Source organism: Stenotrophomonas sp. GSD10, from assembly GCF_056172695.1.
The window spans coordinates 3,200,885-3,258,555 of record NZ_JAOCMC010000002.1; the positions used below are offsets into that span (position 1 = coordinate 3,200,885).

At 66.7% G+C, this 57,671-nt stretch carries 50 protein-coding genes, 1 tRNA gene and 3 pseudogenes; 19 read left to right on the top strand and 35 right to left on the bottom strand.

Annotation, left to right across the window (positions count from 1 at the left end; genetic code table 11):
- Window positions 1–293: 293 nt before the first annotated feature.
- Complete coding sequence (locus tag N4G47_RS15040) at window positions 294–1,181, top strand: hypothetical protein (RefSeq protein ID WP_475288201.1); 888 nt, start codon at window positions 294–296, stop codon at window positions 1,179–1,181.
- Window positions 1,088–1,594, top strand: coding sequence for an OmpA family protein (locus N4G47_RS15045; RefSeq protein WP_475288203.1), 507 nt, complete (start codon window positions 1,088–1,090; stop codon window positions 1,592–1,594). Before N4G47_RS15040 ends, N4G47_RS15045 begins: the two co-directional genes overlap by 94 nt.
- A 164-nt stretch (window positions 1,595–1,758) precedes the next feature.
- On the opposite strand, the gene N4G47_RS15050 is transcribed toward N4G47_RS15045, so the two are convergent.
- From N4G47_RS15050 to rluD, 4 genes are read right to left on the bottom strand one after another with little or no spacing between them, the layout of a single operon-like run.
- A complete protein-coding gene (locus N4G47_RS15050; RefSeq protein WP_475288204.1) occupies window positions 1,759–2,142 on the bottom strand; it encodes a thiol-disulfide oxidoreductase DCC family protein in 384 nt (127 codons plus the stop codon).
- Window positions 2,143–2,171: 29 nt separating this feature from the next.
- Window positions 2,172–2,678, bottom strand: a complete 507-nt coding sequence (locus N4G47_RS15055) for a DUF4166 domain-containing protein (RefSeq protein ID WP_475289955.1) — start codon at window positions 2,676–2,678, stop codon at window positions 2,172–2,174.
- 20 nt (window positions 2,679–2,698) lie between these two features.
- Complete coding sequence (pgeF, locus tag N4G47_RS15060) at window positions 2,699–3,469, bottom strand: peptidoglycan editing factor PgeF (protein ID WP_475288208.1); 771 nt, start codon at window positions 3,467–3,469, stop codon at window positions 2,699–2,701.
- Window positions 3,469–4,458, bottom strand: a complete 990-nt coding sequence (rluD, locus tag N4G47_RS15065; RefSeq protein ID WP_107231748.1) for a 23S rRNA pseudouridine(1911/1915/1917) synthase RluD — start codon at window positions 4,456–4,458, stop codon at window positions 3,469–3,471. The genes pgeF and rluD overlap by 1 nt, the downstream gene beginning before the upstream one ends.
- A 112-nt stretch (window positions 4,459–4,570) precedes the next feature.
- Here rluD and N4G47_RS15070 point away from each other — a divergent pair, with 112 nt between their 5' ends.
- Window positions 4,571–5,458 carry an outer membrane protein assembly factor BamD gene (locus N4G47_RS15070; RefSeq protein WP_107231747.1) on the top strand — a complete coding sequence of 296 codons (888 nt, stop codon included), beginning with the start codon at window positions 4,571–4,573 and terminating at the stop codon, window positions 5,456–5,458.
- A 204-nt stretch (window positions 5,459–5,662) separates the two neighbouring features.
- A pseudogene (locus N4G47_RS15075) lies at window positions 5,663–6,867 on the top strand (lipase family protein).
- Between the two features lie 118 nt (window positions 6,868–6,985).
- Here the strand turns inward: N4G47_RS15075 and N4G47_RS15080 are convergent.
- The 3 genes from N4G47_RS15080 to sucC form a co-directional block, all read right to left on the bottom strand.
- A complete protein-coding gene (locus N4G47_RS15080) occupies window positions 6,986–8,620 on the bottom strand; it encodes an NAD+ synthase (RefSeq protein WP_475288216.1) in 1,635 nt (544 codons plus the stop codon).
- A gap of 206 nt (window positions 8,621–8,826) precedes the next feature.
- On the bottom strand, window positions 8,827–9,702 hold the full coding sequence (sucD, locus tag N4G47_RS15085) for a succinate--CoA ligase subunit alpha (RefSeq protein ID WP_005410793.1): 876 nt from the start codon (window positions 9,700–9,702) through the stop codon (window positions 8,827–8,829).
- A 21-nt stretch (window positions 9,703–9,723) separates the two neighbouring features.
- Entirely contained in the window at window positions 9,724–10,893 is a 1,170-nt protein-coding gene (gene sucC, locus N4G47_RS15090; protein ID WP_004154430.1) for an ADP-forming succinate--CoA ligase subunit beta, read from the bottom strand.
- A 413-nt stretch (window positions 10,894–11,306) separates the two neighbouring features.
- Between sucC and N4G47_RS15095 the strand changes: the two genes are divergently transcribed.
- Together N4G47_RS15095 and N4G47_RS15100 are read left to right on the top strand one after the other, a co-directional pair.
- A complete protein-coding gene (locus N4G47_RS15095; RefSeq protein WP_107231744.1) occupies window positions 11,307–12,920 on the top strand; it encodes a sensor histidine kinase in 1,614 nt (537 codons plus the stop codon).
- A gap of 60 nt (window positions 12,921–12,980) precedes the next feature.
- On the top strand, window positions 12,981–14,354 hold the full coding sequence (locus tag N4G47_RS15100) for a sigma-54-dependent transcriptional regulator (RefSeq protein ID WP_249843091.1): 1,374 nt from the start codon (window positions 12,981–12,983) through the stop codon (window positions 14,352–14,354).
- 155 nt (window positions 14,355–14,509) lie between these two features.
- Here N4G47_RS15100 and pilB read toward each other — a convergent pair whose 3' ends face one another.
- From pilB to N4G47_RS15130, 6 genes are all read right to left on the bottom strand, one after another.
- Window positions 14,510–16,228: a type IV-A pilus assembly ATPase PilB gene (pilB, locus tag N4G47_RS15105; protein ID WP_475288221.1), complete on the bottom strand. Its 1,719-nt coding sequence runs from the start codon at window positions 16,226–16,228 to the stop codon at window positions 14,510–14,512.
- 151 nt (window positions 16,229–16,379) lie between these two features.
- The gene (locus N4G47_RS15110) at window positions 16,380–19,304 is read right to left on the bottom strand and encodes a fused MFS/spermidine synthase (protein ID WP_475288223.1); all 2,925 of its coding nucleotides are present in this window, start codon (window positions 19,302–19,304) and stop codon (window positions 16,380–16,382) included.
- Window positions 19,305–19,390: 86 nt separating this feature from the next.
- Window positions 19,391–19,870, bottom strand: a complete 480-nt coding sequence (locus tag N4G47_RS15115) for a serine hydrolase domain-containing protein (protein WP_475288226.1) — start codon at window positions 19,868–19,870, stop codon at window positions 19,391–19,393.
- A gap of 29 nt (window positions 19,871–19,899) precedes the next feature.
- Window positions 19,900–20,094, bottom strand: coding sequence for a serine hydrolase (locus N4G47_RS15120; RefSeq protein ID WP_475288228.1), 195 nt, complete (start codon window positions 20,092–20,094; stop codon window positions 19,900–19,902).
- Window positions 20,095–20,302: 208 nt separating this feature from the next.
- The gene (locus N4G47_RS15125; protein WP_475288230.1) at window positions 20,303–21,361 is read right to left on the bottom strand and encodes a methyltransferase family protein; all 1,059 of its coding nucleotides are present in this window, start codon (window positions 21,359–21,361) and stop codon (window positions 20,303–20,305) included.
- A gap of 184 nt (window positions 21,362–21,545) precedes the next feature.
- Window positions 21,546–22,004: a pilin gene (locus tag N4G47_RS15130; RefSeq protein ID WP_475288232.1), complete on the bottom strand. Its 459-nt coding sequence runs from the start codon at window positions 22,002–22,004 to the stop codon at window positions 21,546–21,548.
- A 355-nt stretch (window positions 22,005–22,359) separates the two neighbouring features.
- On the opposite strand from N4G47_RS15130, the gene N4G47_RS15135 reads away from it, so the two are divergent.
- From N4G47_RS15135 to coaE, 3 genes and pseudogenes are all read left to right on the top strand, one after another.
- The gene (locus N4G47_RS15135) at window positions 22,360–23,619 is read left to right on the top strand and encodes a type II secretion system F family protein (protein WP_107231737.1); all 1,260 of its coding nucleotides are present in this window, start codon (window positions 22,360–22,362) and stop codon (window positions 23,617–23,619) included.
- Window positions 23,620–23,627: 8 nt separating this feature from the next.
- Window positions 23,628–24,490 (top strand): annotated as a pseudogene (locus N4G47_RS15140) (prepilin peptidase).
- Between the two features lie 11 nt (window positions 24,491–24,501).
- Entirely contained in the window at window positions 24,502–25,113 is a 612-nt protein-coding gene (coaE, locus tag N4G47_RS15145) for a dephospho-CoA kinase (RefSeq protein WP_475288240.1), read from the top strand.
- Between the two features lie 95 nt (window positions 25,114–25,208).
- On the opposite strand, the gene N4G47_RS15150 is transcribed toward coaE, so the two are convergent.
- The 7 genes from N4G47_RS15150 to rimK all read right to left on the bottom strand — a co-directional run bounded on the left by N4G47_RS15150 (window position 25,209) and on the right by rimK (window position 30,858).
- Window positions 25,209–25,625 (bottom strand): hypothetical protein, encoded by a 417-nt coding sequence (locus tag N4G47_RS15150; RefSeq protein ID WP_475288245.1) that lies wholly within the window; start codon window positions 25,623–25,625, stop codon window positions 25,209–25,211.
- 303 nt (window positions 25,626–25,928) lie between these two features.
- Window positions 25,929–27,299: a sensor histidine kinase gene (locus tag N4G47_RS15155; RefSeq protein ID WP_249843082.1), complete on the bottom strand. Its 1,371-nt coding sequence runs from the start codon at window positions 27,297–27,299 to the stop codon at window positions 25,929–25,931.
- Complete coding sequence (locus N4G47_RS15160; RefSeq protein WP_005410804.1) at window positions 27,262–27,939, bottom strand: response regulator transcription factor; 678 nt, start codon at window positions 27,937–27,939, stop codon at window positions 27,262–27,264. Before N4G47_RS15160 ends, N4G47_RS15155 begins: the two co-directional genes overlap by 38 nt.
- 159 nt (window positions 27,940–28,098) lie before the next feature.
- Complete coding sequence (locus tag N4G47_RS15165; RefSeq protein WP_107231725.1) at window positions 28,099–28,560, bottom strand: hypothetical protein; 462 nt, start codon at window positions 28,558–28,560, stop codon at window positions 28,099–28,101.
- Between the two features lie 115 nt (window positions 28,561–28,675).
- Entirely contained in the window at window positions 28,676–29,152 is a 477-nt protein-coding gene (locus N4G47_RS15170; protein WP_475288255.1) for a hypothetical protein, read from the bottom strand.
- Between the two features lie 93 nt (window positions 29,153–29,245).
- Entirely contained in the window at window positions 29,246–29,725 is a 480-nt protein-coding gene (locus tag N4G47_RS15175) for a hypothetical protein (protein ID WP_475288259.1), read from the bottom strand.
- A 254-nt stretch (window positions 29,726–29,979) separates the two neighbouring features.
- Window positions 29,980–30,858, bottom strand: coding sequence for a 30S ribosomal protein S6--L-glutamate ligase (gene rimK / locus N4G47_RS15180; protein WP_475288263.1), 879 nt, complete (start codon window positions 30,856–30,858; stop codon window positions 29,980–29,982).
- Window positions 30,859–31,024: 166 nt separating this feature from the next.
- Between rimK and N4G47_RS15185 the strand changes: the two genes are divergently transcribed.
- A complete protein-coding gene (locus N4G47_RS15185; RefSeq protein ID WP_224328455.1) occupies window positions 31,025–31,390 on the top strand; it encodes a hypothetical protein in 366 nt (121 codons plus the stop codon).
- Window positions 31,391–31,470: 80 nt separating this feature from the next.
- On the top strand, window positions 31,471–31,908 hold the full coding sequence (locus tag N4G47_RS15190; protein WP_475288269.1) for an acyl-CoA thioesterase: 438 nt from the start codon (window positions 31,471–31,473) through the stop codon (window positions 31,906–31,908).
- 64 nt (window positions 31,909–31,972) lie between these two features.
- Here N4G47_RS15190 and N4G47_RS15195 read toward each other — a convergent pair whose 3' ends face one another.
- From N4G47_RS15195 to N4G47_RS15215, 5 genes are all read right to left on the bottom strand, one after another.
- Window positions 31,973–32,377 carry a DUF805 domain-containing protein gene (locus tag N4G47_RS15195; RefSeq protein ID WP_475288274.1) on the bottom strand — a complete coding sequence of 135 codons (405 nt, stop codon included), beginning with the start codon at window positions 32,375–32,377 and terminating at the stop codon, window positions 31,973–31,975.
- Window positions 32,378–32,822: 445 nt separating this feature from the next.
- Window positions 32,823–33,053: a hypothetical protein gene (locus N4G47_RS15200; protein WP_475288278.1), complete on the bottom strand. Its 231-nt coding sequence runs from the start codon at window positions 33,051–33,053 to the stop codon at window positions 32,823–32,825.
- A 264-nt stretch (window positions 33,054–33,317) separates the two neighbouring features.
- Complete coding sequence (locus N4G47_RS15205) at window positions 33,318–33,935, bottom strand: hypothetical protein (RefSeq protein ID WP_475288282.1); 618 nt, start codon at window positions 33,933–33,935, stop codon at window positions 33,318–33,320.
- A gap of 878 nt (window positions 33,936–34,813) precedes the next feature.
- Window positions 34,814–34,887: transfer RNA gene (locus N4G47_RS15210), tRNA-Gly, on the bottom strand.
- A 116-nt stretch (window positions 34,888–35,003) separates the two neighbouring features.
- A complete protein-coding gene (locus tag N4G47_RS15215; protein WP_475288286.1) occupies window positions 35,004–36,839 on the bottom strand; it encodes an autotransporter outer membrane beta-barrel domain-containing protein in 1,836 nt (611 codons plus the stop codon).
- Between the two features lie 207 nt (window positions 36,840–37,046).
- Here N4G47_RS15215 and thiS point away from each other — a divergent pair, with 207 nt between their 5' ends.
- The 4 genes from thiS to N4G47_RS15235 all read left to right on the top strand — a co-directional run bounded on the left by thiS (window position 37,047) and on the right by N4G47_RS15235 (window position 40,757).
- The gene (gene thiS, locus N4G47_RS15220; RefSeq protein WP_057498832.1) at window positions 37,047–37,247 is read left to right on the top strand and encodes a sulfur carrier protein ThiS; all 201 of its coding nucleotides are present in this window, start codon (window positions 37,047–37,049) and stop codon (window positions 37,245–37,247) included.
- A 106-nt stretch (window positions 37,248–37,353) separates the two neighbouring features.
- A complete protein-coding gene (locus N4G47_RS15225; protein WP_475288290.1) occupies window positions 37,354–38,148 on the top strand; it encodes a thiazole synthase in 795 nt (264 codons plus the stop codon).
- Window positions 38,148–38,882 (top strand): tRNA (guanosine(46)-N7)-methyltransferase TrmB, encoded by a 735-nt coding sequence (trmB, locus tag N4G47_RS15230; protein ID WP_049429900.1) that lies wholly within the window; start codon window positions 38,148–38,150, stop codon window positions 38,880–38,882. The genes N4G47_RS15225 and trmB overlap by 1 nt, the downstream gene beginning before the upstream one ends.
- A 27-nt stretch (window positions 38,883–38,909) precedes the next feature.
- Entirely contained in the window at window positions 38,910–40,757 is a 1,848-nt protein-coding gene (locus tag N4G47_RS15235) for an SLC13 family permease (RefSeq protein ID WP_475288294.1), read from the top strand.
- A 101-nt stretch (window positions 40,758–40,858) separates the two neighbouring features.
- Here N4G47_RS15235 and N4G47_RS15240 read toward each other — a convergent pair whose 3' ends face one another.
- On the bottom strand, window positions 40,859–41,194 hold the full coding sequence (locus tag N4G47_RS15240; RefSeq protein ID WP_106551218.1) for a Rieske (2Fe-2S) protein: 336 nt from the start codon (window positions 41,192–41,194) through the stop codon (window positions 40,859–40,861).
- Between the two features lie 178 nt (window positions 41,195–41,372).
- On the opposite strand from N4G47_RS15240, the gene N4G47_RS15245 reads away from it, so the two are divergent.
- The 4 genes from N4G47_RS15245 to N4G47_RS15260 all read left to right on the top strand — a co-directional run bounded on the left by N4G47_RS15245 (window position 41,373) and on the right by N4G47_RS15260 (window position 44,559).
- Window positions 41,373–41,654, top strand: a complete 282-nt coding sequence (locus tag N4G47_RS15245) for a hypothetical protein (RefSeq protein ID WP_475288299.1) — start codon at window positions 41,373–41,375, stop codon at window positions 41,652–41,654.
- A 75-nt stretch (window positions 41,655–41,729) separates the two neighbouring features.
- Window positions 41,730–42,446, top strand: a complete 717-nt coding sequence (locus tag N4G47_RS15250; protein ID WP_475288303.1) for a fumarylacetoacetate hydrolase family protein — start codon at window positions 41,730–41,732, stop codon at window positions 42,444–42,446.
- Window positions 42,447–42,501: 55 nt separating this feature from the next.
- On the top strand, window positions 42,502–42,906 hold the full coding sequence (mscL, locus tag N4G47_RS15255; RefSeq protein WP_249843021.1) for a large-conductance mechanosensitive channel protein MscL: 405 nt from the start codon (window positions 42,502–42,504) through the stop codon (window positions 42,904–42,906).
- Between the two features lie 231 nt (window positions 42,907–43,137).
- A complete protein-coding gene (locus N4G47_RS15260; protein ID WP_475288308.1) occupies window positions 43,138–44,559 on the top strand; it encodes a M28 family peptidase in 1,422 nt (473 codons plus the stop codon).
- 63 nt (window positions 44,560–44,622) lie between these two features.
- Here the strand turns inward: N4G47_RS15260 and N4G47_RS15265 are convergent, their stop codons facing one another.
- The 9 genes and pseudogenes from N4G47_RS15265 to N4G47_RS15305 form a co-directional block, all read right to left on the bottom strand.
- Window positions 44,623–46,074 carry an alanine/glycine:cation symporter family protein gene (locus N4G47_RS15265; protein ID WP_475288312.1) on the bottom strand — a complete coding sequence of 484 codons (1,452 nt, stop codon included), beginning with the start codon at window positions 46,072–46,074 and terminating at the stop codon, window positions 44,623–44,625.
- Window positions 46,075–46,084: 10 nt separating this feature from the next.
- The gene (locus N4G47_RS15270) at window positions 46,085–47,071 is read right to left on the bottom strand and encodes a transporter family protein (protein WP_475288317.1); all 987 of its coding nucleotides are present in this window, start codon (window positions 47,069–47,071) and stop codon (window positions 46,085–46,087) included.
- A 166-nt stretch (window positions 47,072–47,237) separates the two neighbouring features.
- Window positions 47,238–48,071: a TrmH family RNA methyltransferase gene (locus N4G47_RS15275; protein WP_475288319.1), complete on the bottom strand. Its 834-nt coding sequence runs from the start codon at window positions 48,069–48,071 to the stop codon at window positions 47,238–47,240.
- Complete coding sequence (locus N4G47_RS15280) at window positions 48,064–49,584, bottom strand: alanine/glycine:cation symporter family protein (protein ID WP_475288323.1); 1,521 nt, start codon at window positions 49,582–49,584, stop codon at window positions 48,064–48,066. Before N4G47_RS15280 ends, N4G47_RS15275 begins: the two co-directional genes overlap by 8 nt.
- A 177-nt stretch (window positions 49,585–49,761) precedes the next feature.
- Entirely contained in the window at window positions 49,762–50,358 is a 597-nt protein-coding gene (locus N4G47_RS15285) for a GNAT family N-acetyltransferase (protein ID WP_475288327.1), read from the bottom strand.
- Window positions 50,351–53,476 carry an efflux RND transporter permease subunit gene (locus N4G47_RS15290; protein ID WP_475288331.1) on the bottom strand — a complete coding sequence of 1,042 codons (3,126 nt, stop codon included), beginning with the start codon at window positions 53,474–53,476 and terminating at the stop codon, window positions 50,351–50,353. Before N4G47_RS15290 ends, N4G47_RS15285 begins: the two co-directional genes overlap by 8 nt.
- Window positions 53,473–54,578, bottom strand: a pseudogene (locus N4G47_RS15295) (efflux RND transporter periplasmic adaptor subunit). The gene N4G47_RS15290 and the pseudogene N4G47_RS15295 overlap by 4 nt, the downstream one beginning before the upstream one ends.
- Window positions 54,579–54,876: 298 nt before the next feature.
- Window positions 54,877–56,940 carry a TonB-dependent copper receptor gene (locus N4G47_RS15300; protein WP_475288335.1) on the bottom strand — a complete coding sequence of 688 codons (2,064 nt, stop codon included), beginning with the start codon at window positions 56,938–56,940 and terminating at the stop codon, window positions 54,877–54,879.
- 71 nt (window positions 56,941–57,011) lie between these two features.
- Entirely contained in the window at window positions 57,012–57,443 is a 432-nt protein-coding gene (locus N4G47_RS15305; RefSeq protein ID WP_475288339.1) for a DUF2946 domain-containing protein, read from the bottom strand.
- Between the last annotated feature and the right edge of the window lie 228 nt (window positions 57,444–57,671).

Below are 57,671 nucleotides of genomic sequence, written 5' to 3' on the forward strand. Positions count from 1 at the left end.
GACCGCAAATTGACGCTTTCGACCCGAAAGCAATTGCGACTGAAACCATCGCAACGGGCGCATGCGCGCCCTCGCGGTCTCGCTACCGATGCACTCAGCAGCCGGTGAAAGCCTTTGCGCACAAGGCTTCGGCGGGCGTGGACAACGTGCAGGCAGGCCACCGAGAGGCGTGCGGCGGCGGCGATTTCATTCGGCATTGACAGCCGTTGCCCAGAGTGACGCCCCCTGAGCCACGCGTGCCGCCTCCACGGCCGCCGCGTGGCGTTGCACATCACCTGCCGGGGAGTCACCGCATGTCCGCCTACGACCGTTTCATCGAAGATGCCGCAATACGCCTGGAGCTGGGCCATCGCACCCGTTGGGTGGTGGACGTGATCAGTGCCTGGGTGGACTCGCATCCCGACGGATTGGCCGGCCTGCAGCGGCGGTTCGAACAGGCGGGCCTGGCCGCCCGTTTCCACTCCTGGCGACAGTCCGCCACATCGCTGCGGCTGCCGATCGTGGCCAGTGAACTGGAGCGCGCGTTGGGCGCACACACGCTGGCGATGATCGCCCACCGCAGCGGCATGTCTCCGGGATCGTTCCGCGTAGTGGCCTGCCATCTGCTGCCCGGCGTGGTCACCCTGCGCTCGGCATCGGAGGGCGCCACCCACCCGGCCGGGGCCCGGCGCGTGCACGGCACCGGCTCGCCCAGGCGCATGGCCGGCAGCGTGCCCTCGCGCGCGATGTACGGCATGGCGATCCGCAGCGTGCTGTGGACGCTGGCGGTCGTCACCGTGCTGGGCCTGACCACCTGGGTGCTGCTGAAGGCACGCACGCCGCTGTGGACCGTACAGGACGTTCCGCGTGAGCACACCGCGCGGCTGTCCCTGCATCAACACGGCACGCAGGTGCAGGTCAGCGGCAGCCTGCCCAGCGAAGGCGAGCGACGCCGCGCCTGGAATGCCTTGCGCGCCGTGCACGGTGCCGCGAACCTGCACGGGGGCATAGCATTGGACCCGCGCGCGCAGTCACCCCGCTGGCTGGACCGCCTGATTGCCGATCTCCCCATCTGCAGGGCGACGGCCTGCGCCTGGAATTCGCCGGCATGCAACTGGCCATCGATACCTCCGCCATGGAAGACGCGCAGCGGCAGGCCATCTCGCGGCGCCTGCGCCAGGACTTTCCGACGCTGGAGATGAGTGGCCTGTGGGGCCCGGGCCTGGCCGCGCTGGCGCAGCTGCCCGCCGGCGCCGACACCGCGCATCGGGTTGCCGCACTGAACCAGACCACGTTGAAGTTCCATGCCGGCTCGTCCGAGTTGACCGGCGACTCGCGGCAGACCGTGCAGGCGGTCGCCGATGCGCTGCGCGGTACACCGGCCGGCCTGCGCGTTGAGATCGGCGCGCACACCGACAGCGCGGGCCACGCCGAGGCCAACCTGCAGCTCAGCCAGCAGCGCGCCGAGGCGGTATCACAGGCGTTGCAGGCGCGAGGCATCCCAGCCACCACGCTGGTCGCGGTTGGCTACGGACAGGATCGGCCAATCGCCGACAATCGCAGCGACAGCGGCCGCGCACAGAACCGTCGCATCAACTACCGGCTGCTCGACTGAGAAAAAGACAGCGGCCCCCTGTAGTGCCGAGCCATGCTCGGCTGCTCCCGCCGACGCTGCCAGAAAGGCAGCCGAGCGTGGCTCGGCTCTACCGAGGATGGCGGCCCCCTGTAGTGCCGAGCCATGCTCGGCTGCACCTGCTCGGCGCTACAGGAGACAGAAGGTCAATCCAGGAACCGCGCGATATGTTCCGGCGCCGGCAGATGGCACGCGTCGTGGCGACCGAACCAGCGATAGCGATTGCGCGCCAACATCCGATACGCCGCGTCACGCCAGACCCGCGGCAGCACACCCAGCGCGCCGCTCAGGCGCCACACACCGCCCAGCCCGGCCAGTACACGCAGGATCGCATCGGTATCGGTCCACGCCCCGTGCGCATCCAGCAGCAGGAAGGACGCCGGGTCCTGCGGGTCCAGTCCATGCTGGCGCAGCAGCGCACTGCCCTGCGCGCCCTGCATGGCCGCGAACCGGTAGCGCCGCTGCCGGTCAAACCGCAGCAGGAAGCGCACCCAGCGGTTGCACAGCGCACAGACACCATCAAACGACAATCACCGCACTGCCGGCATCTGCGGCGGTATCACTGCGGTTCGAGCCAGCCTTCATAACGGATCAGGGCTCCTGCCCAGGGCAAGGTCACATCGACGAGGAAAGTGTAGCGCTGCTCGTGCCAGGCTTCGCGGCAGCGCACACCGCCAAACCAACGCGTCGGCAACGGCACGCACCCGAAGGCCCAGACCCGCCGCACCGACCAGTCGATGCCGCCCTCGCGGGCCTGCAGATTGAACTCGAAGCACACCGCGCCGAGCTGTTCGCGCAGATATCCCTGGTGCGCCCACAGCCGCGACATCATCGGCCAGCGACCGAAGCGCCGCGCCCAACGTTCGCCCTGCCCGTGTGCGCTGAACAGGACTTCGGTAGGCAGCGCGTCGCCGTTGTGCGGCAGGCGGGCCAGCGCAGCCAGCAGCGGTACCAGCCAGTGCCGGCCACGCTCGATCCGCGCCTGCCCCAGGTATCGGCAGGGCAATGGCGTGGCGTGCAGCGCGCGCACCGGGGCGGCCAGGGTGGCGAACGCCGGCCCCAGCACGCGTGCGAACAACGGTGGGGTCAGGGTGCGATCCAGGCCAGCGTCGCCATGCGCCCGGTGCGACGATCGCGCCGGTGCGAATACAGATCCGGATCGGCCATCGTCGACAGCGTGCCGCCGTACACCTGCGCCGGGTCCATCCCCGCCGCCTGCAGGCGCTGCCGCGCCAGTGCGAACAGATCCACCTTCCAGTGCCCGGCCCGGATCGCCACGAACGCCGATGCGGCGGCCGCATCATGGCCGACGAACGCGTGATAGACCTCCTCGCCGATCTCGTAATCGGCCGGTCCGGCAGCCGGGCCCAGCCACGCGCGCAGCTGCGCCGGTGGCGTCTGCATGGCGGCCACCGTGGCCTCCAGCATGCCGTCGGCCAGCCCGCGCCAGCCGGCGTGGGCCGCGCCCACCTCGCTGCCGTCAACGGCGGCGAACACCACCGGCAGGCAGTCGGCGGTCAGGATCGCCAGCACCACACCAGGCACCGAGGTCACCGCCGCATCGGCCACCGGCTCGCTGGCGCCCTCCACCGGAGGCGCCGTGAAGCGCAGCACGGTACTGCTGTGCACCTGGCGCAGCCAGTGCGGTGCCGACGGCAACGCCAGCCCCTGCCGCAGCAGCTGGCGGTTGTGTTCGACGTTGGCCGGGGTATCGCCGTCGGCCGCATGCCGGTTGCCCAGGTTGAACTGCGCGAACGGCGCCGGCGAGATGCCCGCGCCATGCCGCCGCGTGGTCAACGCATGAACGCCCGGAGGTGCCGGCCAGTCAGCCTGCAGCAGGGGCAGCGCGGCGGTCATTACCAGCGGTCCCGCTCGCGTGCGGCGAAGGCTTCGCTGTCCTCGCGCAGCACCTTCATCAGGTGCAGCATGTCCTCCGGCACCGGCGCGGTGTTGCGCACCGGCTCACCGGTGATCGGGTGGGTGAACTCCAGGGTCTCGGCGTGCAGCGCCTGGCGCTTGAAGCCGCGCAGCGCGGCCACCAGCTCGTCGCTGGCGCCCTTGGGCAGCTTCAGCGCGCCGCCGTAGAGCGGGTCGCCGATGATCGGATGGCGCACGTGCGCCATGTGCACGCGGATCTGGTGGGTACGGCCGGTTTCCAGGCGGCACTCCAGCGCGGTGTGCGCACGGAAGCGCTCGCGCAGGCGGTAATGGGTGATCGCTTCCTTGCCGTCTTCGCGCACCGCCATCTTCAGGCGGTCACGCGGGTGGCGGTCGATCGGGGCGTCGGCGGTACCGCCGGCCACCAGTGCGCCCATCACGATCGCCAGGTACTGGCGGTGCACATCGCGCGCGGCCAGCTGCTCGACCAGCGCGGTCTGCGCCTCCAGGGTCTTGGCCACCACCATCACGCCGCTGGTGTCCTTGTCCAGGCGGTGCACGATGCCGGCACGCGGCAGCACCGCCACCGACGGGTCGCGGAACAGCAGGGCGTTGACCAGGGTGCCGCTGTGGTTGCCGGCACCCGGGTGGACCACCAGGCCGACCGGCTTGTTGATCACCAGCAGGTGCTCGTCCTCGAACAGCACGTCCAGGGGGATGTCCTCCGGCTGCGCATCGGTCTGGGTTTCCAGCACCACGTTGAGGGTCACGACCTCGCCACCGCGCAGCGGGTCGCGCGGGCGCACCTGTGCGCCGTCGAGCAGCACATCGCCGGCCTTGATCCACTCGGTCAGGCGCGAGCGCGAGTATTCGGGGAACAGTTCGGCCACGACGGCGTCGAAACGGCGGCCGGCGGCGGTGTCGGGGACGATGGCCTGGCGGGCCGATTCGGAGGGTTGTTCAGACATGGCAGGGGGCATTTTTGAAATTTTGGGGTCCCGGCGGCCGGTTTCAGTCGCTGGACAGGACACTAGGCTATCATCGACCCTTCGTATTCCAGCCGCGTCCCGCCTCGACCCCATGATCCGACGCTCCGTCATGCTCTCCGCGCCCGTCCGCCTCACCGCCCTGCTGCTGGTGCTGGTCATCGCCGCCACCGGTTGCCACCGCGGCGCCAAGAAGGGTGATCGCCCCGACGAGGGCGTGCCGGTCGAACAGCTGTACGAGAAGAGCCACAAGCTGATGCAGGGTGGCAACTGGAGCGGCGCCGAAGCCAGCTTCCGCCGCCTGGTGGCCCAGTACCCCTACGGTCCGTACACCGAACAGGCGATGATCGAGACCGCCTACGCCCAGTACAAGGCCGGCAAGCACGATGACGCGGTGTCCAGCATCGACCGCTTCATCCGTACCTACCCGACCCACCGCAACATCGCCTACCTGTACTACCTGCGCGGCCTGGCCAACTCCAACCGCAGTACGGTTTTCCTGCGCCGCGTATGGTCGCTGGACGCCAGCCGTCGCGACCTGTCCACGCCGCACCAGGCCTATTCGGACTTCAACATCGTTGTCGACCGCTACCCGAACAGCCGCTACGCCGCCGATGCCCGCCAGCGCATGGTGGAGCTGCGTGACGTGTTCGCCCAGCACGAACTGGACAACGCCCTGTACTACATGCGCCGCGGCGCCTGGGTCTCGGCCGTGGGCCGCGCCAACTACCTGCTGGAAACCTACCCGCAGAGCGCCTTCCAGTACGACGCGGTGGCCGTGCTGGCCGATTCCTACACCCACCTGGGCAACAAGACGCTGGCCGACGATGCCCGTCGCGTGCTGCAGCTGAACCAGCCGGACCACCCGTGGCTGGAAGGCAAGTGGCCGAAGTACCCGTGGATGATCCGCAAGTTGAACCCGTTTGCCGGCGAGAAATCCGCCAGTACCGGCCAGCGCAACGCGCGACTGGAAAAGAAGTAAGAGAGCCAAGGGCCCCGCAAGGGGCCCTTCTTTATGGCGTCGAGCCATGCTCGACGGCTCTCCCCGCCGCTTGCCCCGCCCCACTCGGCCCGGGATTAGGAATTCTACGAATCGGCTGCCGTTGCGATGCCGTTCCCAAACCGGCCCCGTACGGCCCTCCACACTCCAGCGCACGGCCATTTCCGCCTGCCTGGAGTCCGCATGATGACCTCACCCGTTTCCCGCACCCGGCCCCTGCTGGCCACCCTCGCCGCCACCCTCGCCGCCACCCTGCTGGCCCTGCCCGTTGCGGCCCTGGCGGCCGAGCCCGGCGATCTGCTCACGGCAGCCCCCTATCGCGCCGACTGGGTGCCGTCGAAGGCGGCCCAGGCGTACCTGCTGAGCTATCACACGCCCGATCACAGCGGGCGGCTGGCCCAGGGCACCGGGCTGCTCTATCTGCCTGCCGGCACCGCGCCGGCCGGCGGCTGGCCGGTGGTCTCCTGGGCGCATGGCACCCAGGGCATTGCCGACCACTGCGCGCCGTCGGTGTCCGGCCCCACCCGCCCCGAGCGCGACGGGCGCTTCCTGGACCACTTCCTCGGCCAGGGCTATGCCGTGGTCGCAGCTGACTACCAGGGCCTCGGCAGCCCGGGCCAGCACACCTACCTGCACGTGCGCACCGCCGCGCGCAACAGCATCGACATGGTCAAGGCCAGCCACCAGTTCCTGAGCGGCGGTCGCCTGTCGCCACGCTGGGTGTCGGTGGGCTATTCGCAGGGGCGTCGGCGGCGCTGAGCGCCGGCCACCAGGCGGCCGACTACGCCGGTCCCGCCCTGCAGTTCAAGGGCAGCTTCACCGCCGGCACGCCCACGGCCGTGGAAATCACCGCGTTGGTGATGAGGCCCGACAGCCGCACCGCCAATCCGGGGGCACTCAACGCCTACCACGCCTACCTGCTCGATGGCCTGCTGCAGGTGGCACCGCAGATCGACCGCGTGCTGAGCGCGCAAGGCCGGGCCCGTATCGCGCTGGCCCGCCAGCACTGCCTGACTGATCTGGCCGCGCAGCTGGAGGGCGCCAGCACCGGCGAGATGTTCAATGCGCCGTTGACCTCGGTGCCGGGTATCTGGACGCTGCTGCACGACTATCTGGGCGTGCCACGCCACGGGTTCACCCAGCCGCTGATGCTGGCCCACGGCACCGCCGACCAGGATGTGCCCTACCTGACCACCCTGCTGTACGCCGCCGGTCTGGCCCTGCGTGGCGAGCCGGTGGCCTTCCGGCAGTACCCGGTCGACCACCGCGCCACGCTGGATGCAGCAGCGGCCGATGGGCTGGCCTTCGTGCGCGCACGGCTGGAAGACGGCCGCTTCGACCAAGCAGCCGAATTGGCGGGTGTGGAACAACAGCTCGACGCCGCGCGATGAGTGGTTTGTAGAGTCGAGCCATGCTCGACTGCGCTTCTTCGGCCACCGTGCGGACCAAGGTCCGCACCTACCGGATAGACGCGCGGTAGATCCACGCCATGCGTGGATGCACGCTACCTCAGCCCTTGTAGCCGTTGCTGATCGGGTAACGGCGCTCGCGGCCGAACGCGCGGCGCGAGACCTTCGGCCCCGGCGCGGCCTGGTGCCGCTTCCACTCACTGATGCGCACCAGGCGCAGCACGCGGTCGACCACGGCCGCGTCGTAGCCGGCCGCCACGATCTCCCCGCGCGACTGCTCCTGGTCGATGTAGCGGTACAGGATGCCGTCCAGCACGTCATAGGCCGGCAGCGAATCCTGATCCAGCTGGTTCTCGCGCAGTTCGGCCGACGGCGGGCGGCTGATCACCGCCGGCGGAATCACCGGCGCGCCGCCCACGGTGTTGCGCCACTTGGACAGACCGAACACCTCGGTCTTGTACAGGTCCTTCAGCGGCGCATAGCCACCGCACATGTCGCCGTAGATGGTGGCGTAGCCCACCGCGTATTCGCTCTTGTTGCCGGTGGTCAGCAGCAGGCCGCCGAACTTGTTGGCCAGCGCCATCAGGATCACGCCACGACTGCGCGACTGCAGGTTCTCTTCGGTCACATCCGGCGTGGTGCCCTCGAACATCGGCGCCAGCGATTCCATCAGGCCCTTGAATGCCGGCTCGATCGAGACCGCTTCCAGCTTCACGCCCAGTGCCTGGCACTGCTCGGCGGCCAGATCGTTGGACAGGCCGGCGGTATAGCGCGACGGCAGGCGCACGGCGGTCACGTTGTCCGCGCCCATCGCATCCACCGCCATCGCCAGCACCAGCGCCGAGTCGATGCCACCGGACAGCCCCAGCCAGACCTTCTTGAAGCCGTTCTTGCGGCAGTAGTCCTGGATACCACGGGTCACTGCACGCCAGGCCAGCGCATCCATGCTCTCGTCGCCGTCGTCCATCCACACGTGCGGCAGGAAGCGGCGGCTGGCGCCGTCATACTCCACCACCAGCCACTGGTCGACGAAGGCGGCGGCCGCCGGGTGCACCGTGCCATCGCCGTCGGCCACCACCGAGGCGCCATCGAATACCAGTGCGTCCTGGCCACCGACCACGTTGAGATAGGCAATCGCCGCCCCGCTCTCGCGCGTGCGTGCGGCCAGCACCGCATCGCGCTGGGCATGCTTGCCGCGCTCGTAGGGCGACGCATTGGGCACCACCACCAGCTGCGCACCGGCGCGCACGGTATCGGCCAACGGCTCGGCGAACCACAGGTCCTCGCAGATCAGCAGGCCCACCGGAATGCCATTGACCTCGAACACGCAGCTGCCACCGTCCGGATCGACATCGAAGTAGCGGCGTTCGTCGAACACGGCGTAATTGGGCAGCTCGCGCTTGCGGTAGGTCTGCTCGACCAGGCCGTCACGCAGCACGCTGGCGGCGTTGTAGACCACCGCACCGGCGGCCTGCGGCCAGCCGACCACGGCGGTGATGCCACGGCAGGCCGCAGCGATGCGCGTCATGGCCTGCTCGCACTCGTACAGGAAGCCCGGGCGCAGCAGCAGGTCTTCCGGCGGGTAGCCGCTGACCGCCAGCTCGGGGAACATCACCAGCTCGGCGCCGCACTCGTCGCGCGCCTGGCCGATCATCTCGATGATGCGCTCGGTGTTGCCGGCAACATCGCCGACCGGGAAGTCGAACTGCGCCATCGCGATGCGGATCGAAGCCATGGGATTCCAGCCTGTGGTTGCAATGCGCCCATTGTAACGCCGCGCCATGCGCTCGCCGGGGAGGGCCACACCCGGTAGATCCACGCCATGCGTGGATGGGGCCGCCGGAACGCGGGACCCCAGACGCACAAAGGCCGCCCGGAGGCGGCCTTTGTGTTTTCGCATGCAGCAGTCGAGCAAGCTCGACTCTACAGGGGCAGCCGGTCTTATTTGACCAGCTTGGCGATGGCAGCGCCCAGGTCGCCCGGCGAACGGACGGTGACAACACCGGCAGCTTCCATGGCGGCGAACTTGCCTTCCGCGGTGCCCTTGCCGCCCGAGGCGATCGCACCGGCGTGGCCCATGCGCTTGCCGGCCGGAGCCGACGCACCGGCGATGAAACCGACAACCGGCTTCTTCACGTGGTTCTTGATGTACTCGGCGCCGGCTTCTTCAGCGTCACCGCCGATTTCGCCGACCATGATGATGCCTTCGGTCTGCGGGTCTTCGTTGAACAGCTTCAGGCAGTCGACGAAGTTCAGGCCGTTGATCGGGTCACCACCGATGCCGATGCAGGTGGACTGGCCCAGGCCGACTTCGGTGGTCTGCTTGACCGCTTCATAGGTCAGGGTGCCCGAACGCGACACGATGCCGATCTTGCCCGGCTGGTGGATGTGGCCCGGCATGATGCCGATCTTGCACTCACCCGGGGTGATGACGCCCGGGCAGTTCGGCCCGATCAGCACGGTGTCCGGATGCGAACGGGTCAGCACGTTCTTCACGCGCAGCATGTCCAGCACCGGGATGCCTTCGGTGATGCAGACGATGACCTTGATGCCGGCAGCAGCGGCTTCCAGGATCGCATCAGCCGCGTACGGCGGCGGCACGTAGATGACCGAAGCGTTGGCACCGGTGCTCTGCACGGCGTCGGCCACGGTGTTGAAGACCGGCAGGTCGATGTGGGTGGTGCCACCCTTGCCCGGGGTCACGCCGCCGACAACCTGGGTGCCGTACTCGATCATCTGAGTGGCGTGGAAGGTGCCCTGCTGGCCGGTGAAGCCCTGCACGATCACCTTGGTGTTCTTGTTGATCAAAACAGACATTGGAATTCCTTGGTGTCGGTATCAGGCGGCGTTCTTGACAGCTTCAACGATCTTCTTGGCGCCATCGTTGATGTTGTCAGCCGGGATGATGGCCATGCCGCTGTCACGCAGCAGCTGCTTGCCTTCTTCCACGTTGGTGCCTTCCAGGCGCACCACCACCGGAACCTTGACGCCCACTTCCTTCACGGCGGCGATGATGCCTTCGGCAATCATGTCGCAGCGGACGATGCCGCCGAAGATGTTGACGAAGATGCCTTCGACCTTGTCCGAGGACAGGATCAGCTTGAAGGCTTCGATGACGCGCTGCTTGTTGGCACCGCCGCCCACGTCCAGGAAGTTCGCCGGCTCGCCGCCGTTGAGCTTGATGACGTCCATGGTGGCCATGGCCAGGCCGGCGCCGTTGACCATGCAGCCGATGTTGCCGTCCATGGTGACGTAGTTGATGTCCAGTTCCGAAGCGATCACTTCGGTCGGATCTTCCTGGGTCTTGTCGCGCATGGCGACCAGGGCCTTCTGGCGGAACGCGGCGTTGTCGTCGCTGTCGAACTTGCCGTCCAGCGCGTACAGGTTGCCGTCGTCCAGGATGGCCAGCGGGTTGATTTCAACCAGGGCCAGGTCCTTTTCGTTGAACAGGCGGTACAGGTTCACCATGATGCTGGCGAACTGGCCGGCCTGCTTGGCGGTCAGGCCCAGCTTGAAGCCGAAATCACGGCCGTGGTAACCCTGCACGCCTTCGACGAAGTCGACGTTCAGCGAGTGGATCAGTTCCGGGGTTTCAGCAGCAACCTGCTCGATCTCCACGCCGCCTTCCGAAGAAGCGATGTAGGTGATGGTCTTGGTGCCACGGTCAACCAGCACCGACAGGTACAGTTCCTTGACGATCTCGCCGGCGGTGGTCACCAGCACCAGGTTGACCGGCAGTTCAACGCCAGCGGTCTGGTAGGTGGCCATCTTGGTGCCGAGCATCTTGGCCGCAGCGGCCTTCACGTCGTCGGTGGTCTTGCAGAACTTGACGCCGCCAGCCTTGCCGCGGCCGCCAGCGTGGATCTGCGCCTTGACCATCCAGGGGCCCTGGCCCAGGGAGTTGGCAGCGGCAACCGCTTCGTCCGGGGTCGCAGCGACCTTGCCGGCCGGGACCGGGATGCCGTACTCGGCAAGCAGTTGTTTTGACTGGTATTCGTGGAAATTCATGCGTCACCGTGGGAATAGGAACGACCGCACGCAATTCCTCAGGGCCCCGGCGGGGCGCCGGCATGGACCGCGGCGGGCCCACTATTGTGGCCGAGCCAGCGCCGGGGCGCAAAGAAGTCTGTACAAGACGCCAGACCCGGCCAGTTTTCCGCCTTCATTCAGGCGGTTGCGGGCGCAGGGCGGGCCCGGCCAGGCGCCCGCCCGGGGCCGATTGCGCAGGAAATCGCTTCCACAAGCCTATACTTGGGGCAGCGGTGTCGGGGTAGAGTCGAGCTTGCTCGACTGCTTCGGCAAGGCAGTCGAGCAAGCTCGACGCTACATGGCGCGGTTCCGATGATCGGGGGAACATCGGCTACGCTGTCGGCCACCGCCGTCAAAACCCAGTTCCAGGCAGCCAGAAGGGGAGTTCCGGCGTGTCACCCAGTGCTTCATTGATTGACCGCATCGAATCGATCCCGCGGCGCGAACTGTACTTCTTCGCGCTGTACCGGGTGCTGATCGCCGCCGTCATCGCCGGCCTGCTGTACAGCCCGCTGTCGGCCATGGTCGGCGAAGCGCACCACCCGCGCCTGGCCGATACCGTCGCGGTGATCTACCTGCTGCTGTCGCTGCTGGCCCTGGCGATCGGCCGCAATGAACGCTGGCTGCGCCCGATCGTGGTCAGTGGCGTGCTGGTGGACATCGTCGCCGCCACCCTGCTTTCGCATGCCCTGCCCGGTGCCAGCGCCGGCATCTCGATGTCGCTGCTGTTCAACATCGCGGCCGCCGCTACCCTGCTGCCGCTCAGCCTGGGCCTGGGCCTGGCGCTGGCCGCCAGCCTGGCCACCGGCGTGGAGTACACCTGGAAACTGCTGGAGGGCGGAGACCCCACCCGCACGTTGGCCGAACTGGCGATGTTCGCCACCAGCTACCTGGCCCTGGCCTTCATCAGCTACCAGGTGGGCAACCGCGCGCGTCGCAACCAGCAGCTGGCCAACCAGCGCGGCGACGAAGTGGCCAACCTGTTCCAGATCAATGAACTGATCATCCGCCGCATGCGTACCGGCGTGCTGGTGGTGGACGCCGACAACCGCATCACCCTGGCCAACGAAGCGGCCTCGATGCTGCTGGGCGACAACGACGGCAACGGCGAAAGCGGCCGCTTGGATCTGGCCAGCGCCGCGCCGGAACTGGCCCGCCGCCTGCAGCGCTGGCGCAATGGCTGGGCGCAGGAAGAACTGCCGTTGCAGCTCAACCCGGACCAACCGGAAGTGCAGCCGCGTTTCGCGCGCCTGCTGGCCGGCAGTGATCTGGCGCTGGTGTTCCTGGACGATTCCAGCGTGGTCTCGCGCCGTGCCGAATCGCTCACGCTGTCGGCCATGGGGCGCTTCTCGGCCAGCCTGGCCCATGAAATCCGCAATCCGCTGGCGGCCATCAACTACGCCGTGCAGCTGCTGGAGGAAGGCACCGGTTTCAACGAGAGCGACCGCCGCCTGCTGCAGATCATCCGCCAGCAGTGCCAGCGCACCAACGGCATCGTCGAAAGCGTGCTGGGCCTGGCCCGGCGCGAACGCGCCACGCCGGAGAACGTCGACCTGGCCGCCTTCGTCCGGCGCTTCGTGCTGGAGTACAAGCAGGGCCAGACGCTGGAGACGGACAGCATCGAGCCGATCATCAACGACACCTCGGTGATGGCCCAGGTCGACAGCAAGCACCTGTACCAGGTGCTGACCGTGCTGGTGCACAACGCGCTCAAGTACGGGCGCATCGGCCAGCAACCGGCACGCGTGCGCCTGCGCGTGGCCCAGCACGAACGCAGCGCGGTGATCGACGTGATGGACCGTGGCCCCGGTATTCCCGAAAGCGTGGCCGCGCAGCTGTTCCGGCCGTTTTTCACCACCTCCGAGCACGGCACCGGCCTGGGGCTGTATATCGCCCGCGAACTGTGCCGCGCCAACCAGGCGCGCCTGGATTACATCCCGGTGCCTGCCGGTGGTTCCTGCTTCCGCCTGGTGCTGCCCGGTCCGCACACCCTGCTGCCCACCTGATTCCGATTCTGTGCGTCAAACATTTGTCGCTTCCAGCCCCCTCGTTTATCTTCTCCGCCCATGAACGAAACCCGCAGCGCCCTCGTCGTCGACGATGAACGCGACATCCGCGAACTGCTGGTCCTGACGCTTGGCCGTATGGGGCTGCGCATCAGTACCGCGGCCAACCTTGCCGAGGCGCGCGAGCTGCTGGCCAGCAATCCGTACGACCTGTGCATCACCGACATGCGCCTGCCCGACGGCAACGGCATCGAGCTGGTGAGTGAGATTGCCCAGCACTACCCGCGCACGCCGGTGGCGATGATCACCGCCTTCGGCAGCATGGACCTGGCCGTGGAAGCGCTGAAGGCCGGTGCCTTCGACTTCGTCAGCAAGCCGGTGGACATCGCCGTGCTGCGCGGACTGGTCAAGCACGCGCTGGAACTCAACAACGCCGACCGGCCCGCACCCGGCCCCAGTGCCGAACAGGGCGCGCGGCTGCTGGGCGCATCGCCGGCGATGGACGTGCTGCGCACCACCATCGGCAAGGTCGCGCGCAGCCAGGCGCCGGTCTACATCCTGGGTGAATCCGGGGTCGGCAAGGAGCTGGTGGCGCGCACCATCCACGCCCAGGGCGCACGCGCGGCCGGCCCGTTCGTGCCGGTCAACTGCGGCGCCATCCCGGGCGAACTGATGGAAAGCGAGTTCTTCGGCCATCGCAAGGGCAGCTTCAGCGGCGCCCATGCCGACAAGCCCGGCCTGTTCCAGGCTGCGCATGGCGGCACCCTGTTCCTGGACGAAGTGGCCGAGCTGCCGCTGCAGATGCAGGTGAAGCTGCTGCGCGCGATCCAGGAAAAATCGGTGCGCGCGGTCGGCGCCGCCAACGAAGAGCCGGTGGACGTGCGCATCCTCTCGGCCACCCACAAGGACCTGGCCGAGCTGGTCGAGGATGGCCGCTTCCGCCACGATCTGTATTACCGCATCAATGTGATCGAGCTGAAGGTGCCGCCGCTGCGCGAGCGCCGCCAGGATCTGCCGGAGCTGGCCGCAGCGGTATTGGCGCGCCTGGCCCGCAGCCATGGACGCGGCACGCCGCTGCTGGCGCCTTCGGCACTGGAGGCGCTGGCCCAGTACAGCTTCCCCGGCAACGTACGCGAACTGGAGAACATTCTCGAACGCGCACTGGCGCTGGCCGAAGAAGACTGCATCGGCGCTGATGACCTGCGCCTGCCCCAGCATTCACCGCGCGCACCGGGCAGCGCCGCGCCGGCTGAAGCCGTGGCCGACCTGCAACCCGGCAGCGCCGCCCTGCCCTCGTACATCGAGCAGCTCGAGCGCAGTGCCATCCAGCGCGCGCTGGAAGAGAACCGCTGGAACAAGACCCGCACCGCCGCGCAGCTGGGCATCACTTTCCGCGCGTTGCGCTACAAGCTGAAAAAGCTGGGCATGGAGTAAACCCAGGGTCGGATCCCTTTCCAGAGGAAAGGGCTCTGACCCGACGGCGGGCCGCGTCATCCACGCATGGCGTGGATCTACCTGCCACCGCGGTAGTGCCGGCCGCTGGCCGGCAACCCCATGCATCCCGCATCCACGCATGGCGTGGATCTACCTCAATCCTTGGTCACGCGGTTGATCTCGGCCAGGCTGGTGACGCCGGCCGCGGCCTTCTTCAACGCCGACTGGCGCAGATCATTCACTCCAATCTGCTGCGCCGCCTCGGCAATCTGCAGTGCATTACCGCCGGCCAGCACAATGGTGGCGATCTCATCGGTCATCGGCATCACCTGGTAGACGCCGGTACGCCCCTTGTAGCCTTCGGTGCATTCATCGCAGCCCACCGCCTCATACAGCTCGATGCCCGCATCCAGCTGTGCCTGGCTGAAGCCTTCGGCCAACAGCGCGTGTTCGGGCAACTGCGCCGGGCGCTTGCAGTTCGGGCATAGACGGCGCGCCAGGCGCTGGGCGATCACCAGCGTCACCGAACTGGTGATGTTGTACGGCGCGATGCCCATGTTCATCAGTCGCGCGATGGTCTGCGGCGCATCGTTGGTGTGCAGCGTGGACAGCACCATGTGGCCGGTCTGCGCGGCCTTGATGGCAATCTCGGCCGTCTCCAGGTCGCGGATTTCGCCGACCATGATGATGTCCGGATCCTGGCGCAGGAACGAGCGCAGTGCGGCGGCAAAGGTCATGCCGCGCTTGTTGTTCTGCTGCACCTGGTTGACGCCGGGCAGGCGGATTTCCACCGGGTCTTCGGCGGTGGAGATGTTGCGGGTCTCGTCGTTGAGGATGCCCAGCGCGGTGTACAGCGACACCGTCTTGCCCGAGCCGGTCGGGCCGGTCACCAGCACCATGCCGTAGGGCTTGTGGATGGCATCCATGAACAGCTTCTGCTGGTCCGGCTCGTAGCCCAGCTTGTCGATGCCCAGTTTGGCCGCGCTGCCATCCAGGATACGCAGCACCACCTTTTCACCGAACAGGGTCGGCAGCGTGCTGACGCGGAAGTCGATCTGCTTGGTCTTGGACAGGTTCAGCTTGATGCGCCCGTCCTGCGGCACGCGCTTTTCGGCGATATCCAGCTGCGCCATCACCTTCAGGCGCGCGGCGATGCGCTGGTTCAGCTTCACCGGCGCACGCGCGACCATCTTCAACAGGCCGTCGATGCGCAGGCGCACGCGATAGTCGTCTTCGTACGGCTCGAAGTGGATGTCCGAGGCGCCCTTGCGGATGGCATCGACCAGCACCTTGTTGACGAACTTCACCACAGGCGTGTCGTCGCCCTTGGCGTCGATGCCGGAGTCGCCACCGGCATTGTCTTCGTCGCCGAGGCCGACATCGAGGTTGGCCATCCCCTCGTCGTCACCGCCGAGCGTATCGCCCAGCGTGTCATGGCTGGCGTGCCACTGCTCCAGGGTGCGGCGGATCTGATCCTCGTCGACCAGGATGGTCTCCACCACCAGGTTGGTGTGGAACTTGATCTCGTCCAGCGCGTGGGTCGGGTTGCTGGTGCCCACGAACAGCTTGCCACCGCGCTTGAACAGCGGCAGCACGTTGTGCTTGCGCAGCAGCTCCTCGCTGACCAGGTTCATCGCGTTCTGGCTGGCGTCGAACGTGGACACGTCGAACAGCGGCATGCCGAACTCGACCGCATTGGCCGCCGCCAGCTGCGAGGCGCTGACCAGCTTGTTCTGCGCAAACCAGGTGGGCAGTGGCTGGCGGGCCGCCGTGGCCTTGGCCATGGCATCGCGCGCGGTGGCCTCGTCCAGGGCACCGTCCTGGACCAGGCGCCGGGCCAGGCCGGTGATGCCGACCAGATTGGGGGGAAACAACGCTCATGGTCTTCCTCGTATCACTCTTGCCCTGACGGCTGGGAATCAGCGGTTGCAGCCGGCACCGGGCCGGTGGAGGCCAGGTAGCTCAGCAGGCGCAGCGGCCCGCTCCGTTGGGCATCGGGCGCGAGCGCCTTCCAGTACTGGTCCGTCAGTTGACGCGAGGCTGCGCTGTCGCCCAGCTGCCGCGCCGCATGTTGCATTGCACCGAACAGATAATAGCCGGAGCCGGCATCGGCCAGCAGCGCCGCTCCATGCTCGCCCTGCAACAATCGCCGCCCTTCCGTGAGTACGGTGTGGTGATCATCGGTGGCCACCGCGGCCACCAGCGCCAGGCTGGCCGAAACGGTCGGGCTCTGCGGCGGGCACGCCAGCCACGACGGCTGCGCCCACAAGGCCGCGCGTTGTGCGGCCGGCAGGAAGGGGTGGTGTCACCCGACAGCGCAAACACCAGCTGGGCGCTCTGCAGCGGAGCCTTGTCCAGTTCACAGCGGCTGGCCAGGCCGCGAAGTGCCTGCGCGCGCAGCCAGTCGGCGGCACTGACGTCCTGCGCCGACGACGGAGTGCCCTGCAGGAAGGCAGCCAATGCCCGAGCTGCAGGCCGCCGGTCCTCGCGGCTCGAATCGGGCTGGGCTGCGTTCTTCACACTGTCGCCGGCATGCACGTCTTCCGGTCGTGCCACGATGGTCCAGGGCGCCACCATCACTTCCTGGAAGTCGCGGGTGTAAGCGCTCTGGAAACGCGCCACCGGCGCTTTCAGCTTCAGTGTCGGGAAGTAGTCGGAGTTGCGCGCGGCCGGGTACAGCGGCACGAACGCCCTCAGCGCTGCATCGTCCATCGACAGCGTGTCCTGCAGATCGGCCAGCGAGTGCACACCGATCCGTGCCAGCTCTTCGCGCAGCGCCGGTTGCTGGAACAGGCGGTCGTTCATCGGCGGCAGCTTGCCCTTCGGCGTGGCCACCAGGATCAGGTCGCCGCGGTTGGCCAGGTAGGCGCGCGCATCGGAGAACTGCTCCAGCATGCCTGCCAGCACCGAACCGACCAGCTCGGGGGTGATCTCGTACATCTGCAGCCACTGCACGAACACGCCGCCTTCGTTGAGCTGCTGCGGCACGAACCTGTAGAACTCGTCACTGAACAGCGCGGCCGTGCCGCCCACCCACGGGTTGGAGGGTTCGGAGATGATCAGATCGTACTTGCGCGGGCTCGCGGCAAAATAGGACTTGGCGTCATCGATCACCACATGCGAGCGCGGGTCCTTGAAGGCGCGTTCGACACGTTCACCGAACAGGCGCGCGCCCTCGACCATGGCCGGCTCGATTTCCACCGTATCCACCCGGCCGATGCGGCGATCGCCCAGCAGCGTGTGCGTGCTGAGGCCAGAGCCGAAACCGATCACACCGACACGCTGGTAGTCCTCGCGCAGTGCCAGCGGCAGCGCCGCCAGCAGGATCATGGTCGACTCGTCGCTGGTCGGTACCTGCTGCATCGACACCGACATGGCCGCGTCGACCTTGCCGTTGGTGGCGATGGCGCGCAGATGCCCGCCCGCATACGAATTCTCGTAGACCGCCACGGTCGCGGTCTGGCCATCACGCGAGAACAGCATCCGCGCGGTATCAGCCAGGCGCACATTGCCATGGCGGTAGACGGAGGAGTTGAGCACCAGCGGGTCGAACCGCACCAGCAGCACCGCCGCGATCACCCCGGCGATGCCCAGCGCACCGGCCCGCAGCACCGGCGAACGCAGCCCACGTTCATCCGCCGCCCGCACCCGCTGCAGCAACACCCAGCCCAACGCGATATCCACCACCGCGGCCACCAGCAGGGCGTACTTCAAGCCCAGCAGCGGCATCAACAGATGGATGGCCGCCAGTACGCCCACGATCGCGCCCAGCGTATTGAAGGCGTAGGCCTGGCCGATCGAGCGCTCGCCATGGCCGCTGCGCAGCAGCGCCAGGGTCAGCAACGGCAGCGTCATGCCGGCGAAGAACGCGGCCGGGAACATCACCAGCCCGGCAATCACCGCACTGGCCAGGTTGTACAGCACGTAGCCATCGGCGCTGCGCACGATGACCCGCATCAACCAGCCCACCCAATCGAATGCCTGGGCGTATACGAACATCGACGCCAGCGCGGCCAGCCCCATCCAGACCTGCACCCAGCCGGCCACACGCAGCGGCGACTGCATGCGGTCCGCCCGCCGGCGCAGCCACAACCCACCGAAAGCGATACCGAGAATGAAGGCCGCCAGCATCAGTTCGAAGGAATGCAGCGTGGTGCCCAGCGCCAGCGACAGCATCCGCACCCAGGTGATTTCATACACGAACGACGATGCGCCGGTACCGGCGGCCACCAGCAGCACCAGCAGTACCGGCACCGCACTGCGGCGCGGTCCGTCGGATGCCGGTGCGGGCGGCGGGCTGGCGACCACGGCCGGGACGCTGGCGTCACGGGCCAGGGGATAGACGACGATGGCGACCACGATATTGAGCAGGCCCGCACTGAGTACGGTGCCAGGCAGACCGACCGCTGGCAGCAGCAGGTAGGTGGCCACCAGCGCGCCGGCCGCCGCGCCCAGACTGTTGGAGAAATACAGACCGGCGAGCACTTCACCCTGCGCCATCGGCTGCAGGCGCATGTAGCCGGCGCTCATCAACGGGAAGGTTGCCCCCAGCAGGATGCACTGTGGCAGCACCAGCGCGGTGGCCAGCGCCCAGCGCAGCGCGGTGGAGGACGACCCCTCCATGCCAGGCATCAGATGGGTGTAGGCCCAGCCGGTCACGCCCTGGAACAGACCGTCGAAGCCGATGCCGAGCACACCGATCACCAGTTCGATGATCGCATAGGCCAGCAGAGGCCGGCGCAGCAGCGCGCTGCGCCGACTGACCAGCCACGCGCCCAGCGCCATGCCGCCCATGAACAGGATCAGCACCAGCGACTGCGCATGCGAGGAGTGCCCGAGGAACAACCCCAGGTACTGCGTCCAGATGGACTGGTAGATCAGCCCGGCGAACCCGGACAGGATGAAGATCAGCAGCAGCCATGGGCCATGGCTGTTGGATGGACGGTTCATTGCGGCTCCCCAGTCGCACAGTCAATCGTCAACAAGACACCAACGCTGCACAACGTGCAAGTCCCGGAGGGGCAACGCAGGTGTGATCAATTTCTAATCTTCAGCTTTTCAACGCACCGCCATAGCTGCCTGATCGCCTGCTGGCCCGCTTTCTCCGGGTCGGCAGGATCACCGCTGAAGTGAGCGACCAGCAGACGATCATGGCCGTCGGTTGCGGCAATCGACACCATCCCAGGCAAGCGCCCGAAGTGCGTCCAGGCAGGCGGCCCGCTCTTCGCCGGCCAGTGCCTCCATCCAAAACCGTAATAGCTTTCGTCAGGCAAGGTAATCCGGCTTGGCAGGTCCTGGACGGGCAGCGTTCTCCGCAAGGCATCATAGGTTTCGCCCAGCGATGCCCTCCAGCCTCCTGCCCCGCCCAATGGGCTATGTAGCGCCTGCTGGAGCGCCGCCGGCATTCCTCGCGGGTCGCGCAGCAGAATCTCACCGAGCAGGCAGTAGCCCACATTGCTGTAGAGGATGGATCGCCCCGGGTGCTGCTCCGGCGGTCTTCCGACCACATACGCCACACCCGTCAGGCAGGCTTTCCTTTCGTCAATCAGTACCGGGTCCAGATGCGAGCGATCAAATCCCCCTGGTGCTGCAGCAGCTGGCGCAGCGTTACAGCACCCGTAGGCGCCGCAAATGCGTGCCCGGGCAACAAGTCAGACAGCGGTGCATTCAATGAAAGTGCGCCGGCATCGACCCGTTTTCGAATCTCTCCTGCCACCATCGGCTTGGTCAGGCTGGCCATCCTCAGTGGACGCGGAGAACGGGCAATCGACCCATCTCCCAGATCAACAAACAAGCGAGGGCCTGATCGTTCACCCACGAGCACTCGGCCTCCGGCCAGCTCAGGTTGCCTCAGTGCAGATTGCAGGCACGCCTCATCGCTTGCTTCATGACAGCCCGCCATCATCGGCAGAAGCACTGCCAGGCAGAAGACCCACCCCGTCGCCCTCTTATCGACCACGACGGAGGCACCACGCAAGCAGGCCTTCGCGTGCGATCCATGCGGCGTACTCGCAATAGACGGGGTCATGGCGTAGATGCCGCTCCTCAGTGCGCGCCCGCAGCCAGTAGATGGCGTTGACTGCCAACATCGCCAGACAGGAAGCGACCGCCGTCCCTGCCCCTGCCGTTGTCAGGAACGGGACGGAAATAAGCCACCAGGACAGATTCTTGCTTATGTAGGCGGGGTGCTTGCTCCAACGATACGGTCCATGGGTGATGACACCGCGATGGGTAAGGTTGGAAAAGCGAAGACCAAACGCCACGGTCGACCACGTATAGATGGCGGTCAAGAGCAGAATGGCCCCGCCCCACAGGATCGACACGACACTGCCGTCATCAAGCCACTGCCGCCAATGGTGAGCATTGCGGGAGATCAGCCAGGTATCCAGCACCAGCACACTCAACGGCGGGTAGCAGGCCAGGGCCGAAACCCAGCCGAGAAGGGTCCTGTCCACGGAGCGGATCTCTCCTCCCAGACATCTGGCCGTTGAAACATAGCCAATCACACCAAAGGCAGTGTCCACTGCGTACAACAACGCCATGCCGACGATATAGAAGTACAGATGGCGTTCTTCAGGGAGGCGATATTCGAGTCCTGCCAGCCATGACCAGGACCAGCCCAGCATCAGTGGCAGGAAAAAGCACTTCACGCACCAGCCCAGCAGCGCCGTCAGCCCTGCTGCGTCGGGACGCCGCAGCGTTGCCAACTGAACGAACGCGCGGCCGGTCGCTGGAAACGTCTCACCCAACACCTGCGGGCTCACGGCCGCCACAATCAACATCGCAAGGCCTGCCACAGGCAGCAGCGGCAATGCGAACGCAACCGCGGCCCCGTGATCGCCCCCCATGGACAGCTGAAGGAAGAGAATCACCGCCTGCAATGCCGTGATCACCGCCACGCCCAGCAAGGCCCCTTGCGATCCGCCCCACCTTCCGTCGCTGATTCTCTTCGTCTCCATTCCAGACACCACATCGGCAAGGCCGCGCCCGCCAACAGGGCGCTCCATACCACGGCGGTGCCGGCACCGGCCCACCATGCGGAAACCAGACCCAACACCGCACCGGCAGCTCCCCAGCCACCGACACGCGCCCGAACTGCAGATTCAGGACGAACGTTCACACCGCCTCCCCAAAACGGAAACGGGGAGCCAATGGCCCCCGTTTACATGAAACCCGAGCAATCGGCTGTTATCAGCCGCCGCTGGTGCCGCTGGTGCCGCCGCTGGACGAAGCATTGCCCTGGCAGGAACCCGGACGGTACTTGGCATCGATCGAGCCAGCGCAGGTCCAGCTCGGGACGACGCCATTCTTACCGTCGCCTTCCGGGGTCAGGGTGATGGTCTTGGCGTCAATCAGGTTGTCACCGATCGCCTGAGCGGTGGCTACGATGGCCTTGCCATCCCATTCCAGCTTGCTGACGTACTTGGTCGCCTGGAAGTCCGGCTTCCACGACGACGGCGGCAGCGAGTTGTTGCTGGCCACGTATTCCGACACGTCGGTACGCAGCGAAGAAGCCGCCAGGATCACTTCCGAGACCTTGGCCTTCTTGGTGTAGTTCGAGTAAGCCGGCAGCGCGATGGCGGCCAGGATGGCGATGATCGCAACGACGATCATCAGTTCGATCAGGGTGAAGCCCTTCTGGTTCTTCATGGTGGTACATCCCCAAGATGAGTGGTGGTTGATGTCGGGGCTGACGGCCGGCCAGATGACCGGATGAGCAGGCTGCCCGTCCCCGCGGGTGGATCGACGCAGGTAACGTGCCAATCTCCCATGGCAGCGTCTCCCCGATTTCCCCGCGCCAATGATGGCAGCAATTTCGCGGATGGGAACCCCCGCGTCGAATCTGCGATGGACGCGGCAATGTGACGCGGTACGTCACCTTTCGTCTCGGCAGGTCGAAAACCCTGCGCAGCGTCACGCCAGCGGGCTCCCCGGACGGCCCCGAACCGGCTACCATCGCCGGTCAGGATGCCCGCCTGGGGATGGCGGGCCTTGGGGAGCCAACATGTCTGTCAGTCGCAGTGCGATCAAGAAAGAGCCCGTGGCCCGTGCCACGATGGAGCTGCAACCGTTTGTCTGGGAGGGGACCGACAAGCGGGGCATCAAGATGAAGGGCGAGCAGCTGGCCAAGAACGCCAACCTGCTGCGTGCCGAACTGCGCAAGCAGGGCATCAACCCGGGCCAGGTCAAGCCCAAGCCGAAGCCGTTGTTCGGTGCCGCCGGCAAGCCGGTCACCGCCAAGGACATCGCCTTCTTCAGCCGGCAGATGGCCACCATGATGAAGTCCGGCGTGCCGATCGTCTCGGCGTTGGAAATCATCGGCAGCGGGCACAAGAACCCGCGCATGAAGAAGATGGTGGACGGCATCCGCGCCGACATCGAGGGCGGTTCCTCGCTGTACGAGGCCATCAGCCGCCATCCGGTGCAGTTCGACGAGCTCTACCGCAACCTGGTCCGCGCCGGCGAGAGTGCCGGTGTGCTGGAAACCGTGCTGGACACGATCGCCTCCTACAAGGAGAACATCGAGGCACTGAAGGGCAAGATCAAGAAGGCCCTGTTCTACCCGGCCATGGTGCTGGTGGTGGCGTTCCTGGTCAGCACCGTGCTGCTGGTGTGGGTGGTGCCGCAGTTCGAGGAGGTCTTCCAGAGCTTCGGCGCCGACCTGCCGGCGTTCACCCAGATGGTGGTGAACCTGTCGCGGTTCATGGTGTCCTGGTGGTGGCTGATCGCCATTGTGGTGATCGGGGCGGTGGTGGCCATTGCCATGACCTACCGGCGCTCGGAGAAGATGCAGCACACCGTCGACCGGCTGGTACTGAAGGTGCCGGTGATCGGCCAGATCATGCACAACAGCGCCATCGCCCGCTTCGCCCGCACCACCGCGGTGACCTTCAAGGCCGGCGTGCCGCTGGTGGAGGCGCTGGGCATCGTGGCCGGCGCCACCGGCAACAAGGTCTATGGCGACGCGGTGCTGCGCATGCGCGACGACGTGTCGGTCGGTTACCCGGTCAACATGGCCATGAAGCAGCTGAACCTGTTCCCGCACATGGTCATCCAGATGACCGGCATCGGTGAAGAGGCCGGCGCCCTGGATGCCATGCTGTTCAAGGTGGCTGAATACTACGAGCAGGAAGTGAACAATGCCGTGGATGCCTTGAGCAGCCTGCTCGAACCGATGATCATGGTGTTCATTGGTACCATTGTCGGTGGCTTGGTCATCGCGATGTACCTGCCCATCTTCAAACTCGGCGCCGTCGTCGGCTAAAGGCATCAATGGCATTTCTCGACCAGCACCCCGGCCTCGGCTATCCCGCCGCGGCCGCTTTTGGACTGCTGCTGGGCAGTTTCCTCAACGTGGTCATCCTGCGCCTGCCCAAGCGGCTGGAGTGGCAGTGGAAGCGCGACGCGCGCGAGGTGCTGGAAGAGCCGGACTTCTACGAGCCGCCACCGCCGGGGATCGTGGTGGAGCCCTCGCACTGCCCGCACTGCAAGCACAAGCTGAGCTGGTACGAGAACATCCCCCTGTTCAGCTGGCTCGTTCAGGGGGTAAATGCCGCCACTGCAAGGCCCCCATCTCGTTGCAGTACCCGCTGGTGGAGGCGCTGACCGCCGTGCTGGTGCTGGCCTGCGTCTGGCAGTTCGGCTTCGGCTGGCAGGGGTTCGGCGCCATCGTGCTGACCTGTTTCCTGATCGCCCTGTCCGGCATTGACCTGCGCACCCAGCTGCTGCCGGACCAGCTGACCCTGCCGCTGATGTGGCTGGGCCTGATAGGCAGCATCGACAATCTGTACATGCCGGCCAAGCCCGCCCTGGTGGGCGCGGCGGTGGGCTACCTGTCGCTGTGGACGGTCTGGTGGCTGTTCAAGCAGCTGACCGGCAAGGAAGGCATGGGCCACGGCGATTTCAAGCTGCTGGCGGCCCTCGGCGCCTGGTGCGGGCTGAAGGGCATCCTGCCGATCATCCTGCTGTCTTCGGTGCTGGGCGCCATCATCGGCTCGATCTGGCTGTACAGCCGCGGCCGTGACCGCGCCACCCCGATTCCGTTCGGCCCGTACCTGGCCATCGCCGGCTGGCTCTACTTCATGTGGGGCGCGCCGCTGGTGGAGCATTACCTGGTGTTGAGCGGGCTGCGCTGAGGGGATTCCCCATGAGCCGTTATGTGGTGGGCCTGACCGGTGGCATCGCCGCCGGCAAGAGTGAAGTGACCCGGCGCTTCGAGGCGCTGGGCATCGTGGTGGCCGACGCCGATCTGGCCGCACGCGCGGTGGTGGAGGCCGGCCGCCCGGCCCTGGCACAGATTGCCGAGCGCTTCGGCGCCGACATGCTGCTGGCCGATGGCCAGCTGGATCGGGCCCGGCTGCGCGCCCATGTCTTCGCCGACCCGGCGGAACGAGCGGCGCTGGAAGCCATCACCCACCCGGCCATCCGCCGGCTGATGCAGCAGCAGTGCGAACAGGCCCAGAGCCCGTATGCGATCGCGGCCATTCCGCTGCTGACCGAGGTGGGTGGCCGGAAAGCCTACCCATGGCTGGACCGGGTGCTGCTGGTGGATGCGCCGGAAGCGGTGCAGCACGCCCGCCTGATGCAGCGCGACGGCATCGATGCCGCGCTGGCCGACCGCATGATTGCCGCCCAGGCCAGCCGCACACAGCGCCTGGCACTGGCCGATGACGTGGTGGTCAATGATGGGCAGCCGGACGACCTGCAGGCGCAGGTGGAACACCTGCATGCGCGGTACCTGGGGCTGGCCGGGGGTTGAGGCGGGTTGCCGGCCAGCGGCCGGCACTACCGAGGCGCATTCCGCGCGCGTCCTGGATCCGACGCGTTCCGAACCCGCGCGCGGGCTTGCCGCGGCTATTGCAGCGTTGCTGCGCCCCGGGCCATTTCGGCCTGCAACTGCTGCTGCGCGTAGCAGGTCAGCTCGCGCGCGGCCAGCAGCAGGCCTTCGATGGCATCCGGTGGCACGACCTGCAACGGACCGCCACGGGTACGCGCGATATGTGCGGCATACATCATCCGGGTCAAGGTGGAGATGCCTGCCACGGTGTGCCTCAGGCCAGCTGGCGTGCCGGCCTGCGGAGGCTTCAGGCCGGCGCGTCGCGCAGCGTCTGCGGTGAAGCCGTCGATGTCCATCTGCGCCATCAGGATCGGCATCAGGCCATCGGGCCGGGACAGCACATCCTCGACGCGCTGGGCCACCTCGGTGGAGAGCTGGCTGACCGAATCGCCAACCAACTGGTGCAGGTTCGGGTAACGGGCATGGTGTGACACAACGAGGCTCCTGGCAGGCGACGGACGATCCGACACTGGCATCTGGCCATCTGCACTTCGGCCCGTCAGGAGGCAAATGCGTCAACGAGGGTGCGGGAGCTTGGAACCGTGAGCCACCGCACGCCGAGGCAGGCGGAAACAGTCATGTTCCGGTAGATCCACGCCACGCGTGGATGGCCGATGCCGAGCGCCGGGCATCAATGCCGACCAAGGTTGGCACCCACCAGAGCAGAGTCATGTGCCGACCAAGGTTGGCCCCACCCATGCAGATCCATGTGCCGCCCCGGGTCGGCCACGCCGCCGTTACAGCGGCTTGGGCGAGAACGTCAGTGTGGCGATCACGCCGCGCTGGCCACCAGGCCGCACGCTTACCTGCCAGCCGTACAGGTCGCACAGGCGGCTGACGATCGACAGGCCGATACCGCCGCCCTGCGAATGACCCGCGTGGGTACCGCGGTAGCCACGCTGGAACAGCTTGGCCGCGTCTTCCTCGCTCAGGCCCGGGCCGCTGTCGGTCACCGAGACGGCGTTGGCGCCCACATGCACGCGCACCTCGCCGTCCTGGGAATACTTCACCGCGTTGCCGATCAGGTTGCCCAGCGCCACCGACAGTGCGGCCTCGGGCGCGTCGATCACCAGATCGCGCTCGCCTTCCAGCGCCAGCTCCAGCGGCTTGCCGCCCAGCTGCGCGCGGTGTGCATCCAGCAGCTGCTCGGCCACGCGGGCCACGTTGCTGGTGCCCTGCCCGCGCTCGTTGCGCGACAGCAGCAGCAGCGCGCCAATCAGATCGCTGCATTGCTGTTCGGCACGCTGGATGCGCTGCAGGCGCTGCAGCACCTTCTCGTCCAGGCCGGGGCGGGTCAGCAGCAGTTCGGTGGCGCCACGGATCACCGCCAGCGGCGTGCGCAGCTCGTGGCTGACGTCGGCGTTGAACTCGCGGTCACGCTGTACCACTTCGGTCAACCGCGAGGAGTAGTCGTCCAGCGCCTGCGCCAGCTGCCCCACTTCATCATCGGGGAAGCGCGGCGCCAAGGGCTCCGGATCGCTGGTGCCACCACGGTAGGCACGCAGCCGCGCGGCCAGGTCCGACACCGGCTTCATCACCTTCGAGGCCGACCACCAGCCGAGCACCAGCGACAGCACGCTGAACACCAGCACCGACAACACCAGCGCGCGGTTGAGCTGCTTGCCGCCGCGCACGCTGTCGGTCATGTCATAGGCGAGGAAGAACCAGGCGTCATCGGCTTTGCGCACCGCGAGCTTGTAGGCGTAGGGCTGCCCCTGTTCGTCAGTGCCACTGAGGTTGTAATTGCCGTTCTGCAGGTCGGCCCATTGCGGCCAGGACTCACGCGCCTTGTCGAACTTGTCGGCCGAGTAGGCGTAAGCCCGGATCTGCTGCACCGGCACTGCCGGATTGCGACCGGGATGCTCGTAGAAGCGGCGTGCGTACTCTTCGATGTTGTGGTTGATCACATCCTCCACCAGCTGGTTTTCCACCCGCATGCGGGCCCAGTTGGTGGCGAAGGCGAACAGTGTCGTCAGGCAGAAGCCCAACAACACGAATGAAACGATGATGCGGCTGCGCAGGCGCCGCCGATAGGGCGTACGCCGGCGCTCCCCCTTGGTTGCCACGGAATCAGGCTTCCGGGGTGGCGATGCGGTATCCGATGCCATGGCGGGTCTGGATCAGCGGCACTTCAAAGGGCTTGTCGACCACGGCGCGCAGGCCATGGATATGCACGCGCAGCGAATCCGAGTCGGGCAGTTCTTCGCCCCACACACGCGTTTCCAGTTCCTGGCGGGTCACCACGGCCGGGGCCGCTTCCATCAGTGCCTGCAGGATCTTCAGCGCGGTCGGGTTGAGCTGCAGCAGCTTGCCCTGGCGGCGCACTTCCAGCGTGTCCAGGTTGTATTCCAGATCGCCGGTCTCCAGCACGCGGGTCTGCACGCCCTTGCCGCGTCGCGACAGCGCGTTCAAGCGCACTTCCACTTCCTGCAGCGCAAACGGCTTGATCAGGTAGTCGTCGGCGCCGGAGTCGAAACCGGCCAGCTTGTTGTCCAGCGAATCACGCGCGGTCAGCATCAGCACCGGGGTCTGCTTGCGCGCTTCGTTGCGCAGCTTGCGGCAGACTTCGATGCCATCCATGCCCGGCAGGTTCAGGTCCAGCACGATGGCGTCGAACTCGTGGACCACCGCCAGGTGCAGGCCGGTCACGCCGTCGGCAGCGAAGTCCACGGTGTGGCCACGATCCTCAAGGTAGTCGCCAAGGTTGGCGGCGATGTCGCTGTTGTCTTCGATTACGAGAATGCGCACTGGAACCTCTGGTTCTTGAAGGGTCGTCGGGGGCCAGGCCCACCGCCCCAGAATGGCCTGGGGGCGGTGGACGCGACGTCTACCTGCTGAACGATACAGGTTCCAGTCTTAACATTTCGTACCGAAGGCACGAGGCGGAAAGGCCCCCGTGGGCACCGCTCAGCGGCTGAGGCGCTGCTGGTCGGTCAGTGCCTGGCGGCTGTCGTCCTGGGCCTTGCGGCGCTGGGCCACGGTCAGGCACACGCTCTGCGGCATGTTGCTGCCGGTCAGGCGCTCGCGGCGGCAGATCATGCGGCTGTCGGCCTGCGCCCGGCTCATGATCGTGTTGACGATCTCCTGCTCGTTGAAGACGTCCGTGCGCTCCTGCGCTGCCAGCTCGTCAACCTTCTCACGGCCGTTCATCTTGACCTTGATCCGGTTCAGCGCCTGCTGCACGCGGCTCTTGTCTTCCAGGCCGATCTCGCTGTAGTCCTCGCTGCCCATGGCCGTTTCAACGCGGCGGATCTGTTCGGAGACCGGCGTGGTGGCGTCCATGCGTACGGCCTCCTTCTGTGCCTTGGCCTGCACGGTGGCTGCCAGGCCCAGGGAAAGCATCAATGCGAGCGTGGTGGTGCGGTACATGACGAGCTCCATGTTCGTCCGTGAATAGGGCCCCGACTTTACGGTTCCACCGATGCGTTCACAAGGGACGCACGGCAGGGTGACCGTTGGCGGGGCCCTGCCAGAACGCCAACCATCAGCGCCTGAAGTTCTTGTCGTCCGCCGGGAAGCTCTGGATGCCATTGAGCACCTTGCGGCTGTCCTCCTGCGCCTTGCGCCGCTGGGCGACGGTCATGCAGACGCTCTGCGGCATGTTGCTGCCGGTCGAGCGCTCGCGGCGGCAGACCATGCGGCTGTCGGCACGGGCCCGGGTCAGGATCGTGTTGATCACTTCCTGGTCGTTGAAGACCGCGGTCTGGTCATTCGGGCTGAGCTGCTCAACACGCTCGTGCCCGCCCATCCGGTCGCGGATACGCCCCACCGCCTGCTGCACACGGCTCTTGTCTTCCAGCCCGATCTCACTGTAGTCGTCGCTGTTGATGGCGGTTTCCACGGTGCGCAGCTGTTCGGCCACCGGCGCGCTGCCATCGAGCTTCACGCCGGCCTTCTCGGATTTGGCCTGGGCGGTGGTGGCCAGGGCCATCGCCAGAGTGAGGGAAATCATGCGCTGCATCGTTATCTCCATGTCATCCATGAGTGGAACGTCCGCTGCGGTTGCACCGGCGCCCCGCAGGGCAGCGCCGGCACAGGCCGACAGACGGTGCGATCAACGCCCCGCAGGCGGCGGTGCGAGGGTGTTGTAGCTGCGCTGGTCATTGATCAGCGCCTTGCCCTTCTCTTCGATACGGCGCCGCTCGGCCACCGTCAGGCAACGGCTCTTGGGCATGTTGCTGCCGGTGGTGCGCTCGTACCTGCAGATCTGCCGGCTGTCGTCGTGCCCGCGCACCAGCAGGGTGTTGATCCGCTCCTGCTCGTTGAAGACTTCGGTCTGCAACTGCGGTGGCAGTTCCTGCACGGTCTGCCGCTCACCCATGTGCTGGCGGATGCGCGACAGCGACTGCTGCACCTGGTTGCGGTCCTCCAGGGACAGTTCAGCGTATTCGGGGGTGCCCAGGGCGGTTTCCACCTGGCGCATCTGTTCGGCCACCGGCGCCTGCCGGTCCATCTGTACAGCGGCTTTCTCTGATTTGGCGGCGACACCACCAGACAGGCCCAGCAACAACGCGATCATCATGATGCGGTACATGCCAACCTCCCGATCCATCCCGGAACGAAGGCCCAACTCTACGACCCTCACGCGGCCTCCACAAGGGACCGGCGCTGCTGCCCCGCAGCATAAAAAGGCCCAGACGGTGCACCCGCCTGGGCCTGAAGTCGTATCCCGATTACCGATCCTGCTGAGAGGCAGAGCTGCGGTTCGCTGAAGCCTACGCCGGGTCCGATTAAAGCCTCGTTAAAAGTCCGGCTCACCCGCCATGAGAATCCCAAGCCACTGAATAATCAGGGCTTTTTCAGCTTCTCGACATGCACGATGATGCGCGTGGCGACATCGACGCCGCAGGCTGCCTCGATGCCCTCCAGGCCAGGGGTGGAGTTGACCTCCAGCACCAGCGGGCCACGGGCGGAGCGGATCAGATCCACGCCACACACCGACAACCCCAGCGCCTTGGCCGAGCGCACCGCCACCTGTTGTTCGGCGCGGCTGGCCTTGGCCGCCACCGCAGTGCCACCGGCATGCAGGTTGGAGCGGAAGTCACCTTCCGGGGCCTGCCGCTGCATCGAGGCCACCACCTGGTCGCCGACCACGAAGCAGCGCAGGTCGGCGCCCTTGGCCTCGCCGATGAATTCCTGCATGAGGAAATTGGCGTACAGGCCGCGCAACGCCTCGACGATGCCGCGCGAGGCGCTGGCTTTCTCGGTGAGGATCACGCCACGGCCCTGGGTGCCCTCGTTGAGCTTCACCACATGCGGCGGCGGCCCGAGCATGGACAGCAGGTCCACGGTGTCATCGGGGTTGTCGCCGAACACCGTCACCGGCATGTCGATGCCCTTGGCCGCCAGCAGCTGGTGCGCACGCAGTTTGTCGCGCGAGCGCAGGATCGCGTCGGAGGGATTGGGGGTGCGTGCGCCCATCAGCTCGAACTGGCGCAGCACGGCGGTGCCGTAGCGGGTGATCGAGGCACCGATGCGCGGGATCACCACGTCCACGCCGGTCATCGGCCGGCCCTTGTAGTGCATCGAGAAGCCATCGGCGGCGATGCGCATGTAGCAGCGCAGCGGGTCGAGAATGCGCACCGTATGGCCGCGCGCGCGCGCCGCCTCGACCAGCCGGCGGGTGGAATACAGGGAGCTGTTGCGGGACAGGATGGCGAGCTTCATCGCGGCAGGATCGGTCGGCAGGCGCGAAGCATAGCGCGGGCGTGTGGCGGGCGGATGATGCCCCCAGGCCGCCGCATCTGCGTGCATGCCGGCGCTGTGCGAAGATGCCTTTCGCCGGCTACAGGACAGAACACGGCCGGCTTACATAATCCAAGGAGAACCACAGATGCGAATGGGAATTCCGCTGTTGTTGCTGTTTGGCCTGGTGGGAGGCGCCGCAGACGTACAGGCTGCGCCGACCCATGCAGTCTCCCGGCTCTACTTCGATGCCAACAACACCCTGATCGGCCAAGGCCTGCGCTACTGCACGGGCAAGACACAGCACCAGGGCGTTGCCTCACACGCCAATACCCGCTGGATCGATGTTTCCTACGCCTGCCAGGGCGATTCGACCGACGTTTCCTACGGCAGCTGGGTGCCTGCGCAACTGCGGCAGGACTTCTGCACGCTGTATGACGCCTGCACATCCCTGATGCCGTGGCCGGAACCCGGCCTGCCCGGCACCCTCGGCAATGGCTTCTACTCTGACTGACAGCCGATAGCCGCCGTACTGACTCCGGCGATGGCAGCATCGTCGCCGGAGATTCCGCCCACTACACCCCCAGAGACTTCATGCCGCTGACGATCCTTCCGCGATTCTCCGAAGTGGACGTACTCGGCCACGTCACCAACACCGCCCTGCCCGTCTGGTTCGAGGAGGGCCGCCAGGAGATCTTCCGGCACTTCAGTGGCGAGGCCAGCATGCGCGACCTGACCCTGATCCTGCGCCGCTACGAGATCGACTTCCTGCAGCAGATACAGGCAGGACACCAGGTGCGTATCGAGACCCGCATCGAGAACATTGGCCGCTCCTCGCTGTCGATCGTGCAGCAGGCATTCCAGTTCGATGTACTGGTCGCCAGCGGACGCTGCGTGATGGTGCATTTCGACTATGCGGCCAGTACGTCGCGCGAGATCGATGCAGGTCAGCGGCAGGCGTTGTCGGCGCTGTTTACCGAGGAGTATGCGCAACGGCTGCGCGAAGCAGGCGAGCGCGCCGTCCAGGCCTGAGTCGTGGCAGGCAATGTCTGCCCACAGTTTCCTTCCGACCTGGTGGACTTCGTCCTGTGCTGAGTCAGGCGCCCGGCAGGCCGGAAATGCCGCCGAATCGATTCTCCTCCTCGCTACCCGGCAGGAGCATGACAGGGAAGAGGACGAATACACCCAACGGGATGAAGGCGATCACGACGTACCAGCCAGACTCGTCGATATCGTGCAGTCGTCGCACAGCCAGGGCCAGCATCGGTGGAAGGAGGACGATGACGGCACCAACCGTCATGAACCACCCCAGCGTCCGGAACGGATCGAAGGCATCCCCATCCAGGAGCACGGTGCCCGTCAGCCAGTATCCGCCGTCCATCAAGGTGTAGCTCACCGCCACCACCAGCGCAGCAAGCAGGGAGTAAGACCAGAATTCCTTGCGGTTGGATCGCCCTGAAAAATCAAAGCAACGCCTGATGGGCACAAGTGCGGGAATCATTCACGCTCCGGGCAGCGGACGGTGGGGCAATGGTTAACGATCTTTTAGCATTGCCAGACCCAGCACCAACTGAACCCTGCGGCGGTACGGCCCCGGCAGACAGCGCAGGTTGCCTGAGTCAGCCATCGCGGCCAGGGTCGTTGCTGCGCAAGCGGGCGCATGAGCCACTCGGGCAAGTGCCGTGAAGTCTCCAGACGGTCAGCGCGAGCCTCGGCAGAAGAGCTGCGTGCCGCGACTAGAACGGCCAACGGCGAGAAGGCCCCCAGAATGTAGAGGCCAACCCGATGGACATAGGGAGGGAGCGGAAGGAGCACCGGGCAAAGATCAAATACGAACTACTACAGGGCAACTCGGATTGATCAAATTCCAGATGCTGGCCAACTAACCAATTGCCAGCACTCTTCGGATCCCGGCAATCACTGGACCATCGTTGGCGGGTCGACCGTTACTCTGCCGCAGCAAGACCCACCGCCGCCGGTTCCACCACCGACCCAGCCACCACCGCCACCGCCACCACCACCGCCACCGCCACCGCCACCACCGCCACCACCGCCACCGCCTCGTGCGGGGGCGGAAGGATGTTCGATACTTCCTTGCCAGAGTCGAAGTTCTCACCGCGCCAGGTGTACTCGACACAGGAAATGCCATTGCAGACGGTAACAATGTCACCGACCATGATGCGATCAGGTCGTGTGACCTGCCAGATGCTGCCACGCGTGGGATTGCGGCGATCTATTTCGTCGGAAAGAAGTTTACTTGTTCCCTCGTCTGGATTCGGTGTAGTCAGCATGCAACCTATGCTGCACTGAATAACTCCTGGATGCTTCCTTGCCTGGAGGCTTCCGGACGCCAGCAGCAGCGCGACCCCGAACAGAATTGAGATAGCCGAGCCATCAAGAGAAACAACACTCAGCGCATTCCTAACCTGCATAGATATTCCTTATCTTGAGATGCAACAGTTCTTGAAGATTTCCTCAGACAGCGCGAGCGCCTCGGATCGCTGTCTGCTTGTGAGATCACTCTCGGCTTTGACAATGTCGTTGTTGTCGTAAAGCTGGGGATTGATGCGATTCAGAACACGCGTATAAGCAAGTGCTGCAACCGGATCTCTATCGCGTGTTCGCCCATAGCTGTAGGCCCTTCTTAAACTTCCCAGCGCCGCAATGTTTCCTTGATTGGCCATCTCGTTGAGATACCTGGATGAATTTTCTTTCCATTGAGCAAGCCTTTCTGGATCATGGATGACGTCATCGAGCGACCCGAGGACTTCTTGTGGCGACACTGCATAAGCGAGCATTGCCTCTTGCGACCCCATGGCCGCAGCTTTTGATAGCCAATCGGCGTGATAGATATCTTGATCCAGCGCCAGTGATTCACACTCCTTGAGAAGTCGTTCTGATCTTTCAAGGAACCAGCCGCCGGAACCGAGGCTGGTGGCGGATTGGGCTAACTCGTCGGCGCGATCAGAGGTGAATGCCTGGCATTGCTCGATGGTGAGATAGATTTCGTAGGTCGCCGTGGCGTCACCCGCTTCGGATCGCCGAATCAGCTGCTTCACATGGGCCAATGCGTCGCCTGGCGCACGGAATTCACGACCACGGATGATCTCGTAGGCTTTGGGGCCCAAAGGCTTGTATGACCCTGGCGGAATTTTTTTCGGCCTCCAGTTTATGGGCTGTCGTTTCGCGCAAGGAGGCTGAATTCCCGTTCTGAACGGGCGCATTCTCTTGCACCTCGTTCTTATCGAGCTTTCGCTGAGCGTCATTCGTTTGTAGCCGGTAACCCCAGACCACACCGATCACAATGCTCATCGCCACTACGGCTACACCGATGCCGATTAGCTTTTTTCATCTATTGATCTCACGTCTCCGTCGAAACGGAATGGTTACAGGGGGAGGCAAGGTTCTAGTTTTACCGCCGACCTGTACAGAGTAAAAACGTTGAACGAAGCACATCTCCCCCGGTGCCTGCCGGGACCGGATTCATGATTCGTTCACATGATGGCGTATGAGCAGAAGAGGCGCTGCTTGGGCAGCTGCGACATGAACACCCAGACTGTCCGATGCCTGTCAGCGTCGTACTCGCCGGCACTGTTTAGACGTTGCGTCTGGAGAGCGCAACAACCGCCAGAATACCGAGGTCGCAATACAGCGTGTGCTTGGTTGCGTTTCCGGGCCGATCTTCCACTGCGTCCATGCAAGCGGACACCCGCCGCGCCCCATCGCGGCAGGCTGATGAAGAGCACGAACGAGGAAGCGCGAACCAATGAAGGCACGCAGATCGATGGGCGCAAGAACGCGGGCATGTAGCCCACCGGGACGGGGAAGAAGCAACGGTTTGGGGAAGAACGATACCTACGCAGGTCGTTTGGGCATTCGTTCTTCTGCCGGTTCACCGGTGCGCCATCAAGAGCCTGGGCGCAGAGCCGGTGACAAATGGAGCGGGCGATGGGAATCGAACCCACGTCAGTAGCTTGGGAAGCTACAGCTCTACCATTGAGCTACGCCCGCATTGCGGGTGAAAGTCTATGCGGAGCGGCCGGTGTTGCGCAATGGTGGCCGCCACATCCCCCGGCAATGGGGTCAGAGCCGTTTCCGGGCGGAAACGGATCTGACCCCGTTCCACATCAGAAGCTGCCGCTGAAGCTGGCGAAGATCGAGGTATCCATCGCACGCTTCTGCAGCGTGGTGGTGCTCAGGCCGATGTTGCTCTGCAGGCCGAACAGGTCCATGCGGGCACCGAGGATGGCGGTCGCATAGTTCTTGTCGAACTCCATGCCCGGCACGCGGTACATGCCCACGTCCGGCAGGCTCTGCACCCACGCGCTGGCCTGCTTGGTGTCCTCGAACTCGTGGTCGTAGGTCACCTGCACGTACGGCTTGACGCTGCCGCCGTCGAAGCGGGCCTGCCAGCCGATGCGGCCGACGGTGGAATCGACGTCCTGCTTGCCGTAACCCAGCGCGGTGGCCATCGTGCCGGCGTCGGCGCTTTCGGTGTAGCCGTCGATCTTCACCTTCTGCCAGATCACCGAGGCGATCGGGCCGTGGCGGAAGCCACCTTCGGTGCCGAACTCGTAACCAGCGTTCAGCGCGGCGGTCAGGTTGCTGCCGTCCGGCGAACCACCGTGTTCGCGGGTGGCCGGGCCGAGCTGCACCTTGCGGTTCACGTCATAGGACAGCCAGCTGTAGCTGACCTGGCCGTTGACCCAGATGCGGTCGCCGTACCAGCCGGCAAACAGACCGGCGGTGGTGTCCTTCTGGGTGAAGTCGCCACGGCTGTTGCCGAAGTCGGCGTCCATGCGGCCGAAGCCGGCGAAGCCGCCGAACACCATGCCGTTACGGGCCCAGTCGACACCGAACAGGCCCGCCGGGGCCATGCCGTCGTACAGGTCGGCGTGGTCGTAGCGCTGCATGTCACCACGCAGGCCACCCCACCAGGACAGGCCATCGGCTGGTCGGCCGCTGCGGTGCAGGCTGACCTGGTCGGCACGCGAACGGCCGATGGTCTGCGCCGAATGGCTCAGCACCTGCTGCAGGCGCGGGCCTTCCAGGATCGAGATCGCGTACTGGCCCAGCATCTGGTGCGCGGCCGAGGTCGGGTGCACGTCGTCAGCGAACAGATAGGTGCTGGCCGCATCCGGACGCACGTAGGCCAGCGGGCTGCAGCTCAGCGACGAGGCCACCAGGCAGGCGCGGCCGGTAACGTTGCTGAAGCCGTACATGCCCGGGTTGGCGATGATTTCATGCAGCAGGGTGTAGGTATCGAGCGGGATGAACTCGATGCCGGCCTGCTTCAGGCCACCGTACAGGGCGTTGTTGTACGCGGTGGCCAGGGCGGTGCCCTGCGCGCGACCGGCCGCGCCGCGGTCGATGAAGCCCGGGCTGCTGCCGATGTCCGGCAGGTTCGGCACCATCACGTACTGCGCACCGGCCTGCTTGAGGCTGGCCACGATGCCGATCTGGTCGGTGACGGCGGCGCCGATGACCGCCGGGGCCTGCGCCGGTGCGGTGATGGAGAACAGATCGTTGGCGCCGCCCCACACGGTGTACAGGGCATTGGCGTCGGCCTTGCCGCCATTGGCGGCCAGGTAGCGGGCGGTCTGCGTCTTCAGCGACGGCACCGGCACGTTGCCCAACGCCGGCTGGGTCAGGTCCACGCCGACCCGCGCGCCGCCAACGGCGTAATTGTCGCCGACCTGGCCGTTGCCGTTCGGGTTGGCGTTGGTGCCGTAGTAGCCGGCCACCACCTGCGCCCAGACCAGGCCCGGGTTGGTGGTGAACTGGCCGGTGACCGGACGCGCGTCGGCCGGCTGGATGAGCGGGCGGTAGTAGCCGCTGTCGGTCAGGCTGTCACCGAGGAACACGGTGCGCGAGAACGGGGATTCGCCTGCCATGGCCGGAAGCGCGGCCAGCGCGATCGCGGCCGCCATCAGGGAGCGGATCGGGCGTTTGCTGAGCTGCATGTAAGAAACTCCTGTGGGGATATCGTTGAGGACCCGGCGCACGTACGCCGGCGCACGGTGAATGGTTTCACCGGACCGCCGTTTGCTCACGCTGCGCCGCCGCATGGATTGTCGCCGCCCTTGGCCACGCCCGGGTGTGCGGCAGGTGGCGGAACCGGCGATTTGCAAGGGTTCCGATCCGAGCAGGCCATCAGCGACAATGTGACCATGGACATCCAGCTCAACGGCGAACCCCGCACCCTGCCCGCTTCGGCGACCCTCCACGACCTGCTGCAGGCCGAGCAGCTGCTGCAGCGCCGGGTGGCGGTGGAGGTCAACGGCGAAATCGTCAGCCGCAGCCGCCACGGCGAGCACGTGCTGGCCGAAGGCGACGTGGTGGAGATCGTGCACGCACTGGGCGGCGGTTGAGACCTGCCCGGGTTTGCCGGCCAGCGGCCGGCACTACCCATGCCGATCCACGGCCGGCATGCCATTGCGTGACCCCATCTTCAGGCGGATAAGCGATAATCGCGCCATGAACGTTCCTGTCTCCCCCGATTCGCTGGTGATCGCCGGCAAGACCTATGGCTCGCGGCTGCTGACCGGCACCGGCAAGTTCAAGGATCTGGAAGAAACCCGCCTGGCCACCGAGGCCGCAGGCGCCCAGATCGTCACCGTGGCCATCCGCCGCACGAACATCGGGCAGAACCCGGGCGAGCCGAACCTGCTCGACGTGCTGCCGCCGGAGCGCTACACCATCCTGCCCAACACCGCCGGCTGCTATACCGCCGAGGACGCCGTGCGTACCTGCCGCCTGGCCCGTGAGCTGCTGGACGGCCACAACCTGACCAAGCTGGAAGTGCTGGGCGACCAGAAGTCGCTGTACCCGGACGTGGTGCAGACCCTCAAGGCCGCCGAACAGCTGGTCAAGGACGGCTTCGAGGTGATGGTCTACACCTCCGACGACCCGATCCTAGCCAAGCGCCTGGAAGAGATCGGCTGCGCTGCGGTGATGCCGCTGGCCGCGCCGATCGGTTCGGGCCTGGGCATCCAGAACAAGTACAACCTGTTGCAGATCATCGAAGATGCCAAGGTGCCGATCATCGTTGATGCCGGCGTGGGCACCGCGTCGGACGCGGCGATTGCGATGGAGCTGGGCTGCGATGGCGTGCTGATGAACACCGCCATTGCCGGTGCGCGCCATCCGGTGCTGATGGCCAGTGCGATGCGCAAGGCGGTCGAGGCCGGCCGCGAGGCGTTCCTGGCCGGACGCATTCCGCGCAAGCGCTACGCCAGCGCCTCCTCGCCGGTGGATGGGTTGATCGGCTGATGACCAATCCTTTCGACAGCGCCGGTTCCAAGGCCCCGCCCAAGCCCTTCACCGTCAGTGAAGGCCGCCGCGAAGTGCGCAGTTTCGTGCTGCGCCAGGGCCGCTTCACCCCCGCCCAGCAGCGCGCGTTCGACGAACGCTGGCCGCGCTTCGGCATCGACTACAACGGCCAGCCGCGTGACCTGGACGCCACCTTCGGCCGCCCGGCACACAAGGTGCTGGAAATCGGCTTCGGCAACGGTGCCGCGCTGCGCTTCGCGGCCCAGCACGACCCGTCGCGCGACTACATCGGCATCGAGGTGCACGCTCCGGGCGTGGGCCGGCTGCTGAACGCACTGGCCGAGGACAACGCCGACCACGTGCGGCTGTACCACCACGATGCGGTGGAAGTGCTGCAGAACGAGATCGCCGACGGCGCGCTGGATGAAGTGCGCATCTACTTCCCGGACCCGTGGCACAAGAAGCGCCACAACAAGCGGCGCCTGCTGCAGCCGGCGTTCGCCGACCTGCTGGTGCGCAAGCTGCGCCCGGGTGGCCGCCTGCACTGTGCCACCGACTGGGAAGACTACGCCGAGCAGATGTGGGACGTGCTCGACGCCACCGCCGGGCTGGTCAACCGCGCCGGCCCGCGTGGCAGCGTGCCGCGCCCGGACTGGCGCCCGCAGACCCACTTCGAGACCCGCGGCCAGAAGCTCGGCCACGGCGTCTGGGACCTGCTGTACGACCGCACCTGACCATCGCCTGAGGACGCCGCGCCCCACATGGATACCGCGCTGACGCTGACCAACGACATGAAGCTCGTGCTCGGGCTGGTTGGTTTCACGATGGCGATGTTCCTGTTCGAGCGCATCCGCGCCGACGTGGTGGCGCTGGTGGTGCTGGTGGTGCTCGGCGTCACCGGCCTGATCGCCCCGGAAGAAATCTTCGGGGGCTTTTCCGGTAACGCGGTGATGAGCATCATCGCCACCACCATCCTCGGTGCGGGCCTGGACCGCACCGGCGCACTGAACCGGCTGGCCGCGTGGCTGCTGAGGCGGGGCCACGGCGTCGAGCAGCGGTTGTTGATGATGACCACCGCCATTGCCGGCTTGAACTCTTCGTTCATGCAGAACCCCTCGGTGATGGCCTTGTACCTGCCGGTGGCCTCGCGGCTGGCCGCGCGCACCGGGCTGACCCTGCAGCGGCTGCTGCTGCCCATCTCCGCAGCGATCGTAATGGGCGGTGCGCTGACCATGGTCGGCAATTCGCCGCTGATCCTGCTGAACGATCTGCTGGCCTCGGCCAACAACAACCTGCCCTCGGGCCTGGCCACCATCGAGCCGCTGCGCATGTTCGCGCCGCTGCCGATCGGCGTGGCGCTGCTGGTCGCCTCGCTGCTGTACTTCCGCTACTACGGCGACCGCAAGCTGATCGAGGAAGAGAACCTGGTCAATGACGGGGTGACCCCGGCGCGCACCGAAAGCTACTTCGCCAAGACCTACGGCATCGAAGGCGATGTGTTCGAGCTGGTGGTCAGCGCCGAGAGCCCGCTGGTGGGCATGACCCTGGGCGAAGCGGAAAACCTGCACGATGCACCGCTGCTGCTGGCCCTGAAAACCGGTAACGACACCCGGTTGGCGCCGCCGGCAGAAATGCGCATCTGGGTGGGCAGCGTGCTGGGCGCGATGGGCCCACGCGAGCAGATCAGCGATTTCGCGCAGAACCAGTTCCTGCGCATGTCTTCGCGCCTGAAGCACCTGGGCGATCTGTTCAACCCCAGCCGCGCCGGCATTTCCGAGGCCGTGGTGCCGCCCACCTCGAACGTGATCGGCAAGAGCGCGGCCGACCTGCGCCTGCGCAAGGAGCGCGGCATCAGCCTGCTGGCGATCAACCGCGACAAGCAGGTGATCCGCGAGGATGTGCGCGACGTGCAGCTGCGCGCGGGCGACATGCTGGTCTTCCACAGCATCTGGACCGACCTGGCGCAGGCCGCACGCAGCCGCGACTTCGTGGTGGTGACCGACTACCCGACCGGCGAGCAGCGCCCGCACAAGTTCAAGATCGCCATGGCGATCTTCGCGCTGACCATCCTGATTGCGCTGACCAGCAAGCTGCCGGTGGCGCTGACCCTGATGACCGGCGTGGCCGGCATGCTGCTGACCGGCGTGCTGCGCATGGACGAGGCCTATGCCTCGATCAACTGGAAGACGGTGTTCATGATGGCCGGGCTGATTCCGCTCGGCTGGGCGATGGATTCCAGTGGTGCCGCCGCGTGGGTGGCCGGGCACACCATCGACAAGCTGCCCACCGGCATTCCGTTGTGGGTGCTGGAAGTGGCGCTGGCGCTGCTGACCACCGCGTTCTCGCTGGTGATCAGCCACGTGGGCGCGACCATCGTGATGGTGCCCATTGCGGTGAACCTGGCATTGGCGGCCGGCGGCAACCCGACTGCGTTCGCGCTGATCGTGGCGCTGTCGGCGTCCAACAATCTGATGACGGCCTCCAACCCGGTGATCTCGATGATCACTGGCCCGGCCAACTACACCCCGCGCGAGATGTGGCGGGTCGGCGGCCCGCTGTCGCTGATCTACACGCTGGTGGTGGTGCTGATGATCAACCTGATGTTCTGAGCACCTGCCGCTGTAGAGTCGAGCCATGCTCGACTGCTTGCGGGCTGATGGGGTCAGAGCCGTTCTCCTGCGGAAAACGGATCCGACCCTGGACCGGGACATCAGGCCAGATAGACCTGCCCGTCGCGCACGTCCACCGGCACCGCGCGCAGGCGGTCACCCTTGCAGGGGCCGGCAATGCAGTCGCCGCTGTCGAGCGCGAACGAGGCGCCATGCGCCGCGCACACCAGATGGCCCTCGCGGCTCTTCAGGAACTGTCCCGGCGCCCAGTCCAGGCGGCGGCCGGCATGCGGGCAGATATTCAGGAACGCCCGTACCTGCGCGCCGTCGCGGTACAACACCAGCGACTCGGCATCGCCATCGACCACTGCTTCGACCTCGGCAAACGCGCCATCGGCAATGGCTTCAAGGGCGATCAGGGCAGCAGCGGTAGTCATGGCGAAGGCTCGGACGTTAAAGCGGAATTGTCGCATGCCTGCTCAGGTGACTGGCTGCGACATGAACACAAGTCATTGATCCGTAATAAGCACAGGCTATATTTAACGAGTTTTTCACTCAATGACAGTGGCACCTCCCGATACTCTGGTTTCGCTGATCCCAGCCTATCGAGCCGCCATGTTCAATCGCGCATCCGCCTTCACCCAGTTCCGCACCCTGTTCGCGCCGCGCAAGCCGCGCCACCCGCTGGTGCGCGTTGCCGTGGGCCTGCTCGGCCTGGCGATCCTGGCCGCGATGGTGTTCATCGGCGTGTTCGTCGGTGCGGCGATGATCCTGGTCGGCCTGGCGTGGAAGCTGCTGGCCACGCGCAAGCCCGGCGCCGCGCGTCCGGTCGACCCGACCGTGGTCGAGGGTGAGTACCGCGTGGTGCGCAAGCCGGTGCTGCCGGCCTCGCGCTGAGCTGCGCCTTTCGCGCCCGCTGACGGCGGGCGCCATGCGTTCTAGACTGCGGGCACGCCCTTCCTGGATGCCCGCATGTCCGATGTCTCCGATGTGATCCCTGCCGTAGCCCTGCCGCGTGTGCCGGTAGCCGGTGGCGGCAGTTTCCCCGTGCACCGCGTCTACTGCGTCGGCCGCAATTTCGCCGACCATGCCCGCGAAATGGGCGCCGCAGTGTCGGCCGCCGATGATCGTGGCCGCCCGATGTTCTTCTGCAAGCCGGCCGACGCGATCGTGGTCGGCCACGACGATGCCATCCCCTACCCGCCGGCGACCGCCAACCTGCACCACGAAGTGGAGCTGGTGGTGGCGATCGGCCGTGACGCACCGGCCGGTGAGCTGGCCGTGGCCGACGCCGATGCGCTGGTCTACGGCTATGCCGTGGGCCTGGACCTCACCCGCCGCGACCTGCAGGCCGCCGCCAAGGAAAAGGGCCACCCGTGGGATTCGGCCAAGGGTTTCGATGCCTCCGCGCCGATCAGCGAGATCGTGCATGCCGCCGAAGTGGGCGATCTGGCCGCCTTGAACCTGTCACTGGAGGTCAACGGTGAGGTGCGCCAGCAGGCGCTGCTGGACCAGATGATCTGGAACGTGCCGGAAATCCTGCATGAGCTGTCCAAGCTGTGGCAGCTGCGCGCCGGCGATCTGGTGTTCATGGGCACCCCGTCCGGGGTGGCCGCACTGAAGCCGGGCGACCGCTTCAGCGCGCGCCTGGAGAACGTGGCCGAGCGCCACGGCGTGATCGCCGGCTGACATCACCTGCGCTACCCTGCGCGCTGTCCTCTTCCCCCACCGGAGAAAAACAACAATGGGAATGCTCACCGAGTTCAAGGAATTTGCGATGCGCGGCAACGTCATCGACCTCGCCGTCGGCGTGGTGATCGGCGCAGCCTTCGGCAAGATCGTGACCGCGCTGGTGGAGAAGATCATCATGCCGCCGCTGGGTTACCTGATCGGCCGCGTGGACTTTTCCAGCCTGGCCTGGACGTTGTCGCCGGCCCGGCTCGGCCCGGATGGCAAGGAAATCCCGGCGGTGGTGGTTGGCTACGGCGACTTCATCAACACCGTCATCCAGTTCGTGATCGTGGCCTTTGCCATCTTCCTGGTGATCAAGGTGATCAACCGCCTGTCGCGCAAGAAGGAAGCCGCCCCGGCTGCACCGGCCGAGGAAGTGGTGCTGCTGCGCGAGATCCGCGACAGCCTGAAGAAGTAAGGGAGGCGGCGCCTTCGGGCGCCCCTCGCCGTAGAGTCGAGCTTGCTCGACTGGCCCGAGGAATCAGTCGAGCACGCTCAGCTCTACGATTCAAATCAGTCGAGCAAGCTCGACTCTACGGCTTTGCCGGACGTGGCGGAAAACAGCGTTCGCGCCCGCCATGACCTCCCGCCCATGCGCCGGCCTGAACGACTGTTAAGCTCCAAGGCTTGGTCCCTTCCGGAGTTGCCCATGCGTCGCCGCGTCCTTGCCATCGCATCCTCCCTCGCCCTGCTGGCCGCCCCGGCCTTCGCGGCGCCGCGCACCACCACCCTGCCCCCGGCCTCGCTGGCCACCGCCGCGCAGCTGCGCGACCAGGCGCTGGCCGACGACACCGGCTGGAAGGTGGTCGAATCGCTGACCACCGAGATCGGCCCGCGCATCGCCGGCAGCGAAGCCGACGCCCGCGCCGTGGCCTGGGCCGAAGCCAAGTTCAAAGCGCTGGGCTTTGACAAGGTATGGAAGGAACCGGTGACCTTCCCGAAGTGGGAACGCCGCAGTGAACACGCCGCGGTGACCGGCAAGAACCCGCAACAGCTGCAGATCACCGCCCTCGGTGGCAGCCCGGGCGGCACCGTGGAAGCGGAAGTGGTGCGCTTCGCCGATCTGGCCGCGCTGCAGGCCGCGCCGGCCGGTTCGCTGAAGGGCAAGATCGCCTTCGTCGATTACCAGATGCTGCCGTTCCGCGATGGCCGCGACTACGGCCGCGGCGGCGCGATCCGCAGCAAGGGCCCGTCCGAGGCAATCCGCAAGGGCGCGGTCGGCTTCCTGATGCGCTCGGCCGGTACCGACTCGCACCGCGTGCCGCACACCGGCATCACCCGTTTCGATGACGGCCTGACCCCGGTGCCGTCGGCCGCGCTGTCGGTGCCCGATGCCGACCAGCTGGCGCGCCTGCTGGCCCGTGGCAGCACCACGGTGAAGGTGGCGCTGGATTGCGGCTGGGATGGCACGGCGACGTCGTACAACGTGATCGGCGAGATCACCGGCCGCAGCCTGCCCAAGGAAGTGGTGGTGATCGGCGGCCATCTGGATTCGTGGGACCTGGGCACCGGCGCGGTCGATGACGGCGCGGGCGTGGGCATCACCATGGCCGCCGGCCATCTGATCGGCCAGCTGAAGCAGGCACCGAAGCGCACCATCCGCGTGATCGCCTTCGCCAACGAAGAACAGGGCCTGTACGGCGGCAAGGCCTACGCCGAGTCGCATGCCAAGGACGTGGCCCTGCACCAGCTGGCCGCCGAGAGCGACTTCGGCGCCGGCCGCATCTATGCCTTCAATACCGGTTCGCCGAATCCGGAAGGTTCGCGCGAAGCGACGAAGCAGATTGCCGAAGTGATGAAGCCGCTGGGCATCGAGTACCAGGCCGACAAGGGTGGCCCAGGCCCGGACGTCGGCCCGCTGGCCGCCAAGGGTGGCGCATGGGCGTGGCTGGCGCAGGATGGATCGGACTACTTCCACCTGCACCACACTGCCGACGACACGCTGGACAAGATCGACCCGAAGGCACTGGCGCAGAACGTGGCCGCGTACACCGTGTTTGCCTACCTGGCTGCCGAAGCCGATGGCAACTTCGGCAGTGAGGCGAAGGCGACGACCCCGCCGAACGAGTGATGCGGTAACGCGGTGCGTGGGTCAGAGCCCTCGCCTTCAGCGAGGGCTCTGACCCCGGTCACGTCAGCCTTCCCAGACCCGCGTGTTGCGGACGCCGATCTGCTGCGGATTGAACAACGGATCACGCTTGCTGCGCTTCTGCTGCTCGTAGTCGCGCAGCGCAGCCAGCGCGGGTTTTTGCAGCAGCACGATGGCGATGATGTTCAGCCAGCTCATCATGCCCACGCCGATATCGCCCAGCGACCAGGCCAAGGTGGCACTGTTCATGGCCGAATAGCCCGTGGCGGCCAGGAACAGCAGCTGGAATACCCCCATCACCCACGGGCTGGGCCGGTCGCGGCACAGGTAACTGACGTTGGTTTCGGCCATGTAGTACAGCGCCAGGATGGTGGTGAATGCGAAGGGCAGGATCGCCAGCGCCACGAACGACCGACCGAAGCCCGGCAGTGCCGATTCCACCGCGTGCTGCACGAAGCGCGGCCCGGCCTCGACGCCCGGCAGATTGCCCAGCAGCAGCCGGGCCTCATCCGGAATGCCATTCACGGCCGGGTCGTACACGTTGTACAGACCCGTGGACAGGATCAGGAAGGCGGTGGCGCTGCACACCACCAGGGTGTCGATGTAGACCGAGAACGACTGCACCAGGCCCTGCTTGACCGGATGCGAAACCTCGGCGGCCGCGGCGGGATGCGCGCCACTGCCCATGCCCGCTTCGTTGGACAGCACACCGCGACGCACGCCCCACTGGATGGCCGTGCCGATCATCGCGCCGAAAGCCGCATCCACGCCGAAGGCGCTGCGCACCACCAGCAGGATCACCTCGGGTACCTTCTCCGCGTTGAGCACCATCACCAGCGCAGCTACCAGCAGGTACGCCAGCGCCATCAGCGGCACCACCCACTCGGCCACGCGCGCGATGCGGCGCACACCGCCGACCAGGATCGCACCCAGCACCACCAGCAGCACTGCCGTGGTGGTCATCACCGGCACATCCCAGGCCTCGTTCACCGCGCTGGTGATCGCGTTGGACTGGGTACCGGCCAGCATCGCGCCGGCCATCACCGTGACCACCGCAAACAGCACCGCGTACCAGCGCTGGCCCAGGCCCTTTTCGATGTAGTACGCCGGGCCGCCGCGGTACTGGCCCTTGCCATCACGGTCCTTGTAGATCTGCGCCAGAGTGGATTCGATGAAGGCACTGGAGGCGCCCAGGAAGGCCACGATCCACATCCAGAAGATCGCGCCCGGTCCGCCGAAAGCGATGGCCATGGCCACGCCGGCGATATTGCCGACGCCGACCCGGCTGGACAGCGACAGCGACAATGCCTGGAAGGGCGAAACGCCGGCGGCGGAGCGCTCGTGGCGGAACATCAGGCGCAGCATGTCCGGCAGCGCGCGCAGCTGGATGAAACGCGTGCGCACGCTGAAGTACAGGCCGGTGAGCAGGCACAACACCACCAGGTACGGGCTCCAGACCACGCCGAGAACGGCATTGACGATGGATTCGATGTTCATCGGCCGCCCCTCAGAAGAACATGCCCAGGGCGACCTGGGGGCTGATGATGCGGCCGGCGTTGCGCCCGGCCACGGTGAACTCCACACCGGCAATCACGCCCAGCGAGGGGCTGAAGTGATACTCCACCGCCGGCGCCACGGTCACGCTGCGGCTGGCCGGGCGATGTTCGTCGATGCGCTCGATGGCACCGCTGGCGCCGCGCGCGAAGCCACTCAGGCGCTGGCCGGTTTCGCGACTGGCGGCCACTTCCATCACCCCGACCCAACGCGAATTGAAGCTGTACTCGGCGCCGACCGACAGGCCCAGCACCGAGCCGCGCGCGATGTGTCCCTGGAAGCTGTCGTCGGTGCCATACACGCTGGCCCCGGAGATCGCCGTGCGCGAAGGCGCCGGCCCGGCACTGAGCTGGGCACGCCAGCGCAGCGGCCGATCATTGCCCAGCCACACCACCTGCTGCACGCCCAGCGCAGCGGTGGTGCGCTGCACGCCGTCGCCCTGGGCGTCCAGCGCGTTGCCGGTGATGCGGTCGTGGCTGCCGGTGCTGAAGCGCTGCACCAGGGCGACCGAGATGGCCGGGCGCGTGCCATCGGTATTGGGTGCCTGCAGCAGGTACTGCAGGCGCGCGGTGGTATCACCGGCGCGGAAGCCGCTGCTGCGCTCGCTGCCGGATTCCGCCCTCGACGCGCTGAGGTTGACCTGGCCCATCACGCGATCACTGAAGCCGTAGATGATCGGCACCACCGTGGCCCACGCACCGCTGCGCTGCCCGCTGTGACGCCGCTGGCCGTCGTTGTCGAAGTGGTCGCCGCTGTCGACCCGCACCAGATACGGTTCGATGTACCAGTGGCCCTGCGGCAGTCCCGCTGGGTTGGGCGTGATCAACGGGCCGGTGAAGTTGACACCGTCAAGACTGCGTTCGTCAGCCGCTGCGTGGGCGCTGGCAAAGATGCTGGCCAGCACCAGCAATGCGACGAGGGTACGGCGGGGATGATGCATGACAGCCACTCCTGGACAGCATGGGATGGAATTCCACCCTGCGTCGCCGGGAGCGGCTGACCAATAAGGAAACTTTCAAAACATCGCGCGTGCTTGACGCATTTAGCGGCCCAGGAAGGGGTCAGAGCCCTCGCCACGGGCAAGGGATCTGACCCCGATCAAGCCCTCAGCCGCGACGGCTGGCCCACTGCGCCAGCAGCACGGCGGTGGCCGAGGCCACGTTCAGACTCTCCACTGCGCCGCTGCCGGGAATGGAGACCTGAAGGTCGCACTGCGCGGCCAGGCTGCGGTCCATGCCTTCACCTTCGGCGCCCATCACGTACACCAGGCGTGCCGGCAACGACGCGCGGAATACGTCATCACCGCCTTCAACCAGGGTCGCGGCCAGGCCGAAACCGGCAGCGCGCAGCTGCGCCATCGCCTGTGCGGTCTCCGGCAGCTGCACCAGCGGCACCGACTCTGCGCCGCCTTCGGCCACGCGTGCAGCAGCGCCGGACAGCGCCAGCGTGCTGCCGGCCGGCAGCAGCAGCGCCTTGACGCCGAAGTGCGCGGCCGACCGCAGGATCGCGCCGAAGTTGTGCGGATTGCCGACGCCATCGAGCCACAACGCCAGCGCCGGGCCCTCGCCCTGCTCCGCCAGCCACTGCGCCAGCGGCACCACCGGCGCGCGCAGCACGTCGGCCACCAGGCCTTCGTGATGGGTGGTGGCAGCCAGCTTGTTGAGGTCGCCCTCTTCCACCACGCGATAGCCCACGCGGTTGGCCACGCACCACTTCAGCACCGGCTGCATGCGCGGAATCAGCGCATCCACCAGGTACAGCTTGCGCAGCGCCTGCGGACGCTTGGCGAACAGCGCCTGCACGGCATTCCAGCCATACAGGCGCAGCTCGTCGTTGCCACGCCCCGGTGGCGGCGGGGTGCCGCCCTCACGCGGTGGCAGCGGGGTGGCCCGCGGCGGGCGCGACGACGGGCGGCGGGCATTCTTCCAGGGATCATTCACTACGGGACAACTCCAGCTTGCGTTGACGCCAGAAATCGGCGTTCTTGATGCCCAGGGCATCGGGGTCGAAGGTCGGGTCGAGGCCGAGCTTCTTCTGTCGTTCGTAATCACGCAGGGCCAGCATTGCCGGCTTCTGGATGATGAGGATGGCGATGATGTTCAGCCAGGCCATCAGGCCCACGCCGATGTCACCCAGCGCCCAGGCCAGGGTCGCGTTGTGGAACGCGCCGAACACCACCATGCCGATGATGCCCAGGCGCAGCAGCAGCACGGTCAGCGGCCGCTTCTTGTTGTGGTTCACATAGCTGAGGTTGGTCTCGGCCATGTAGTAGTACGCCATGATGGTGGTGAAGGCGAAGAAGAAGATGGCGATCGAGACGAACGCCGAGCCCCAGCCCGGCAGCACCGCTTCCACACCAGCCTGCGCGTAACCCGCGCCTTCCGGAATGCCGGCCAGGCCCTGGAAGATCGGCGGCGCGCTGACGCCTGCCGGCGAGTACACGTTGTAGGTGCCGCTGGCCAGGATCAGGAACGCGGTGGCGGTGCACACCATCATGGTGTCGAAGTAGATGGCGAACGCCTGCACGTAACCCTGCTTGGCCGGGTGCGAGACCTCGGAGGCGGCCGCCGCGTGCGGGCCCGAACCCTGGCCGGCCTCGTTGGCGTAGATGCCGCGCTTGATGCCCCACTCCACCGCCAGGCCCATCATTGCGCCGAACGCGGCGTGGGTGCCGAAGGCGCTCTTGAAGATGATGCCGAACATTTCCGGCACGCGGTCGTAGTTGATGATCATGATGACGATGGCCATCAGGATGAAGCCGGCCGCCATGAACGGCACCACCACTTCAGCGAAGTTGGCGATGCGCTTGACGCCGCCGAAGATCACCACGCCCAGCAGCAGGGCCACCACGATGCCGATGCCCAGCTTCAGCGCCTGCACCGATTCCATGCCGAAGGCCTGGCCATCGAGCGGACCGCACAGCGCGGTACCACGGCAGGCGTTGATGATGCTGTCGGCGATGGCATTGGCCTGCACGCCCGGCATCAGGAAGCCGGCAGCGATGATCGTGGCGATGGCGAAGGCCAGCGCGTACCACTTCAGGCCCATCGCCTTTTCGATGTAATAGGCCGGGCCACCGCGGTAGCGGCCTTCGGCATCCTTGGTCTTGTAGATCTGCGCCAGCGTGCATTCCACGTACGAGGTGGACGCGCCGAGGAAGCCCATCACCCACATCCAGAAGATCGCACCGGGACCGCCGAAGGCGATGGCGGTGGCCACGCCGGCGATGTTGCCGATGCCCATGCGGCCGGCCATCGACATGGCCAGGGCCTGGAACGAGGACACACCGGCGTCGGACTTCTCACCCCTGACGGTGAGGCGGCACATCTCGACGAAACCCCGGATCTGCATGAAGCGGGTGCGCAGGCTGAAGAACAGGCCGGCGGCCAGGCACATGAAGATCAGTGCCTTGCTCCAGATGATGCTGTTGATGAAATGTACGGTAGCTTCCACGCGCGCTCTCTCCAGTCGGCGGGTTGTAAGGACGTCCCGTCGGCTGGAAGGGACCGGTCGATTCTCCCTGATCGAAGGCCGCTGCGGTAGCGCTGTTTTGTAGAGCCGAGCCCATGCTCGGCTTGGCCCCGGGAGCAGCCGAGCATGGGCTCGGCTCTACAGCGACCCGCCCGCGCGTCAGGGCAGCTGCGTGCGCACCCGGGCGAAGCGGCGCAGATCGTGCAGTACGCCGCGCTTGTAGACCGCACAGCGGTCCACGCCCTCTTGCTGGAAGCCGTTCTTTTCCAGCACCCGCGCCGAGCCGAGGTTGAAGTCGACCACCCCGGCCTGCAGCCTGAACAGGCGCAGCTCGTCCATCACCCACGGCGCGAACAGGCCGACCACGCGGGTCATCAGGCCCTGGCCCCAGTAGGCCTGGCCCAGCCAGTAGCCAAGTTCAGCCATATGACCGCGCTCGGCGCTGCCCGGCTGCGCGCCGACGCTGCCGCAGGCCTGGCCGTCGATCTCGATGGCCAGGTTCAAGGTGCCCGGCGTGAGCACGCGACCGGCGAGGAAGGCCTCGCCGTCTTCGCGCGTGTACGGATACGGGAAGCGGTCGCGCAGACCCCGCGATACGTCGGGGTCGTTGGCGTGGCGCAGCAGCGATTCCAGGTCGTCGGGGCGCCAGGGGCGCAGTTGGAAGCCATTGCCGTCGAGGACTGGGGTCAGAGCCCTTTCCCGTTGGGAAAGGGATCCGACCCCGTCAGGCACCCTGCTGGCGCCAGGGTCAGGCATGCCCGCCTACCGAGGGCGACTCGGCTTCCTGCTTCTCCAGTTCGCGCTTCACCGCTTCCGGCGAACGGGTGTACGGGGCCAGCCGCGCGTAGAACGCCGGCACCACGAACAGCGACAGGAACGTCGAGAGGGTCACGCCGAAGATGATCACGATGCCGATGGTGCCACGGCTGGCCGAGCCGGGGCCACCGGCCACCACCAGCGGGATGGCGCCGACCACGGTGGCGATCGAGGTCATCAGGATCGGACGCAGGCGCACCATGGCCGATTCGATGATCGCCTCGCGCACCGTGCGCCCATCGTCGCGCAGCTGGTTGGCGAACTCGACGATGAGGATGCCGTTCTTCGCCGCCAGGCCGACCAGCATGACGATGCCGATCTGGCTGAACAGGTTCACCGTGCCTCCGCTCACCCACAGCCCGACCAGCGCGCCAAGCACGCCCAGCGGCACGGTCAGCATGATGGTGAGCGGGTGGATGAAGCTTTCGAACTGCGCGGCCAGCACCAGGTACACCACCAGCAGGGCCATGGCGAAGGTCAGCAGCACCGCGCCGCCAGCGCTCTGGTATTCGCGCGACTCGCCCTTCCAGTTCACCTGCGCGTACTGCGGTAGCTCTTCGCGGGCCACGTTCTGCGCCCAGGCAATGGCTTCGCCCAGCGGATAGCCCGGCGCCAGGCCGGCGCTGATGGTGATCGAGCGCAGGCGGTTGAAGCGGTTCAGGGTGCCGGCCTCGGCCACTTCACTGAGCGTGACCAGGTTGGACAGCGGCACCAGCTCGCCGGAGGTGGCGCGCACCCGGATCGCGGCAAGATCGGCCGGGCTGGCGCGGCCATCGCGGCCGGCCTGCACCAGCACGTCGTACTCCTCGCCGTTGTCGACGAAGGTGGTGACGCGGCGCGAACCCATCATGGTTTCCAGCGCCGAACCGATCGCGGTGACCGGCACGCCGAGGTCGGCCGCACGCTGGCGGTCGATGTTCACCCGCATCTGCGGCCGGGTTTCCTTGTAGTCCGAATCCGGGCCGACCAGGCCGGGATTGTCGGCCATGCGCAGCAGGATGCGGTCGCGCCACTGGGCGATCTCGGCGTATTCCGGGCCGCCCAGCACGATCTGGAACGGCTGGCCGCCACTGCGCACCAGCCCGCCGCCGACCTGCGTGCGCACGCGCACGCCGCGGATCGTGTCCAGTTCCTTCTGCAGTGCATTGGCCACATCCGGCGTGGCCTCGCTGCGCTGGCGCCAGGGCTGCAGGAAGATGCTGACGCGGCCGGTGTGCATTTCCTCGCTGGCACCAAAGCCACCGGGCACGCGCGGGTTGGCACGGGCGATGGTCTTGTCGGCGCCGACATGCGGGGCCAGCAGTGCTTCCACCTGCTGCACCTGCTGCACGGTGTAGTCGTAGCCGGCGCCTTCCGGGCCGTCGATCATGATCTGGAACGAACCGCGGTCTTCGGCCGGCGCCAGCTCCGACGGCAGCAGCTTAAGCAGGCCCCAGCTGGCGGCCAGCGCCGCCACCATCACCAGCAGGTAGATCCAGGTGCGGTCGACATGGTGGTCGAGCACGCGGCCGTAGCCCGAGGCCAGGCGTTCCAGGTTGCGGTTGATGAAGCCATGCAGGCCACGCGGTGCCTGACCGGTGTGCGGCTTGAGCAGCTTGGAGGCCATCATCGGCGTCAGCGTCAGCGCCACGAATGCAGACAGCGCCACCGCCGCGGCCAGCGCCACCGCCAGTTCGCGGAACAGGCGCCCGGTGTTGCCTTCCAGGAAGCCGACTGGCAGGAACACCGCCACCAGAACGGCGGTGGTGGCGATGACCGCGAAGGCGACCTGCGCGGTGCCGCGCTTGGAGGCCACCAGCGGGGGTTCGCCCAGGTCGATGCGGCGCTGCACGTTTTCCACCACCACGATTGCATCGTCCACCACCAGGCCGATACACAGCACCAGCGCCAGCAGGGTCAGCAGATTGATCGAGAAGTCGAACGCGTACAGCGCGATGAACGCCGCCACCAGGCACACCGGTACCGTCACCGCCGGAATCAATGCGGCGCGGAAGCTGCCGAGGAACAGCCAGATCACCGCCAGCACCAGGATCATCGCTTCCACCAGCGTGGCGTAGACGCGGTCCACCGCGGCTTCGATGAAGGTGGTGTTGTCGAACGCCACGAAGATCTGCGTGCCCTTGGGCAGCGACAGCGCCACGCGCTCGGCCTCGGCGCGCGCGGTGCGCGCTACGTCCAGCGAGTTGGCGGTGGAGGTCTTGACGATGCCCAGGCCGATGCCCGGCTCGCCATTGCTGCGGTAGTAGGCGCGACGCTCGGCCGAGGCCAGCTCGATCTTCGCCACGTCGCCCATGCGCACCACGTAGCCGTCGCGGCCCTTGCCCAGCGGGATGGTCGCGAAGTCTTCGGGCTTGATGTAGTTGCGCTCCACGCGCAGGGTGAAATCGCGGTCGGTCGACTCGATGCGGCCGGCCGGCAGTTCCACGTTCTCGTTGCGCAGGGCGGTTTCCACATCGCCGGTGGTCAGCCCACGCGCGGCCAGCTGGTCACGGTCCAGCCAGATGCGCATCGCATAACGCTGGCGGCCACCGATGCGGACCTGGGCCACGCCATCGAGGCTGGAGAAGCGGTCGACCACGTAGCGGTCGGCATAGTCGCTCAGCTCCAGCGTGTCCATGGTCGAGGAGACCATGTTGAACCAGATGATCGGGTCGGCATCGCTTTCGACCTTGGCGATTTCCGGCGGCCGCGCTTCTTCCGGCATGCGGTCGGCGACGCGGCTGACCGCATCGCGCACGTCGTTGGCCGCCGCTTCGATATCGCGGTTGGAGGTGAATTCGATGCTGACCTGCGAGCGGCCGTTGGTGCTGCGCGCGTTGATCGTATCGATGCCTTCGATACCGGCCAGTGCATCTTCCAGCACCTGGGTGATGCGGCTTTCGATGACCGCCGCCGACGCGCCGGTGTAGTCCACCGACACCGAGACGATCGGCGGATCGATGGCCGGCAGCTCGCGCAGGGTCAGCCGGGTGAACGACATCACGCCCAGCACCAGCAGCAGCAGGCTCATCACCACGGCGAACACCGGCCGCTGGATGGAGATGTCGGACAGTTTCATCCGCCGTGGCCCTCGGCCGCGACCGGCACCGGTACGTCAGCCGGCTTGGCACCGCTGGCCGGTGCCGCGTCCTTGGCCGCGACCTTCAGGCCCGGGCGCAGCTTGCCGGTGCCGTCGACCACGATGCGCTGGCCGGCCTCCAAGCCCTGCTTGATCTCGACTACGCCGGCACGGCGCGCACCGGTCACCACGTCCACGCGTTCGACGCTGTCGTCGTTCTTGATGCGGTACACGAAGGTATCGCGGCCGACCTGCACCACGGCGATTTCCGGCACCACCAGCGCCGGGCGCTCGGGGCGGAACAGCCGCACGTCGAGCAGCATGCCGGGGCGCAGTGCGTGGTCGCCGTTGGCGAAGTCGGCGCGCACGGTCACCGCACGGGTGGCCGGGTCGATGCGCGCGTCGATGGTGCTGACCACACCCTCGAAGCTGCGGCCCGGCCACGCCACGCTGGTGGCACTGACCTTGTCACCGACACCGAGCGCGGCCAGCTCCACTTCCGGCACCTGGAAATCAACATGCATGTGCTCGATGTCGTCGAGCGTGGCGATCACCGTGGTCGGTGTCAGCAGCGTGCCCGGGCTGACCTGGCGGATGCCGAGCACGCCAGCGAACGGCGCGCGCACACGGCGGTCACCGATGTCCGACTGCATCTGCGTCACGCGTGCCTCGGCGGCATCGCGGATCGACTTCTGCGTATCCAGCGTGGCGCTGGACACCAGCCGCTGCGTGGCCAGCTCGCGCTGGCGCTTGTACAGCTGGTCGGCCTCGTGGAAGGTGGCCTGCGCCTGCACCAGCGCCGCTTCCTGGGCCTGCCCGCGCAGGGTCACGATCGGCGCACCGGCGGCGATGTGCTGGCCGCTCTCGAAATGCACCTTCTCGACGATTTCGCTGACCTTGGCCGTGACGCTGATCGACTCGCGCGCCTTGGCCGTGCCCAGCGCCTGCAGGGTGTCATTCCACGGCCTGGACTGCACGACCTGCGCGGTGACCGGCACCGCTTCCCCTGCCGGCGTGCGGCCGCCTCCGGTTTGCCTGCGCACCCGGCCAGCACGGCCAGGCTGAGGCCGAAGGCCAGGGTCGAAGCGATACGAGCCAACATGAACGGTCCTGATTGATCCACGGCCGCCGAGTGTAGGCAAGGGCCCGCAAAAGCGGTATGTGCCAAGCGTTTACCGTCGTGGAACCGATGTTGCGATGGCGCCTTGAACCCGTTCCGTGCAAGGCTGAAGGGCGCGGTGTCGGCGTGTGTCGGGGTGTATCCGGTGCCCCATCGACTGCGCTGTCATCGTAGAGTCGAAGCTGCCCGACAGAGGGCGTCGGGTGGGGGCGGATCCTGGCGGGGATCCGGCCCCGTTTTTTGCCCGGTGCATGGGTAGCGCCGGGCCATGCCCGGCGGATCAATACCGGTAATTCACCTTCATCCACACGCTGCGACCGGGCTCGTTGATGCGGACCGGATCGGCCGGGAAGCCGAAGTCGGCACTGCCGGCCAGGTTCAGATGCTCGCTGTAGGCACGGTCGAACAGGTTGTCGACGCCGGCGCTGAGCTGCAGCTGCGGGTTGAAGCGGTAGGCCGCATTGAGTGCGAGGGTGGCGAACCCCGCGCTCGGCCCGAGGTCCTGGGCCACCACGTTGCCCTGTCCATTTGCGACACGATGCTGCTGGGTCACGGTACGCACCAATGCACCGGCACTCCAGCGCTGGCCTTCCCAGTTCGCGCTCAGGCGCGCTTCCAGCGGCGGCATCTGCGGCAGCGGACGCTGCTGGTCGCGGTTCTCGCCCCAGGCATAGGCCAACGTACCGCCCACCTTCCATTGCTCGCCCACGCGCACATCCAGACCCGCCTCGGCGCCGGCGATGCGCGCCTCGATGTTGCTGGCCTGGCTCATGCCCATCATGCCGCTGCCGTGATAGGTGAACAGGATGTAGTCCTGGATCTGCCCGGCGTAGGCCGAGACCCAGGCCTGCACGCGCGGCCCCTTGTACTGCAGGCCGATGTCGAGCTGGGTGGTGCGCTCGGGCTGGATGCCGGCAAACGCGTTCGGTGCACCGGCCGGACCCTGATCGGGCGAGAACAGCTCCCAGTAGTCGGGCATGCGCTGGCTGTGACCGAGGCCGGCGTACCAGGTCAGGCCGTCGGCCAGGTCCTGCTCGTAGCGCAGGAAACCACTGCCCAGCCATTCCTTGCGACGCTGGCCTGCGGTCGGATTGGGCATGTTCCCCATCATGCCGCGGATCGACCGCCGCTCATCGCGCACGCTGGCGCGATCGATGCGCAGGCCACTGATCCAGCGCTGGTCGCTGCCAGCGCCCAGGGTCAGTTCGGTGAACACGCCATAGCGACGGAAGTTGGCATCGGTCTCCCACGCCGCCTGCCGGTAGGTATCGCGGCCCATGCCCATGCGGCCACGATGACGGCTGTCTTCGCCGTCCACACCGGCCACCAGCTGCACGTCCTGCCAGCGCCACTCGGAACTGACGCGGCCGCCCTGGGTACGGCGGTCCACGTTCGATGCCATCGGCATCGGCATCATGCTGTGCGGATTGGGCATGCGCAGCGTGTAGTTGTCCATCACGTGGTCGGCCTCGTTGTAGTACACATTGGCCTGAACCGTGTCCCAGGCACCGGGCAGGTTGCGCTTCTCGAAACGCGCCGCGTAGCTGGTGCGCTCGAACGCGGCACCGTCCATGCCGCGCCCGGCATAACGCGCGATCGCATCGCCGGCACCGGCGGAGACTTCCAGCAGCGTGTCCGCATCCGGCGTCCAGCCGACGGCCACGTCGCCATTCCACTTGCGCCACTTCGATGGCACCACCTCACCGTGGCCATCCTTGTAGTCGTCGGCTTCGGAACGGTTGCCGCTGGCGCGCACATAGCCGGTCGGGTTGCCCAGGGTCAGGTCCAGCACCTGGTCGTTGCGGTTGCGCGAACCAACCAGGGCACTGGCATCGGCGCGCAGGCCCGGTTCCTCGAAGCGTGGCGTATCGCGTTCGAAGCGCACGGTGCCGGCCGAGGCACCGGCGCCCCAGCGCACGCTCTGCGGCCCCTTGATGATGGTCAGCCGGTCGAAGCTTTCGGGTGAGATGTAGGACAGCGGGTTGTCCATGCGCGACGGACAGGCGCCGATCAGGTTGCCGTCGTTGCTGAGGATGTTCAGGCGCGAACCGAACATGCCACGCAGCACCGGGTCGCCGTTGGTGCCGCCGTTGCGGATGGCGGAGAAGCCGGGAACCGTCTTCAGGTAATCGGCACCGTCGCTGGCCGGTACAGGCTGCCGCGGCAAGCGTGGGTCGGTCACCCAATGCAGCGGCGACGAGGGCGCGGTGGCGGTGACCACCAGCGTGTCGAGGGTGCGCGCCTCATCAGCAGGCGCAGCGTGGGCCAGTGACGCGGCTACGCCCAGGCCAAGGGCAACCGGCAGGCGCGCGCAGGCGCCCGCAGGGCGGGAAGTCATTTTCATCGGAACAGCTCCAGGGTACGCACGCGCGCACGGCGCCTGGTCAGGCGTCGTGCGGCAGATTCATGGGGACATCAGCGGACGATGGAGAAACGCGGCGGCCCGCGCGCGGCATGCGCCGGCCAACGCGGCGCAGGCAGCGCCTGCTGCGACCACGGAAACACCAGGCGCGGCCGCCACAGCAGCGGCAACAGCAGCACCAGCACCGCCAGCCAGGGCAGCAGGCGCATGGCCAGCACGCAGTATTCGCAGGCTTCGCCGTGCATGGCGTGGGGATCGGCCGGGCGGTTGGGCGCTGCCGGCGTGGCCCCCTGCTGATCATGCCCGGCCATGGCCATGTCGTGCATGTCATGGCCCATGGCGGCGTGGCCCATGCCCGCCATCGCGGTGTGGTCCATCGGCGGCGCCTGCAGCGCGCGGCTGACCAGTGGCGCAAGCACCATCAGCAGCGTCGCCAGGACGGCGAGCTGCAGCAGAAGGCGTTGCGGGCGGGACAGGCGGTGCACCGCGCTAGTGTAGAGCCGGCTGCCGGGATGCCCGTGCGACGAACCGTCGCAGGAGGGGTTATCGGCAGGGCTTGCAGCCCTGCACCTGCCGAATCAACGTCAACGTCAAACGCGGGCAATCCGCGGGGTGGCGAGGTAGGTCCGGTTGTGGGGGACGCCGTGAATCCGTCCATGGAGGCTCGGTCGCGCCATCCATGGCGCTCACGCCCCCGCAACCGGACCCACCTC

Coding starts and splice junctions, on each gene's coding strand:
- N4G47_RS15080 (WP_475288216.1), bottom strand. CDS start 8,620: ATGGCTTCGATCCGCATCGCGATGGCGCAGTTCGACTTCCCGGTCGGC.
- N4G47_RS15265 (WP_475288312.1), bottom strand. CDS start 46,074: ATGAACATCGAATCCATCGTCAATGCCGTTCTCGGCGTGGTCTGGAGC.
- thiS (WP_057498832.1), top strand. CDS start 37,047: ATGGACATCCAGCTCAACGGCGAACCCCGCACCCTGCCCGCTTCGGCG.
- N4G47_RS15135 (WP_107231737.1), top strand. CDS start 22,360: ATGTCTGTCAGTCGCAGTGCGATCAAGAAAGAGCCCGTGGCCCGTGCC.
- N4G47_RS15120 (WP_475288228.1), bottom strand. CDS start 20,094: ATGGCCAGCCTGACCAAGCCGATGGTGGCAGGAGAGATTCGAAAACGG.
- trmB (WP_049429900.1), top strand. CDS start 38,148: ATGACCAATCCTTTCGACAGCGCCGGTTCCAAGGCCCCGCCCAAGCCC.
- N4G47_RS15130 (WP_475288232.1), bottom strand. CDS start 22,004: ATGAAGAACCAGAAGGGCTTCACCCTGATCGAACTGATGATCGTCGTT.
- N4G47_RS15070 (WP_107231747.1), top strand. CDS start 4,571: ATGATCCGACGCTCCGTCATGCTCTCCGCGCCCGTCCGCCTCACCGCC.
- N4G47_RS15185 (WP_224328455.1), top strand. CDS start 31,025: ATGCGAATGGGAATTCCGCTGTTGTTGCTGTTTGGCCTGGTGGGAGGC.
- coaE (WP_475288240.1), top strand. CDS start 24,502: ATGAGCCGTTATGTGGTGGGCCTGACCGGTGGCATCGCCGCCGGCAAG.
- N4G47_RS15040 (WP_475288201.1), top strand. CDS start 294: ATGTCCGCCTACGACCGTTTCATCGAAGATGCCGCAATACGCCTGGAG.
- rluD (WP_107231748.1), bottom strand. CDS start 4,458: ATGTCTGAACAACCCTCCGAATCGGCCCGCCAGGCCATCGTCCCCGAC.
- sucC (WP_004154430.1), bottom strand. CDS start 10,893: ATGAATTTCCACGAATACCAGTCAAAACAACTGCTTGCCGAGTACGGC.
- N4G47_RS15195 (WP_475288274.1), bottom strand. CDS start 32,377: ATGATTCCCGCACTTGTGCCCATCAGGCGTTGCTTTGATTTTTCAGGG.
- mscL (WP_249843021.1), top strand. CDS start 42,502: ATGGGAATGCTCACCGAGTTCAAGGAATTTGCGATGCGCGGCAACGTC.
- N4G47_RS15190 (WP_475288269.1), top strand. CDS start 31,471: ATGCCGCTGACGATCCTTCCGCGATTCTCCGAAGTGGACGTACTCGGC.
- sucD (WP_005410793.1), bottom strand. CDS start 9,702: ATGTCTGTTTTGATCAACAAGAACACCAAGGTGATCGTGCAGGGCTTC.
- N4G47_RS15290 (WP_475288331.1), bottom strand. CDS start 53,476: ATGAAACTGTCCGACATCTCCATCCAGCGGCCGGTGTTCGCCGTGGTG.
- N4G47_RS15245 (WP_475288299.1), top strand. CDS start 41,373: ATGTTCAATCGCGCATCCGCCTTCACCCAGTTCCGCACCCTGTTCGCG.
- N4G47_RS15165 (WP_107231725.1), bottom strand. CDS start 28,560: ATGTACCGCACCACCACGCTCGCATTGATGCTTTCCCTGGGCCTGGCA.
- N4G47_RS15045 (WP_475288203.1), top strand. CDS start 1,088: ATGCAACTGGCCATCGATACCTCCGCCATGGAAGACGCGCAGCGGCAG.
- N4G47_RS15100 (WP_249843091.1), top strand. CDS start 12,981: ATGAACGAAACCCGCAGCGCCCTCGTCGTCGACGATGAACGCGACATC.
- N4G47_RS15175 (WP_475288259.1), bottom strand. CDS start 29,725: ATGTACCGCATCATGATGATCGCGTTGTTGCTGGGCCTGTCTGGTGGT.
- N4G47_RS15170 (WP_475288255.1), bottom strand. CDS start 29,152: ATGCAGCGCATGATTTCCCTCACTCTGGCGATGGCCCTGGCCACCACC.
- N4G47_RS15270 (WP_475288317.1), bottom strand. CDS start 47,071: ATGCATCATCCCCGCCGTACCCTCGTCGCATTGCTGGTGCTGGCCAGC.
- N4G47_RS15215 (WP_475288286.1), bottom strand. CDS start 36,839: ATGCAGCTCAGCAAACGCCCGATCCGCTCCCTGATGGCGGCCGCGATC.
- N4G47_RS15240 (WP_106551218.1), bottom strand. CDS start 41,194: ATGACTACCGCTGCTGCCCTGATCGCCCTTGAAGCCATTGCCGATGGC.
- N4G47_RS15260 (WP_475288308.1), top strand. CDS start 43,138: ATGCGTCGCCGCGTCCTTGCCATCGCATCCTCCCTCGCCCTGCTGGCC.
- pgeF (WP_475288208.1), bottom strand. CDS start 3,469: ATGACCGCCGCGCTGCCCCTGCTGCAGGCTGACTGGCCGGCACCTCCG.
- N4G47_RS15110 (WP_475288223.1), bottom strand. CDS start 19,304: ATGAACCGTCCATCCAACAGCCATGGCCCATGGCTGCTGCTGATCTTC.
- N4G47_RS15285 (WP_475288327.1), bottom strand. CDS start 50,358: ATGCCTGACCCTGGCGCCAGCAGGGTGCCTGACGGGGTCGGATCCCTT.
- N4G47_RS15225 (WP_475288290.1), top strand. CDS start 37,354: ATGAACGTTCCTGTCTCCCCCGATTCGCTGGTGATCGCCGGCAAGACC.
- N4G47_RS15250 (WP_475288303.1), top strand. CDS start 41,730: ATGTCCGATGTCTCCGATGTGATCCCTGCCGTAGCCCTGCCGCGTGTG.
- N4G47_RS15125 (WP_475288230.1), bottom strand. CDS start 21,361: ATGGAGCGCCCTGTTGGCGGGCGCGGCCTTGCCGATGTGGTGTCTGGA.
- N4G47_RS15200 (WP_475288278.1), bottom strand. CDS start 33,053: ATGGTCGGTGACATTGTTACCGTCTGCAATGGCATTTCCTGTGTCGAG.
- N4G47_RS15300 (WP_475288335.1), bottom strand. CDS start 56,940: ATGAAAATGACTTCCCGCCCTGCGGGCGCCTGCGCGCGCCTGCCGGTT.
- N4G47_RS15235 (WP_475288294.1), top strand. CDS start 38,910: ATGGATACCGCGCTGACGCTGACCAACGACATGAAGCTCGTGCTCGGG.
- N4G47_RS15155 (WP_249843082.1), bottom strand. CDS start 27,299: ATGGCATCGGATACCGCATCGCCACCCCGGAAGCCTGATTCCGTGGCA.
- rimK (WP_475288263.1), bottom strand. CDS start 30,858: ATGAAGCTCGCCATCCTGTCCCGCAACAGCTCCCTGTATTCCACCCGC.